Below are 57,671 nucleotides of genomic sequence, written 5' to 3' on the forward strand. Positions count from 1 at the left end.
GGTTTAAGATAAACATCAACAATCAGCCAGCATGTGTATATGTGTATTATTGAATCAATACACAAAGACAGTCAAGCGACACTTGCAGTGTTAAGATACGGTCATTCAAAAATACCACATGGTGTTGTGACGCAAATCATCGCCAAGCACAGCATTTATTAGGTATATCAATCTAGCCATTACTAATTAATGCCCATATAGATATACCCAGAATAAGGATTTCATATGACCACCACCGCCCTCGTTTGGCTGCGCCGCGATTTACGCTTGTTTGACCATCATGCGCTGTATCAAGCCCTGAAAGAGGCTGATCAAGTGGTGTTGGCGTTTGTATTTGATACAACGATTTTGAAAGATTTGCCCAAACACGACCGTCGCGTCGAATTTATTTGGGAGGCGCTCAAAGAGATCAAGACTGAGTTGCGTCAATACAATACCGATTTGGTCGTACGCCACGGTGATCCACTCACTGAAATTCCGGCGCTAGTTGAGCAATTTGGCATCAACGCGGTGTACTGTAATCACGATTACGAGCCACAGGCCATTGCACGCGATGGGTATGTGGCTGTAACGCTGAAAGAAAAAGGCGTACAATTTAATACCTACAAAGATCAAGTAATCTTTGAAAAAGATGAAGTGCTCACACAAACGGGCGGCATGTATAGCGTATTCTCGCCGTACAAACGCACTTGGCTCGCCAAACTGACTGACAAAGATTTAGCATCATTCCCAGTGAATCATGTCATCAAAAACCTCAAACCGCTCAAATCACAATATTTTCCAAGCTTGAAAGAGCTGGGTTTTGCCAAAACCAATTTAACGCAACTGAAAGTGCCGCTGGGCATGAGCGGTGGCGAAAAATTGTTTGAAGACTTCAAACGTCGTATTAGCGATTACAAAGACGCGCGTGATTTTCCGGCGATTAAAGGCGTGTCGTATTTATCGGCACACATTCGCTTCGGTACGGTGTCGATCCGCGAATTGGCGCGTTTCGCGCATGAGCACGGCGGGGCTGGCGCTGAAACCTGGTTGTCAGAACTGATTTGGCGCGAATTTTACGCACAAATCTTGTGGCATAGACCCGATGTGGTCGAGCACGCCTTCAAACCGGAACTCGATACCTTGCCATTCCCCAACCATCCCGAGTTGTTTGCCGCGTGGTGCGCGGGTGAGACCGGTTATCCGATTGTCGACGCAGCGATGCGCCAATTGACGCAAACCGGCTATATGCATAACCGCCTGCGGATGATCACGGCGAGTTTCTTAATTAAAGATTTACTGGTCGATTGGCGCTGGGGTGAGAAATTTTTTGCTGAGCATTTGCTTGATTACGATTTGGCGAGCAATAACGGTGGCTGGCAATGGGCAGCGTCTACTGGCTGCGACGCGCAGCCGTACAACCGGATTTTCAACCCGACTTTGCAATCAGAAAAATTCGACCCGCAAGGCAAATTTATCCGCCGCTATGTGCCAGAACTCGCCGAACTGCCTGATGCGGCGATTCACGCACCGTCGGAATTTTCAGCCAATGACCGTCGTGGCTCGTTATTTGTCAGCTTTTTGGAGCAAACCGACTACTTCCCGCCGATTGTGAATCATGCAGAACAACGCGCCGCCGCGCTGACCATGTATAAGATGCATAAAGGTTATGCGGTCGATGCGGATGATGAGCACGATGACTAAGCGCTGACGAAGGGCAATAGTGCTAACCCAAGAAACGAGTCTTTTTAAGACTCGTTTTTTATGGCATTACTATTTTGAATGGATTAGCCCGCCAACAAAAATCGCATCAACGTCTATTCTAAAAGCACCTCTTCCCGCCACAGGTGCCCCATGCATTCCAACGAAGAACTCCTTGCCCGCAAACAAGCCGCCACACCGCGCGGTGTTGGTGTCATGGCGCCATTTTTTGCCGATCATGCAGAAAACGCCGAGTTGTGGGATGTGACAGGGCGGCGGTTTATTGATTTTGCCGGCGGAATAGCCGTACTTAATACCGGTCATCGCCACCCTGAGGTGATTGCTGCGGTCAAAACGCAGCTCGATCAATTCACGCACAGTTGCTATCAAGTCGTGCCGTATGAATCGTATATACGGCTGGCCGAGCGGCTCAATGCCTTAACGCCCGGCTCGCACAGCAAAAAAACTGCGTTTTTTTCTACCGGCGCCGAAGCGGTCGAAAACGCAATTAAAATCGCCCGCGCCGCGACGGGTCGCAGCGGTGTGATCGCATTTAGCGGCGGTTTTCATGGCCGCACGATGATGGGCATGGCGCTGACTGGCAAAGTAATGCCGTACAAAGTCGGCTTCGGCCCTTTTCCTGCAGATATTTTTCATGTGCCGTTTCCGAATGCGCTGCATCACGTGAGCGTTGCTGATTCTTTAACCGCCATCACCACGCTATTTAAAGCCAGCATCGACCCGCAACGCGTGGCAGCGATGATTTTGGAACCCATTCAAGGCGAAGGCGGCTTTTATGTTGCGCCGCCCGAGTTGATGCGCGCACTGCGCCAGCTGTGCGATGAACACGGTATTTTGCTAATCGCCGATGAAATCCAAACCGGCTTTGCCCGCACCGGGCGCTGGTTTGCGATAGAACATTACGACGTACTGCCCGACATCATGACGCTGGCCAAATCATTGGCCGGAGGCTTTCCGCTCTCGGCTGTCGTTGGTCGCAGCGAAATCATGGACGCGCCAGCCCCCGGAGGGCTGGGCGGCACGTATGCAGGCAGCCCTGTCGCGATTGCTGCCGCGCATGCGGTACTGGATGTAATTGAAAACGAGCAACTTAATCATCGCGCCAATATATTAGGTATACGGCTACAAGCCATGCTAAATAATTTACAGAAAGTTATACCCAATATTGCCGAAGTACGCGGCCTAGGCGCGATGATTGCGGTTGAATTTATGCTCGATGCCCACACGCCCGATGTGGACTTCACCAAACGCGTGCAAGCGAAAGCGCTAGAGCGCGGATTAATTTTGCTCAGCTGCGGTGTGTACGGCAATGTACTGCGCTTTTTATTCCCGCTCACCATCAGCGATGTGGTGTTTGATGAAGGCTTGGCGATTTTAGAAGCGGCACTGTTTGCGGCGCGAGAATGAAGGTGATGTTCAGATTTGGTGTTGATGGTTTTAAGTGCCTGCGGTGTGGCGTCGCTTAGCCGCTTGCGGCTTAGCAAAGCCCACACCCTCAGGGTGCACGGTGTTTTACAGTCGCAGTCCGCGACGAGGACTCACTTTTCTTTTCGCTGCGAAAAGTAAGCAAAAGAAGGCGACCCATATATCTGCACCGACTTCGTCGGCTTGATATGAGGGGTTTTAAAATCCTCAATACCGGTAGGTACGATTAGCGCAGCGTAATCGTACAAAAGCCATTTCTCAGATTACGCTACGCTAATCGGAGCTACATACTATTTTTCGTGCCTTTCATGATCCCCACCTTTTACAATATTGCTCAATTTCAAGCCGAGAACCGTGATGAAACTCCAAGACCCTAGCTTATTGAAAACCCAATGTTTGATTAACGGTGTCTGGTGCGGCGCGCCGCAATTGATGGTGAGCAATCCCGCCAACGGCAATGAAATCGCCAAAGTACCGCGTTTGGGCGCAGCAGAAACCAGTGCAGCGATTGAGGCTGCCAATGCGGCACTACCCGCTTGGCGCGCCAAATCGGGGAAAGAGCGCAGCCACGTATTGCGGCGTTGGTTTGAATTACTGATGCAAAATCAAGAAGACCTCGCGCAAATTATGACCGCTGAGCAAGGCAAACCGCTGGCTGAAGCGCGCGGCGAAATCGCTTATGCGGCCAGTTTCATCGAATGGTTTAGCGAGGAAGCCAAACGGGTTTACGGCGACGTGATGCCGCATCCGCAAGCCGGTTCGCGCATTATGACGCTCAAGCAAGCAATTGGCGTCTGCGCGGCGATTACGCCGTGGAATTTCCCTGCCGCGATGATTACCCGCAAGGCGGGCCCAGCGCTGGCAGCGGGTTGTACGATGATCATCAAACCCGCGTCGCAAACGCCGCTGACTGCGCTGGCCTTGGTCGCGCTCGCTGAACGCGCTGGCATTCCTGCTGGCGTCATCAATATCGTTACCGGCACCGCGAAAGAGATTGGCACGGTACTCTGTACCAGCCCGATTGTGCGTAAACTATCGTTTACTGGCTCGACCGAAATCGGCCGTGAACTGATGGCGGCATGTGCGCCGAGCATCAAAAAGTTGTCACTCGAACTCGGTGGCAACGCGCCTTTTATCGTGTTTGACGACGCCGATCTCGACGCCGCAGTGCAAGGCGCAATGCTCAGCAAATTTCGTAATGCGGGGCAAACTTGTGTCTGCGCTAATCGGATTTTGGTGCAGGCTGACGTTTACGACGCTTTTGCCAGCAAACTGGCGACGGCGATGGCCAATTTGAAGGTCGGTGATGGTACGGGCGAAGGCGTTACGACAGGGCCTTTAATCGACGTAAATGCCGTTAGCAAAGTTGAAGAACACATCAGCGATGCACTCGCCAAAGGAGCCGTTTTGTTAGCGGGTGGCTCCCGACATCAACTCGGCGGTACATTTTTCACGCCGACTTTGCTTGGGAAGGTCACGCCAGCAATGAAAATTGCCCGCGAAGAAACCTTCGGCCCCGTCGCGCCGCTATTTAAGTTTGCAACGGAAGATGAAGCCATCCAAATGGCCAACGACACCGAATTTGGCTTGGCGAGTTATTTCTACACGCAAAATCTCGCCCGCAGCTTTCGCGTTGCAGAAGCGCTCGAATGCGGTATGGTCGGCATCAACACTGGCATGATCTCGAACGAAGTCGGCCCGTTCGGCGGCATCAAGCAATCGGGCTTAGGCCGTGAAGGATCAAAATATGGGATTGAGGAATATTTGGAAGTGAAGTATTTGTGTATTGCGGGATAAATACACAACAAAAATCGAAATAAGGAAAAGCACGAACAAGATCAAGTTTCTATTTTCGTGCTTTTCGTAGATTTTCCCCTTGGTATATATCTACAACCTCATATTAATAATGGCTACAGACATATACCATGATTATTAATTGCACTTCTCCATCATTTTCACCAAGTTCACAGGCTTGATTTTATCCGCCTGCCCCGCTGCGCCAAAATCGATATAGCGCGCGCGGCAGACGGCGGCCATGGCGGCAATCGCTGGTTTTAGATATTGCCGTGGGTCGAAATCGGCGGGATTTTCCATCAAATGGCGGCGAATCGCCCCCGTCATCGCAAGGCGCAAATCGGTGTCAATATTAATTTTGCGCACGCCCCAACGAATCGCACGTTGAATTTCTTCAATCGGCACCCCCCACGTTGGCTTTAAATCGCCGCCAAAATCACGTACTTGTTGCAATAAATCTTGCGGCACGCTGGAAGAGCCGTGCATCACCAAATGCGTATTTGGTACGGCATCGTGGATTTCTTTAATGCGCTCAATATCAAGTACCGCGCCGGTGGGCGGCGATGAGAATTTATACGCGCCGTGGCTCGTGCCAATCGCAATCGCCAGCGCATCTACGCCGGTTGCGGCAACAAACGCTTTGGCTTGCCAAGGATCGGTGAGCATTTCAGCGTGCGTCAGCGCGCGGCTCGCGCCAACGCCGTCTTCTTCTTCGCCCATACCCGTATCCAGCCGCCCGAGGCAGCCGAGTTCGCCTTCGACCGAGACTCCAAAACTATGCGCCATTTGAACCACTTCGCGCGTCACCTCGACATTGTAATCGTAGCTCGACGGCGTTTTACCATCCATCATCAGTGAGCCATCCATCATGACGCTAGAAAAACCGTGGGTAATCGCGCTCAAGCACACCGCAGGGCTAGTGCCGTGATCTTGGTGCATCACAATCGGCAAATTGGGATAGCTGGCCACTGCGCCTTGAATCATTTGCCGCAAGAATAACTCGCCAGCATACTTACGCGCTCCGGCGCTGGCTTGCAAAATGACTGGGCTTTTAGTCGCATCGGCTGCCTGCAAAATGGCTTGCACTTGCTCCAGATTATTGACATTAAACGCGGGTACGCCATAACCGTGTTCGGCAGCGTGATCGAGAATTTGATTCAGAGAGACGAGTGGCATCAGGGTTTCCTTGTTGCGTTGCACCAGCGAACTGTAGGCGGTAAAAATGGGCGTGCCAAATCAGGAAATTCAGCATTCGGGAAAGCACTAAAACCATTCGCCCCCAGCAAAAGTACCGCATTGCAGCAATGTTTGCTGAGCAAAAAATTTGCAATCAGTTGAAACACAGGGCTGAACGTCTATTTGCAACGCTGAACATAAAACCATTAGCTCAAATTGAATCGAATGATTAATACCAGCGACAGTGCAATGTATCGTCAATTTCACAATTTAATCGTGTTTTTTTCGCGCCATTGAGACGGCGATGCAAACCTAGTAATTATTCCATAGCAATTCGATTACAAGACTTATATATTAAATTAGATATCAATGCTTGCGATGCGAAAAAACCAGCTCAGGACAAAAGCATACCAAAGCAGGATTTTTAGCCACGCCGTTCTAGTATGATAGTCTTTGCACTATTGGCACTGGCCTAATAAAACACTTTGTACTAATGCGACAACTCGCCAACATGTCGGCACGAATCCATACCTAATCAATAAAAGCCGCAATCTGATGACACAGACCCCGACACTCTTTAGCAATCGCAACTTTGGCCTACTTTGGCTAGCCTCAATTATCGGCAATTTTGCGCTCGCCATCGCGATGATGGCTGAAACATGGTATGTCGTGAAAACGCTAGGTGCGAAAGAGCAACTCGGCTGGGTGATGATCGCTGGCTCAGTGCCACGAATTGCCTTGATGGCGGTCGGCGGCGTATTGGCTGATCGGATGTCGCGTAGCCGAATTATTCTGATCTCGCTCGCTTTACGCGTAGTGCTACTTTTTTCTTTAGTCGGGCTATTGCATATCAATCGCTTGGATATTTGGGCGCTGACGATTTTCGCTTTTTTATATGGTTCATTAGACGCATTTTTTTGGCCCGCACGCGATACGCTCACCCCGGCGATTGTTGCCGATAGCGACCTCACCCGCGCTAATTCGATCATGCTAACCACCAACCAAGTCGGCATGGTATTTGGCCCCGTGATGGGTGGCGCGATGCTGGCGCTAATGGGCTATGAGGCCATTTTTAGCTTAACGGGCGGCATGCTACTACTTGCCACCCTCTGTATTGCTTTGATTAGTGAGCCAGTCATTCAGGTCGTCCGCGAAGCCCCCTCGATGCTCAAAGAACTCAAAGAAGGCGTGGTTTACGCGCTACAAACACCAATTTTGCGCGCGCTGATGCTGATTTACATTACTGCCAACCTGTTATTTATGGGGCCATTGGCACTGGGTATTCCGATTATTGTCGCCGATTATTTAAAAGGGGATGCCAGCACGCTATCGTATTTACAAAGTGCATTCGCGGCAGGGATGGTGTTGGGCGGGATTTTGCTGACGGTTTATCCACCAAGCAAAAAACGCTTGTTAATGATCACGGTGATTATTGCGATTGAAGGCGTTTTATTATCACTGTTGCCACTGACACCGTGGATTTGGGCCGCAGTCGCACTGCAATTTTTTATTGGCATGGGCGTGGCAGGCAATAATGTGCCAATGATGTCGTTAATTCAGCAATCAGCCGACCGCGATAAACTCGGCCGCGTAATGAGCCTAAACAATATGGTTTCAATGGGTTTGTCACCCGTATCGTATGCGATGGTCACCGCCCTACTCGCGGCCCAGATTAGCATCACATGGATTATGCCGATGTTTGGTTTAACGATGGCACTGGTAATGCTCGTACTCACCCTGCAGCTTAAAGTGATTCGCACCGCAAATTAAGCGAGGATCTGGCTGCAAAAAATTTCAAGCTGAATTGGAGCTTTCAAACTATAAAGAATCATTGCTATATTTACGGCGAAAAATAGCCATGGTTCAACTACCAACAGGCGGCTCAGCCGCACAGAATCCAGATTTAGACTGGAGCCAAGTCCGTGAAACCATTTTGATGCTCGGGATTACCGTGGCTCAAGTGCAGCACGCAATGGATGAAGGCAGTGCATCATTTAACACATTAGCGAATTCCTTTGCTGAAACCTCAAATCACATCGAGGCTTTAAAAGCCGCACTGAGTCAAACCACCGTCTCTGCCGACTTAGAGCTCGAACAAAAAATTGCCGAAATCAGCAATAAAAACATTCAATCCATTATCGCTTTCCAATTTTTTGATCGACTGTCGCAGCGTCTTGATCACGTCTGCAAAACCATTAGCGAACTGGCAGGTTTAGTTTCTGACCGCTCATCAATCTATCAACCCGATGCATGGCTGGCATTGCAAAAAAACATTCGTTCGCAATACACCATGGAGCAAGAAAAAATACTGTTTGACGCCATCCTTAACGGGGCGTCATTTCACGAAGCATTAGCCAAAGCAGGCAGTACGGACATCAATCCACAGCAAATCCAGGATGCCGAACGTGATGGGGGCATTGAGTTATTTTGATCTGAGATGACGCCAACACGACTCTCATGATGTTTTTCTCGCTAGGCTCCATAAACAGAGTTTGTCTTGCAATTGCCCATCATTAATCGGCTTAGATAAAAAATCATCCATCCCTGCCGCCAAACACAACTGCCGATCTTCCGTCGTCGCATTGGCGGTAAGTGCGACCACCGGAATCTGAGGCCAGCGCACTCCTGTGTCCGGATTACGCAAACGTCGAGTCGCCTCAACTCCATCCATTTCGGGCATTTGCATATCCATAAAGACCAGATCAAAATCTTGATCAACTAAGGCCTGAATGGCCTCAATCCCATTCTCAACGGCGTGCACACGACAGCCGAGCTTTTCAAGTAATTTAATCGCTACGATGCGATTAACTCGATTATCTTCAGCGAGTAATACCCGCACTGCTTGCTGCGATTCAATCACCGAGTAACGAGTTAAGAAAGAAGGTTCAGGTGGTTGGCGACGCACCATACTCAGCGCGGTTTGCCAAGCTTTTTGTTGTAGCGGTTTACTTAAATAACCAGCAAACCCAGATTCGCGGGCGCGCAAAGCATCGCCACGCGTCCCCACTGCGGTTAATAAAATCAGCATGGGATGCCCTAATTCTGGCTTCGCAACAATCTGCTGCCCGAGTTCTAAACCATCCATGTTCGGCATATACAAATCAATCAGCACCAGCCTAAATGGCTGCCCGTTTTGTGCCGCATGTTTGAGTAAATGCAAGGCTTCCACCCCACTCTCGGCCATCACAGCAGAGCACCCCCATGTTTTGAGCTGATTGCATAAGTACTCACGCTGAGAGGCGCTGTCATCCACCACCAGTACTTTGATGTTATCAATGCGATTCGATGGCGTAATCAGAGCGCTGCCCTGCTCGGCAGCGGCCAAGATGACGGTAAAGATGAACTCAGTACCGACACCTTCGATGCTCTGAACGCTGATTTGGCCGCCCATCAATTCGACCAATTGTTTACTAATCGCTAGACCTAAACCCGTACCGCCAAAACGACGCGTGGTTGAAGCATCGACTTGTGAAAAACTTTCAAATAAACGATCTATTTTTTCTGGGGGTATGCCAAGCCCTGTATCACGAACACTGAATTTTAAAACAATACCCCTTTCATCAATTCCGACTAAACTGCTAGAAACCGTTACTCCCCCCTGCTCAGTAAACTTAATCGCATTGCCGATCAGATTAATCAGTATCTGTCGCAGACGACCTGGATCTCCTCTCACCCAAGCGGGAACATCAGGTTCACGGCTACAACTTAATTCAATTCCCTTCTCCCGTGGCCGTAAAGCCATCACGGCAGCGACACCATCGAGCAGCGCGGTCAAATCAAAGTCAACTTGCTCTAACTCCATTCTGCCAGCTTCAACCTTTGAAAAATCCAGAATATCGTTAATTACACTCAGCAAAATATCGCCACTCTGGCGTATCGTTTCAGCAAACTCACGTTGTTGAATCGATAAATCCGTATCGAGCAACAAACCCGCCATCCCCAATACCCCATTCATTGGAGTACGAATTTCGTGGCTCATATTGGCCAAAAACGCACTTTTTGCCTGACTTGCCGCTTCTGCCGCCAGTTTTGCGCTACTTAATTCAGACTCGGCGTTCTTGCGCTCAGAAATATCTTCATGCGTACCCGACATCCGCAGAGGTTGTCCATCAGGCAACCATTCAACGACCCGACCCCGATCATGTACCCACACCCAGTGACCCGCTTTGTGCTTCATGCGGCAATCAAAATCGTAATAAGGCACTTCACCACTAAAATGCCGTTTCAATCGCAACTCCGACTCAGGTAAATCCTCAGGGCAGGCTAATTTAAGCCAAGTATCAATCGAAATCGGCGCAAGCTCATCAAGGGTATAGCCAACGATTTCAGCCCAGCGCTCATTAAAATGGGTTGCGCCGGTCTGCAAATTCCATTCCCAAGTTCCAATATGGGTTGCCTCAATAATGTTGGCGAGTCGCTCCCGCTCCTGTGCCAGCAATAATTCTGACTGCTTACGAGCACTGATATCGGTTTCAATCGCAATAAAATGATTGATCTGACCTTGTTCATCTCTAACAGGCTCGATATCCAGCAGAATCCAATATGGACGGCCGTGCTTGGTATAATTGATAATTTCGACACTGCAACGTTCACCCAGCCGTAAATGTCGAGCAATGTTGGCTACGGTTTGTGGATCCGTAAGAGCGCCTTGCAAGACCTGACCAGGACGTTTACCCTGCATAAACGCCAAGTCGTATCCAGTCATCTGAACAAAACCATCATTGACCCATTCAACGCGACCTTGGGCATCGGTAATCACCACTGCATTCGCCGTGCGACTAGCCACTAATGACAGCATTTTTGCCTCGGCCTCGCTAGCATGTAATCTAGCCTCGGCCGCTTTGCGCGCAGTGATATCGGTAATAAACCCATGCCATAGCGTATCGCCATCGAGAGTACGCTCAGGGCTAGCAATTCCTTCGACCCAGATCAAACCTTTTTGTGGATGCATCACTCGGTAAATCGCCTGCCAGCGCTGCAGGGTTTCACACGAAATGCGGATACTCTCAACAACCTGTGCAACATCATCAGGATGCAAAACAGCAAACACAGCGCTTGCATCCTCTGCCACTTCAGCAGGGCTCACACCATAAATGTCGCCAATTCCATTGCTCGCATACGGAAAGCAACTCAGACCATCGGCAAACAAACGATACTGATACACCATCCCCGGCACTTGGGCGCCAATTTTTTGTAAACGGCCAAGTAATTCCTCGCGTGATTGCGTCTGTTGTTGACGTTCAAGTACCGCAGACACCCTGCTCGCAAGTAAACGAATAAATTCGCGATCTACCGCGTCAAACTCAGCCTGACGCGGTTGAGCTGAAGAAAAACTTAAGGTACCAATCCGTTGCCCGGCTAATACCAATGGGACACCGATATAACACTCCAATCCAAACGCTTGATAGCACGGATGCCCAACAAAGTCAGATTCACCCATATGGGTAATTGCTACAACATCATTACCAGCAAGGGTGATAGAGCAATACGTCCCCATTAATGCAAACACCATCCCATCCTGCAAAGTGCCTGCTGGACTCGTTTGCACCGCAACTCGATAGGTATCGCCCTCAACTCGACTAATGACTCCCATCGGCAAATCAAAATAATCACCCGCCAAGCGTAACGACTGTCGCAGCAGTTCTTGATCGTCTCGCTCTGTCAATGCGGCAATATGACTCAGCACACGTAAAGCTTGTTGCTGACGCTGTTGATGAGACTCGGCGATCAGCCGATTTAAATTCGCGCGACGAAACAGCAATAACTGGCCGATGGTCATCAACAAAGGTTGCAAAAACTCGATCCATTTCACCTCATAGCCGCCGAGCCGATTGGCTACACCGACCATCGCGAGCAATTGGCCTTGGCAATGAATCGGTAACCCCAAAAATGCCGTCATCGGTGGATGACCTGGAGGCAAGCCGCCACGCCGTGGATCATGCGCCGGATCGTTGGCAATCACAGGCTGCCCCGTGGTCATGACCGCACCAAATAAGGTATTCAAATTGGTAAAGACCAAGCCTTCTGGCGCGTGGTTAGCATAAAACGCACGGGTTTCATCGCTCCATGCAATATTGGTAATGGCCTCAGTGCGCAAGCTAGGCACACCATCATGAACCAGCACTTCGCCGATAAAGCCATACTCACTCGCAGTCAACTGCAACAAATCGCGCAATAACGTCTCAAATGCGCCTCGCGGATCAGCCCCCGTATCAAACCCAGTCTGAGCCCTTAAAATGGCATCGATCAGCTCACTGTGCATCTTTACTCCATCAAAATAGCAAGAGTTCGTTGGGCTTTGCTCTCTCAATCACAGTGCTAGCGATTTGATCCAGCGCCGCGATAAGACTTCATCGACGGCAGCATGCTCCCGAATCAAAATCATGCAGCCAAGCCACTATGTTCTAGCGTAGTGCATGCGGCGTCAGTTTGCTCAAGGTCTCTCCTCATCCGAGACTGCGCTCAAATTGCCAATCGGCCACTGATGTCAGTTTGTCCTCCTTACACGGACGGACAACTCAATGTGAACACACCATCTAAAGCATCAATTCGCGCGGTGTAACTCGCGAATTGTCTAATTAAGCAGACACCAATCGTGAAAACCACATATCAAAAACAACAGACTAAGCCATTGTATTTATTAATAAATAGAAAAAAAAAGTCACCATTCATGCATCAATCAGGCTAGGGTATTCCCTAATGCCAACTTCATTGGCATAGTCTGCATTCATTGCGTATTAACGATGGCATCTGATGAATTTGAATCTGTACTTAGGCTTTCTTTTTAGCCTCTGCACCGCCCTGAGCTACAGTGCGAATATTAATTTTGAAGTGCCAACTTGGCGCAACGGCGCTAAAGCCGCACACACGATTGCCCACGATGATTACTGCAGCGGCAGTGTGCCTGGCGTTGAAAATACCGCTTTGCCGATTTTGAACGAGCGCGGTTTAACAGCCAGCATTGGCCTCATTGCTGGCGCGTGCAAAGACGATGATTGGAGCAAATTGAAAAAGCACCTCGCTAAGGGACATGAGCTTTTTAATCATTCACTGACTCATGTCGGCATGCTCGAAGCGGGCTCACTCAAACCGATTGCCGGCTGGAATAATGAAAAAGAGATCGCCTCAGCCCATCAATTAGTGAAAGATAAACTCGGCTACGCGATGCAATTTATGGCTTATCCCAGCGATCTCGCTACACCCGAAGCCAAAGCTTATTTACTCACCCAATCCGATTATCTCGGCGCTCGCGCCGCCAAGCATATTTATGACGGCAGCAATGCAGGTATCAATAGCGCCAACAATATCGATCCATTTTTCATCAAAAACGATGTGTATTGGCACGATGGGAAATGGTCACTCTACAAACCGGCCGGCGGCAATATGCTGATTCAGCATGTGAATGCCGCACTGGAAAATGGCGGTTGGAGCTATCGCACCATGCATGGCGTTGCCGATGGCTCATGGGAAGCCGTGCCAAAAGACGAGTACATCGCTTACGCCGATTATCTGCAAAAGAAAGTCGCTAGCGGTGAATTGTGGTTGGCAGGCCCGAGCGAAATTATTCGCTACCAAGCCACCCGCGAACACTGCCCACTCGTCCTGATAGGCAATACCCTCAAACTCAAACAAAACAATGAACTTTGCCAGCGCTACTCCAGCGCGATTACCGTTGATCTGCACATCGCGAATGAGTTAGCGGGGCGATTTACACAAAACCACAAGCCTTTGCCTAGTAAACAACTAGCCAATGGCAAATACCGAATTCAATTTAATCCTATTTTAGGAGATCTCTACATCAACTAAATAGGTATTAGCTTGAATGCATTATAAAACATAGTTTTTAACGCAGTACCCACATAGAGTATTGGAAATTTATTTACCAAGAACTCAATACAAAAACCTTTCCAAAGGATGGAGCAGATGCAATTGAATAAAACAATGATGGTGAGTTTACTCATCAGTGCAGGTCTTTTCTCAGGCAGCGCCTTCGCGATAACGACCACGCCGACAGCCAAACCAGCGACCGTGCCCAGCTACCCAGCGTGGGATAGCGCCACCACCTATACCGCAGGTCAACGCGTAACGCACAATGGCACGACCTATGAAGCACAATGGTGGACCAAGGGTGACAACCCAGCGACTGCTGGCGAATGGGGTGCGTGGAAAGTGGTTGGCACTTCGGTTACTCCAACGCCAACGAGTACAGCAACACCATCTGTAACGCCATCTATAACACCTAGCGCAACGCCGACTGCGACTGTAACGCCTAGCGCCACAGTAACGCCATCAGCGACCCCAACAGCGACAGCGACAGCGATCGTCACCGCTCCACCAACTGGCGATGCATGGAATAGCACCACCGTATATACCGCAGGCAAACGCGTGACTTATAACGGTCGCTTATACGAAGCCAAATGGTATACCGTCGGCGAAAATCCAAGCACCTCAGGCCAATGGGGCGTTTGGAAAGAGATTGGCGCAATCGTAACGCTGCCACCAACTACAACGCCGATTCCAACGCCCACCACCTCAGTTAGCCCAACGCCAAGCGTAACGCCATCTGTAACCCCGTCTGTAACGCCAACACCAACCTCAATTGTGAACACGCCTACGGTTGGCTATGTCCAAACCGCAAAATGGCGGGATGGTGCATCTGCAGCCTATACCATGTTCCACGATGATTTCTGCAGCTATGGCGTTGAAGGGCAAGTTCGTGATGCAGCCCCTGCCTTGAAACAACGTGGCTTAGTGGCATCATTTGGCATGATTACTGGCAATTGCACTGCAACAGGATGGAGCAATGCAAAACAAATGATTGCTGATGGACATGAAATTTATAGCCATACCAAAACCCATATTGATGCGAAAACAGCCACTTGGGACGCACAATTGCAAATTGATGGCTCAAGTAATGACATGGCGAGCAATCTAGATGGCTACCGCCCTAGCTTCTTTGCGTGGCCATCCGACGTCGCCGCAGACGCACCACTTGCTTATCTACGCACTGCCGCTGGTTATATCGGAGCCCGGGCCGCCAACCGTGTCGATGGTTCTGGCAACATCGTTTATGACGGTCACGTTGCTGGTTTAAATAACTATGTCAACGACGACTTCCAAGTACAGTGGGATTTATTCACCGACCAAGGTCAATGGTCAATGTATGAAGCCCAAGTCAAAGCGGGCGGCGATTTGCTTAATCTGCATGTCGATGCGGCGATCAACGCTGGCGGTTGGGCAACTCGCACCATGCACGGTGTCAATGATGCATCATGGATGAGCGTACCGTTAGCCAAATACACCGCGCATTTAGACTATATAAAAGCCAAAGTAGATGCGGGTCTGTTGTGGGTTTCTGGTCCATCAAGCGTAATTAAATATCGTTACGCACGTGATTTCTGCAAACCGATCCTCAGCACCAGCGGCGCGTCCATCGTGACTTTTGACACTAGTGCAGCGGAATGCAAAAAATATGCGACGCCAATTACCTTGCAAGCGTTTGCTTTAAATGCCGCCAACAAACTCAATGCGAGCCAAAACGGCAAAGCACTAAACTTGAAAGCAGGCGCTAACAATAGCTTCTTCGTGACTGTTGATCCACTCGCTGGATCAGTGACATTTAGCGCGCAGTAATCCATACGCAGGCAATCCAATCCCCCACCCAGATTTCTGGCTGGGGGATTTTTTGTACCAGAACAACTACTTAGCAACACGCAGAGTGTGGTATGCTGCGCACCTTTCTCGATTTCTGAATGTACCATGAGCCGCCAAATCCTTAACCGCACCGAACTCCACGACCCAGATACTTGGGTGAAATACACCAAAGGCAAATGCGACGATTGCTATTCGAGCTGCTGTACAATGCCAGTGGAAGTTAAAATCGGTGATTTAATCCGGATGGGCGTGGTCGATGAATTCGAGCGTGACGAACCCGCCAAAAACATCGCCAAACGGCTGATGAAAGCGCGAATTATTGAGCATTTCAATTTCAAGCACGAAATCTACACCCTTGCCCGCCGCGGTACGCGCGATTGTATTTATCTGGATGAAAAAACACGGCTGTGCACCATTTACGAAACGCGCCCTAATACCTGCCGCAATCATCCGACAATAGGCCCAAAACCAGGCTTTTGCGCCTATATCCGCTGGTTTTAACCAGCAAGGTATTGCTAGCTACGCAAAACAAATCAAAAGCTACAGAGCAATACCTCAGTATTTAAACCGCAGTTCAAATTCTTTACTCCCAAGCAGCATGCTTGAGCTTGGGCAATTCTGGAAAATAGTATGAAAAAACAAATCATTGAAGTACTCGAGCTCATCGCCGATGGCGGTTTGGATCAAGAAGACATTTTAGCGATGGCCGCCGAAGTGCTCGCGGCTCAACAAGATCCAGAAGCATATCGTGCACGTCACGCTGCAGATTTCTATCCGACAGACTCTGCAATTCCACTGTGGGAAACGGTATTGCTCGAGCAATTAGAAGACGGCTTACTATTTAAGGCCGATACCGTGGCCGCACTCTATGCACAAATTAGCGATGCATTCGGTGAAGGCGAACTTGATTTAGCGGCTGAATCATTAACTGGTTTGACTGATATTTCAGCCATTAAAGCCATTCAAGATGAACTCAGCCCAAATTTCACTTTGGTGGATTTTAGTGTGAGCTCAAATCGACAATTGGTATTGATTCGAACTCATTACTTGGCGCAGTTTTTGAAATTGTGTAAAGAACTCAATATCCAAGCAGAATCAACATTCGAAAATTTATTCAAAAAATAAGCAATTTAGTTCATTAATGCCATCGCAACAATTGCTTGCGATGGCATTATTTATATTGCAAACCATATTTCTTAAAAATCTCAGACAAAACGCCATTCTCTTTAATGACTTTCAAGCCCGCATTAAAAGACTCAATCCATTCTTTGTGATGTGGATTTTTAATCCCACTGGTCACATAGAGTGGATTAATCGACAGTTGCCCTTCGGCAAGCTCAAGCTCCGCAAATAACTGCGGATTGTGCTTAGAAATCGTATACTTAATTACAGCTTCATCATCTAATGTCAAATCGACCCGATTAGCTTGCAATTTTTTTAAATTAATTAATAGGCTATTAGCGTCTTCTCGACTAAATAAGTTTGAATTTTTAAATGCCTCGCTATACGCATAACCACGCGTCACACCAATTTTTTTTCCTTTTAAACTTTCAATACCATGAAACACAAAAGGATCACCTTTGCGTTTAACAAAGCGTATGGTGTTATTGAGATAAGAACTGCTAAACAAAAATGCTTTCGAGCGAGCCTCACTAAACCACATATTCGGCAAGATATCGTAAATCCCATTGGCCACCCCGGCCTCGGCTCTTACCCACGGAACGTATTCCACTTTCACCTCATGGCCTTGCGTTTTATAGGCAGCGCGGATGACTTCGATCGTCAATCCACCAGTCGGATTATTCGGATCCACAAAAGGAGGAAATGGATCGGAAACCGCAACTATGGTTTTTGCTGAAATAGCTTGTGCACAACAGAATAGAAAAAATACATACAGCCAACACCATCGTTTCATTGGCCACCTCCCAAGCAAATAACACCCATCAACGCAAGATGGACGCGCAGCTATGGGTATAGTTCTTTACTCTGCAGAATGAAACAAGGATATTTTATTCAGCAAACCAATGGGCAAAATCAAGCCGTAAACGACTTAAATATTGCCGTGCAATCGGGATTTCCTCATTGGCCACATTCAACACCCATACATCACGACCTCGCTTACTAGCGCCAGTCACTTTTTTTGGATTAACTAAGTAAGAGCGATGCACTTGCAGCAACAAATGCTCGTCAAAATACATACGAATCGCACGCAAGCGCAAGGTAATGTATTGCGGCGCACGTAAATCACTGGCGTAAATGCCGCTATAGCCTTTATCGGCGCGAATATACAAGATTTTGGTGCGTCGCGAAGCAATCTCGTACAGTTCAGACAATAACTGTGGTTGTCGCCCTAACTCATACAATTGCGCCCTCACCGTGGCAAATTGCTGACTTAAACTACGGTAAAAAGCGGCATCATCGGGCGATAAACTTTGCTTAAATTGAATCGCCAAGGTGTAGTCATCCCAAGTTTCACCAGCCCACACCGCTTGAGTTTGCGCTCCCGCCTCGGTCATCGAGTTGATGCCCAGAGCCTGCCCTTGCTGACTAAGTAAATCACCATCTTGATACAAGGCCAACCCCGCGACTTGCGGCTCTTGTGCCAAAAATGACATCGTGACTTCAAGCATTTTTTCTAGGCTACGCTGCTCTGATAGTCGCTGGCTAAACTCAGTCAAGGTCTGCAAACGTTGGGCTGCAACACTGAGCGTCTGATCGGTTACCACTGGTGCCAACTCGGCACTGAGCAAAGGCTCAAGCTGCCATGCCAATCGGTCACAGTACTCTAATAAGGGCTGCGCTTGGGCTTGCAAAGGAGCCAACTGACTGTGAGTAAGTACGGCACAACTCGTTTGCCGCAAATCGAGCAAAGCTGGAGCCAACGAGTGCATTACGTCTTTCACTTGGCGCAACTGCGCGATGTCAATCTCTAAATTGCGATGCTCACGATAGCGGCGCAGCCACAAACCCAGCACTAAAAACAGCAAACTAGCCACCACTACGCCAAGCACAGTATCCAGCCAAGCAGGATGATTGTGCCACCAAGCTTGCATGTCATGTCCCCATGCTCGCCACGGATAGTAATGATGTTCAATTTGGCTTAATAAGCTATGCGTGCTCGAATCACTACTCAAATCCCACAGTGCCATGCCGGCTAATTTTTTTTCTTGCGCGTACTGCAATTTCTCGGCGACTGATTGTGCAGACTCAATACTAATAAATTGCTGTAATGCGGCACTGTAATACGTCATCGCTTTGGCACGTGCATCCCAATTGGCTGTGAACTGACCATTGGCAATGATTGCAGTGGCTTCATCTTGACCAATCATGCCAGTGGCACCGGTTTTAGGGTCATCCCAAGAACCAAATGAAGCAGCTTGAAACGATTGATTTAATCCTTGCCGCGTAGTGGGCACACCAACAAAGCTCATCCCTTGCGTTGGAATCACCAAGACCAGCTTCTCTGGTACTGCACCTTTATCCAGAAGGGTATTAACAGCTAGATCAATCCCAATATTGCCTTCATAGCCATACAGTGGCGATTTATGTCCAGTTCGTGGACTCCATGCGCCGGTATAATCGCCCACTTGCAGCACCGCATAATCGATCAAAGGCATCAACTGAGGTAGCGGTAAAGCTTCGATTTGCGAATTGAGCGGCCCCAAACTCAAGCCGATGGTCAAAGGCCGCTGTTGGCTTAAGGCACGGATCTCTTGCAGCAAAAGCAATAAATTTTGCCCGTCTTCAGCGCGCTGACTATTCCCAATTTTTCCGCCCGAAGCAGGAAAATGCCAAGCCAGCTCAATACCATCAAAACCATAGCGCGCAGTAAAATCGAGTACCGACTGCGCCATCGCGCGGCGTAATTGAGGGCTAGCGGCCACATCTGAAAAATGCGCCGAGTAATGCCAGCCACCAATTGCAATCACCGTTTTTAAATCGGGATGCTGGCGTTTTAATGCCTGCAGTACCGCATAATTGCCTTGTACCAAACGGCCATCGGGCAAAATCGTCGCTTTATTTAAATCAAATGCAGGCTCAGCCGAAGTAATTTGTCCGTCCGCGGTCAAATTGGCAAAGGCATAGGTAATTTGCGTCGCCCGCTCCACGGGCAATGTCATTAATGGTGGATTTACCCAGAACGGGTAATACGCAATGATGCGTGGATTGGCACTTGCGAGGGAACTCAGCAGCACCAGCAAAAATCCGATGATTTTTGAATGATTTGATAAAAACAACGTCTCTCTCCCCATCTACTGTCTCGTAGATTTTTATGCTGAGAGCTTATCGATAGCCGTATCAGGTGGCTATCTTTGTGTCATTTTATGTAACAAAACCGCGCTTAGATTCACACTTTTTCAGCGTTTCGCGCTCAGTATGACACCTTGCCACGCAAAGCTTTCACTGAACCACGAAGTTGCTTTCTTTCCAACCGACGCTGTTGCGAACCATAAGTCGGTTTGGTCGCACGACGCGCCTTGACCACGACCGCTGCCGCATTGATGAGATCAAGCAATCGAGCAATGGCATCGAGTCGATTGGCTTCTTGGCTGCGTGAAGTTTGCGCCTTGATCACGACGACGCCGTCTTTGGTAATCCGATGATCATTCAGCATCAGCAAGCGCGCTTTGAGTTCATCCGGTAATGAGGAGTTGGCGATCGAGAATCGCAAATGTACCGCGCTCGATACTTTATTGACGTTTTGCCCACCCGCGCCTTGGGCACGAATTGCGGTGAATTCGATTTCGGTCTCAGGAATGCTGGCTATTTTCATTGAAGTATTATCGCTGAATTGTTGCTACTCAGCGTCTTTCAAGACGAAAGGAATATTAAAAGCCACTTCACTTTCAATCGGCGTATCACCGCGTTTGGCGGGCACAAAGCGCCATTTCTCCTTCACCGTTTTAAAAGCAACCTCGTCTAAACGTGGAAAACCGCTCGACTTCTCGACTCTCACCGCTAGCGGCTCGCCTTTGGCACTGACTTTCACCCATAAACGCACCGTGCCCGACTCACCATTTTTGATCGAAATATAAGGCATCACTGGACTTGGATTATTTAGATGAGCAGGTAGATATTGCGCCGGAGTCACTTTGCCCTCGCCCTCCTTGTCGGTATTGGCTTTGGCATGCTGTGATGAGTTTGTAGCCTCATTACTTGCCGACACAACGACCACAGGCTTGGCATCCGCCGCTGCGGTTTGCGGGCTAGCAGGAAGCTGCAGTTCACTTTGCGCTACCACCGTCTTTACTGGCAACTGCTTGAGCACTTTGGCTTGCGGCTGCGCGGGAAGAACTGCTGATTTGAGCGGGGCATTTTGAGGGAACGCACGCTCCCGCACAGGCGCAGGCTGGGCAACGGCTTTTGGGGCAAGCACGGCGGTTTGCAACATCACGGCCATCGAGCTTGCCACTGGCGTGTCTTCAACTCGCGGCAGCGAGAATCCCTGCCACGCGCCGATCAACAACGCATGTAATAGCAAGGCGCAGCACAATGCACCGCGCAGTCTCCGGCGCGGTGGCATTAAGTCAGCACGAATCAACACAAATCCATTCCATTTGATGCTTGCCTTCCAAAGCGCGAGTTTACAACGCAAATCATACGGACTTTTTGCGCCGACGACGCCAAAGCAACATCCCCAGCACCGCCAGCACCACATTGGCCGCAGCAAAACTGGCCAAAATAATATCCCTCGTCGTTTTGCCTAAGCCATCGAGCCAATGCCATTTATGCAAGTAGGCAAAGCTATAACCTTCTAAACGATCACGCTGCTCAACGAGATTAGAAAACTGCCCCGTTGCCGGCTCGATATACCAACTCGATTGCGCAGTATTGGCCAGATTCACCCGATACACGGGCAAGCGTTTTTGGAAAAAACCATATTCTCCGCCAAACTTGCTAATCAACTCAATCGATTGAATCGGCGCAGCAGAAACCCCCATCGCCTGCATCAACGTTGCAGCGTGCAGCTCAGCCGCCCCAGCCACCACTTGACCGTGGTGATTCAAATAAGTCGGCAGTGGGTTCGGCTTCTCCGCTGCCGCAGCGTGATGCGCGTGTTCGCCGCCTTGCATCGGTTTGGCTGCGCCTTGAACTAACCACAGTGTTTGCCCCGCGACATTCACGGCCGTTAAACCCGTCAGCCCAGCAGGAATCGCATGCAATTGCGGTAAATTAGCTAAAGCAGCTGGCGCAGGAACAACAGGGGGTGTACGGCTAAACCAAAGATGAAACAATCCACTTAGCGCAATACATACGCCAGCGACACCGGCAATCAAACCCAGTTGGCGATGTAAACGACGCATACGCGGCTGATTGGGGCGCAAGGTTTTGGTGCGCCAGCGAATGAGATACATCACCAAACCCGCCAACATCGTCACCAACGTCAAACCCAACATGACGCTGATACCAATTTGCTTCACCGGTTCGCTCGCCCAAGCCCAGGTATGCAGCAAGACAAATACGCCCATCAAGGTACGCTTGGTTTGATCTGATAACGCTGCAAGGCGTTGGCCTTCGGTGTCAACGAATGCAATCATGCCATCATCGCGCGCAAACTCAACGCGCCAAACCGGCAATAGCTTATTGATTGAAGGATAGTCGCGACCAAACTCGGTCACCCGCGTCATACTGCGAATCTCACTTTGGGCATCCCCCACCAAGGCGCGCGCAAGCTTTTCTGCTTGCTGCGTCTCAGCATCAACCAGTTCAGCGCCAGAGCTTGCATTAAACCAGCGTGCAGCAGGTAACTTGCCATCTACACGGGCTTCTTGCACACGCCATGCCGCTTGATCGGCCAGCATCAGTAGCCGAACCGATTGCAGTGAATGCGCCTTATCCGCCCAACGCCCTTCTGCCAAGCTCGCTAATGCTACAGGCGTTAAAGTGGCAGGTAACGCTGCGGCAGGCGGCAACGGATTCACTTTGGGTGACAGCGCCGACATAATCGGATGCATCACGCCACTCAGCCCCCAGATCAACACTGACACCCCAGCTACCCACGCCAAAGCACGATGCCAGCGTACCCATCCTGCTAAACGCTGAGCGGATGATGATTGAATCAATAACTCTTCACGCTTCATTGGGCACTTCCTTTCCCATCACGACGACCATCTCCGAAGGCCCACGATGCACCGATCAAGAAAGTACGCGGCGCGCCTGGGTTATAGGTATCTTGGGCGTCTGGATTGCGTGCACCTTGCCCTTTGTAACTTGACGCAGACATTTCTGAATAATGCTTATCCAGCAAATTGCTCACACTGGCCCACAGCGTAAGTTGCTTCATGCGATACTGCGCGCGCAAATTGACCAAGGTATGGCCGCCGTATTCGACTTTATTACTTTCATCCATCCAGTATTTGCCCAGATAGGTCGTCTCCAATCCCAAACGGAGCGCCTCAATTGGGCGATAAACGAATTCCACTTGACCTTGCCAAGTGGGCGCGGCTGGAATGTCATTGCCGGAAAAATTCAGTGTTGGCGATGGTTTGTATTCACGATAAATATGCTTGGCATATTGCCCTGCCAAATTCATACTCCACGCCGAATTGGCAGTCCAGTTGATGCCCAGCTCAACCCCTTCGTGACGCGTCTTACCGGCGTTGCGCGGCTCAGACTTACCGGGCTGGGTAGTGAAGTTAACCAACTCGTCTTCCCCATCAAGGCGATACACGACCGCGTCCAGCTTCAAGCCCGGTATTGGCTGACTGCGCAGACCCAATTCAAACTGATCAAACGTTGCCGGTTTCAGATTCGGTGTAATCGCACTGGAAAACAAAGAACCCACTTCGGGGGGCGTAAAGCCAACGCTGTAGCCGCTGTAGAAAAATAAATCCGGCGCTGCCTGCCAAGTGACGCCTGCTTTCGGTGATGCATTGGAAAACGACTGCTCTTGCGAAGCACCGCCTGTTGTCGGCGATGGCGCTAGATAATTGCTAAAGTCATACACCACGCGGTCATAACGCAAGCCAGCGTTCACGCCCCAACCGCCACCCAAGGCATAGCTTGCATCGCCATACACCGCTTGATTTTTCAAATCCACGCTGTAATCACGGCGAATACTTCCCTTCGTGTACGACAAGTATTTACCACTGACCGGATCGCGAACGATGGATAAATTTTGCTCACGCGCATCTTGCGGGCTGGTTTCGATTAAACCACCGACAGTTAATTTGAGCGCATCCCACTGTTGGCGGTGAAATGCGGTGGCCCCCAAAGACGTAAAGCTATTATCCGTAGTACGGCCGCTGGCGGTTTTCGGGCCGGTATTAAAAATCAAATAGCTCGGCAATTGATTGGTGGTGTTATCGCGATAAAACACGGTGGCAACCGTTTTACCACCGGCATTGAGCTCACCCTCAAGACCCGTCGCAACCCGTAATGCATCGACTTCACGATAGGTAAACGTGTTGTAGGAAAAACCAGGACGCGTATTAAAATCGGTCTGATTGAGACTACCAGGCATCTCGGTATCGAGCTTGGAATACGTAAGCGTGGATTTCCACAGCAATGATTCATTGATCCAATGATCACCGCGCACAGTCAGACCCGTTTTATCCATCTCATTATGATCTTGCCAGCCATCACGGCGCGCGGCTTGATAAGCGGAGATTCTAAGACCCGTATCACCCCAAGTACTACCAGCAGTAACGTCTGCACGGCGATACCCTTCATCACTGAGTTGCCCCCCCAAAGTAAACAAGGGGCCCGCTGGTGGTGCAGCCGTCGTAAAATTGACAGCCCCCCCTACCGCATTGCTCCCGTATAAACTGGAAGCGGGACCGCGCACCACCTCAATGCCATCTGCGCCGGGTAAGTTAATTTCATACAAAGCATTGTGATTAAAAATACCCACTGGGCGAATTGGAATACCGTCTTCCAAATATTGATACACCGCCGCATACGTCATTGGCTGCCGGATCGACATATTGTGCTGCTCATTACCCAAATCCGTCATGATGACACCGGGTACTCGATTGAGCACTTGGCCGATAAAGGTCGGTTTAATCTCTTGAATCGTTTGCTGATTGACTTTGCCGATCGAAACCGGCGCTTTAGCAATTGGGGTCGCTTCACGGGTCGCAGTTACCACAACGTCTTCAAGCTGGGTCACTTCGGCTTGTGCAGCAATAGATAGTAAAGAAAGAGCAAGTACTAAGGGACGCACAGCGCTGTGCGGATAAGAAAAAGCAATCAACATGATGAAATCCTGAACGCAAAGCGAGCTTTGCGAAAAACAATCTAGCTAACGCCAAAGCGCAGCCGCAATGAATCACCACGCGAACGTGGCGTTACGATCAGGAAATCAGAGGTGGCCCGCGCGGGGGCGGAGGAATTGCGAATGAAGGATAGGAAAACTCAGTTAGATAAGGCGCAAGCTGCAATACTGCCAGCCACTGGACTGCAGGTAACACGAGAATCGCGGTTGGCGGCACCAGTGCATGAGCACCCGCTGCCGCGCACACAGCACAAAACATCACTTTGGCTGGCTGATCATCCGGCGAGTTAGTCGAATTATCAAGCGACCATTGTTGCGCGGGTTGCGCTCCGGTACCACACCATGCCGGGCTCGTCTCTTGCGCCATCACCGCTGCGTGTGCGAACGGTAGCAGCAGTTGGCACAACATAGCCAACAGCGCGCAGTACGCAGCAAAACGGTGAGTCAATCGACAAGGCACGAATAGCCATCCAAAAAAATTTTGGCGTCGAGTATAGCGTAAATATTCACACAATCAATGACATTTTGTAAGTAATTAGCTTACTGCAATGCAACATTGCCACCCAAAATTTCGTTTGGACAGCGGTATAATTTGCCGTAGAATCGGCGAAAATTCATCGTTCTATGTATTTTCATGCTCAGTTTTTATCGACAATCTAAGCTAATCTGGTTCGCGCTATTTGCGCTGAGCTTGCTTTGGCTATTGCCGTTAATTCAGGGAGCACAATTAGCGGCACAAGCTAGCAATGATGTGCAGCCGACACTATGTAGTAGCGTTGCAACAAAAACGACACCTAATTCTGAAACTCCTCCTGTACCACAGCAACACATTAGCAAGTGTCCTATCTGTATCAGTAATTCAACCCCTCTTTGGGCGCTACCCGCCGCGCCTGCCGCTTTACCTTCAGTTCAACAACACACAAGTCTGCTCCGGCAAGTGGGAAGTGAAGGTTTTTTTATACCGGCAGCCTTATATACCCTCCCCCAGAGTCAAGCACCACCGCTTGCTTGATCTAGCTTACAGCAGCATACCCCTTAAATTATTCAGAAAAATTGCAAGGAATACCCATGCTTAAAAAATTCGCAGTGGGCGCATTGATGTGCCTTAGTACCGCGCTGTGTGCGGCTCATGACTATACCGTGGGCGACGTTACAATCGAACATCCGTGGGCACGTGCTACGCCGCCCAAAGCCGTAAATGCGGGTGGCTTTATGTTGTTAAACAGCAAAGGGGGCGATCAACTGATTGCCGCCAGCAGCGACGTCGCCGAAAAAACTGAAGTCCATGAAATGAAAATGGTCGACGGCGTGATGAAAATGCGTCCACTAACAGCTGGCTTAGTGCTCACTCCAAATCAAACCGTCAAGCTTGCTCCAGGTGGTTATCACATTATGTTTATCGGTATTAAGCAGCCCTTTAAAGAAGGCGATCAATTCCCATTAACGCTGACCTTTGCCAAAGCCGGTAAAGTAACTGTGGATGTGAAAGTGCAAGCTATGACTGAGATGGCCGCGCCACAACACGGCCACGAATAAGCCCTTTACCTGTTTAGTTGGAGAAAAAATTGAAACGAGCCATCATCATTTTAAGTCTTGCTTTTGCTAGCTTGATCACCCCCGCATGGGCTGATGATCAAAGCGACATTACCGCTAGCATGAAAGCGGTTTGGGATAAGCCCGACAATCCACTCACCGTGAAGCCTGTGATCATTGCCGACGATTTTGCGATTGCCGGCTGGTTACAAGGTGAAAAAGGCGGGCGAGCCCTGCTCAAAAAAGGTCCTCATGGTTGGCAAACGCAGTTGTGCGCCGGTGAAATCACGTCGCACCTACTGCAGCAAGCTGGTGTGCCAACTGCTACAGCCAAACAATTGCTCGTGCAACAGTCCGCCGCAGAAAAGAAATTATCTAAAACGGATGTAGCCCAACTTTCCTCTTTTGTTGGCGTGGTCAAAATGAATGAGGGCAAAGGCCATCATCATGGCCACGAACAACATCACCCAGCCTCAACAACACAGCACCATTAAACCCACAGCTCTGCCGCAGCACCACTGTGCTGCGGTACGATGTAATAATTACCACCCTTCGTAAGATGTAATTAAGCACTTCAAGATCGGCTTTGCGGCTGTCATAATACAAAGCCTATCCCCACCCACACCAAGGAGCTTCGATGCATCATGACACCCCTCTGTTGACCACCTTGGTGCTCGGTCTAGGGCTAGCTTATTTATTTGGCATTTTGGCGCATCGTTGCAAATTACCTCCCTTGGTGGGTTACTTAGCTGCTGGTATTTTCGTCGGCCCATTTACCCCCGGACTGATGGCGAATCAAGAATTAGCCACCGAACTAGCTGAAATCGGCGTCATTTTGCTGATGTTTGGCGTCGGCCTGCATTTTTCCGTAAAAGATTTAATGAGCGTGAAAAAAATTGCAGTTCCCGGCGCGATAGTGCAAATCGCGATTGCCACCTTAATGGGAATGGGTTTAGCGCATTTAATGGGTTGGCCATGGGGACAAGGTTTGGTTTTTGGCTTAGCGCTGTCAGTCGCCAGTACCGTAGTGCTGCTCAAGGCTTTACAAAAACATGATGTCGAAGACACCGAACAAGGCCGGATTGCGATTGGTTGGTTGATTGTTGAAGACTTGGCGATGGTGCTGGCCTTGGTTTTACTGCCAGCGCTGGCTGGCTTACTTGGCGGCATCAGCAGCGCGAACAGCGTCGGCATTGGTGAATTGGTGTTGCTGACCCTAGCCAAAGTCGGCGCCTTTGTCGCCTTTATGCTGATTATCGGTCGCCGAGTGATTCCGTGGATTTTGGAGAAAACCGTCTGGACCGGCAGCCGCGAGTTGTTTCGGCTCGGCGTGCTAGCGATTGCGCTAGGTGTGGCCTATGGCGCATCGCATTTATTTGGTGTGTCGTTTGCATTGGGCGCGTTTTTTGCCGGCATGGTTCTAGCTGAGTCTGAATTTAGTCATCGTGCGGCCGAAGAATCGCTACCATTGCGGGATGCATTTGCCGTACTGTTTTTTGTTTCGGTCGGCATGTTGTTCGACCCCAGCATCATTCTCAAGCATCCATACGCGCTAGTCGGCACGGTGCTAGTGATTGTGATCGGTAAATCGCTCGCCGCATGGGGGATTGTGCGCGCTTACGGCTATAACAGCTCAACCGCCAGCACGATTGCAGCCAGCTTAGCGCAGATTGGTGAGTTCTCATTTATCCTAGCCACGCTCGGTATGTCGCTTGGTTTGCTTAATCAAGATGCCAACGCACTGATTATTGCTGGGGCGCTCATTTCAATCTTGCTCAATCCGCTCTTATTTTCAATCTTGCTTCGTCAGACTACGCAAGAGCGCATCAAAAACGAATCCTTGTAAATATTTTTCAACGTGATCGGCAAACAAATACATATCGAGAGCAGCATTACATGATCTAGCGGGAGAGCGATGTGTGTAGAGCTATTGCTTTAGCCCCATCGCTCCAAAAGCATCAGCCTTGGCGAACCTATTTACCCATCCGATCAGCAAAATAGACCGAACCCATTCCTACACTGCAGTGATATAAACAGGTGCAAAACCACCACCCAAGGTTCTAAAGTTGGTGGTTTGCCCAATGTATAATCGGGCAGCAAATAACTGGATTTGACCTCGGTACACATAAGCACGAATATCGAGCTTTAAATCAGCGCTCTGCTCCCCAGTAATTGCAACACAGCGTTCACTCGGCGGCGCAATTGTTTGCGCCACGTAGTGGCTAGCAAGAATTTCGCCCCATACCCGCTTAGTTAATTTGTCACCTCGATACGTGGCTTTACTGCCGTAACCGCTGGCGGGTTTGAAAAATAGCTGTCGCCGCTGCGCCCAAAGTTCATCCGCATTAGCAGCGGTCACTTGAAAAGTACGCGGAATTCCTGCTTGCAAGGTTGCGACGGTTGAGTCAGCAAGCGGATCAATCGCTAATTGTTGCGGAGAACTCAGCTCAGCGAGATGGCGCTTATCAGCGAATAACGCATGCGCACGTGGTGTTGGCGTCACGACGACATCGCCAGCTTCAAACGCGTTTCGTAGAGCCTCTGTATTGGTTTGCTTAAAATAGAAATCGGTCAAACGGTTATAAACCATGTCAATCGCGTCGTCGCCAAGCCACAATTGCTGATCGTGCCAGCGCAGCTCGCTCGGATCAGCGATTAGGCAATGAATTCCAGCTCGTTCAAACATGCGCTGAAATAAAAGAAACTCGGGATAAAGGTATTGCTGCGCTGGCGCTTCATCAAGGATAACGATGCTGCGTGGGCGAGCTGTTGCTCGTTGTGCCGCCCATTCCTGCTCAAACATCGCTAGCCATACATTTTCTAATTCATCCAGAGATATTGGTGCGGCAATCAGCGGCGGACAAGCTTTGCAACATGAAGTTTGCGCGCGAGCCAATGCCAGATTGAGCATAGCACCGCCAGCATTGGTATTAATTTCAATGAGTTGCGGCCCGTTTGCCCCCAAATGAAAGTCATAACCAAAAAACACGCCATCAGGGCCGAAATTAGTCTGCGCTACTGATGGTGCTTGTGCCAATGCCCGAGTTTGCCAATGCTCTGAAGAAACAACCTCAGTAACACTACGAATAATCGCCTGCATCTGATCACGTTGAGCAGGCGTAATAAACACCATGGTTGATGAAAATAAGTGTGGACGTGTTTCTGCAATTTCGGCTGCCAAGCCGCTCAATTGCGGGCTAGCTTCAAGCTCGGCTTTCAGTAAATCGTGATCTAGAAATTGGCAAGCACATTGCTTATTGAGCAATTCTGCTGTGCTAGTAGCGGTGCTATAGCTCAGCATGCGTAATACTTCCGTTTCATTTTGAGCGCAACATTCACTAAAGCAATCAGCACGGGCACTTCAACTAAAGGGCCAATCACGCCTGCAAAAGCTTGGTCGGAGCTCAAACCAAACACAGCAATCGACACGGCAATCGCCAACTCAAAATTATTACCGCTCGATGTAAATGCAATCGACGCATTTTGATCGTAAGGCAAGCCCAGTTTCTTGCCGATAAAAAAACTCACGAAAAACATCAGCATGAAATAGATGACCAGTGGAATGGCGATTTGAATAACATCCAACGGTAGCTCGACAATCATTTCGCCTTTCAGGCTAAACATCAGCACGATGGTCGCGAGCAAAGCAATCAGTGTGATTGGCGAAATACGCGGGATAAACACCGTGTTGTACCAATCCTCGCCCTTCGCTGAGACTAGCCATTTGCGACTTAAAAAACCCGCCAAAAATGGGATCCCTAGATAAATCAGCACGCTTTGCGCAATATCGAAGATTGTAATATCCAGCGTAAAACCTTGCAGGCCAAACAGCGGCGGCAAAACCGTAATAAAGAGCCAAGCCATAAAGCTATAAGTCACAATCTGAAACACGCTATTGAGTGCCACCAAGGCCGCACCGTATTCTTTGCTACCGCCACTAATATCATTCCAGACCAGTACCATTGCGATACAACGCGCCAGCCCAATCAAAATCAGCCCCACCATATAGCCAGGCTGATCACGCAGAAACGTAATCGCCAGCACAAACATCAAAATCGGGCCGACGATCCAGTTCATGACCAGAGACAGCGTTATCGCTTGCTTATCGCGCGTCACTTCGCCCAACAGGCTGTAATTCACTTTCGCCAGCGGTGGGTACATCATCAAAATCAGGCCAATCGCTAATGGTATATTGGTCGAGCCAACTGACATCGCCTCATTCAGGTGTGCAACTTGCGGAAAAACCACGCCGATAGCGACGCCCAATGCCATCGCGAGGAAAATCCATAGCGTTAAATTACGATCCAAAAAACTCAATTTATTCGATGTGGATTCACCGATGCAGGTTTGGCTATTCATCAAATTTCGTCCGGCTGAGAGCAGCAGAGCAATTCACTAGGCATACAAGGCAAAGAAGTCGTACGTGGCAAGCATTGCTCGGGATTACCTGCGCAACACTCCTCGGTCAAATAAGCAATCAAATCCAGCATCAAGCTCAAATTGGCGCGATAACGCATATAGCGCCCTTCTTGCGCCACCGTCACCACCTTGGCCTGCGCCATCGCCTTCAAATGAAACGACATATTCGTCGGTGGCAAGCCCAGCGCCTCGGCAATCTCCCCCGCCACCATGCCGGTATGCCCTTGGCGCACCAATAAACGATAAACATCCAAACGGACACCCGATGAAAGCGACTCAAAAATAGTCGTAGCGATTTGTTTTTCCATAATTTAACTATACAACAATATTTGAAATATTGTATTGTTATTATCAACAATATCAATTTAAGTCCGAGGACAGCACAAATGAGTATCAAAGTAGGGATCAACGGCTTTGGCCGCATGGGGCGTTTAACACTGCGCGCAGCGTGGGGCTGGCCAGAAATTGAATTCGTGCAGATTAACGACCCTGCGGGTGACGCAGCGACTTTGGCGCACCTGCTCAACTTTGACTCGGTGCATGGCCGATTTGCGCATGAAGCCAGCACGGATGGCGATGATATTTTGATCGGTAACTCGCGCATCAAAACGAGTCGTAACACAGCGATTGGCGAAACCGATTGGTCGGGCTGCGATGTAGTCATCGAAGCCTCAGGCAAAATGCGCACCAGCGCGCTGCTGCAAGCTTACCTCGATCAGGGCGTCAAACGCGTCGTCGTCACCGCGCCAGTCAAAGAAGTGGGCGTACTCAATGTCGTTGTTGGTGTAAATCATCATTTGTTCGATCCAAGCATTCACCGCATCGTCACCGCCGCCAGCTGCACCACCAACTGCCTTGCACCCGTAGTCAAAGTAATCCACGAGCAGCTCGGCATCCGTCACGGCAGCATGACGACGATTCACGATTTGACCAATACGCAAACCATCATCGACGCCCCGCACAAAGACCTACGCCGTGCGCGTTCCTGCGGCACGAGTTTGATCCCGACTTCGACTGGCTCAGCCACCGCGATCACCGAGATTTTCCCCGAACTCAAAGGCCGCCTCAACGGCCACGCGGTGCGCGTACCGCTAACCAACGCCTCGCTAACCGATTGCGTGTTCGAGCTCGAACGCGCGACGACCGTCGAAGAAGTCAACGGTCTACTGAAAGCCGCGTCGGAAACGTATTTGAAAGACATCTTAGGCTATGAAGAACGCCCGCTGGTGTCAATCGATTACCGCGGCGATGCGCGCTCGTCCATCATTGACGCGCTATCGACGATGGTGATCAACGGCACGCAATTGAAGCTCTACGCGTGGTACGACAATGAATGGGGTTATGTGAATCGCACGGCGGAGCTGGTGAGACAAGTCGGTTTGGCGGATCAGTAAATTTTTAGGGGTATTGCCATATAGTTTATATAAATCGTTAATTATGTGGATATACCCTTAAGTAGTACGTTATCAAAATGTGTTGATAATTTTTAGTGCCTTCGGCACCGTGTTTTACAGTCGCAATCCGCGACGAGGACTTACTTCTCTTGCTTCGCCAAGAGAAGTAAACAAGAGAAGGCGACCCGGGCGAAAAGCGCTCCGCGCTGCCCTTGCGTCGTAGTGAGCCAAACGATAAAACTGTTTGTCTCCCTCCTCGCTGCGGTTTTCGCTACACGGGATTTAAAGCCCCTGACCGTTCATTGCGTTACTAACCGACACAAGTTGCGAACTCTGCTTTATTGGAATTCTTATGTTTTCTTCTCTCTCCCCCGCCATCCGCCAATACCTGATCATCACCGGCAATTACTGGGCCTTCACCTTAACCGATGGCGCTTTGCGGATGTTGGTGGTACTGCATTTTCATCAGCTTGGTTTTTCGCCGCTGAATATCGCGCTGCTGTTTTTGTTTTATGAGATTTTTGGCGTCGTGACTAATCTGGTCGGAGGCTGGCTGGGGGCGCGGATTGGCTTGAATAAAACGATGAATATCGGCCTTGGCTTGCAGGTGATTGCGCTGCTGGCGCTGACCGTACCAACGGCGATGCTGACGGTGCCATGGGTGATGGCGGCGCAAGCGCTGTCGGGGATTGCGAAAGATCTGAATAAAATGAGCGCAAAAAGCAGCATCAAGGCCTTGGTTCCGGCGGGTAGCGCGGCGGCAGAAGGCAAGCTGTATCAGTGGGTGGCGCTGCTAACCGGTTCGAAAAACGCGCTGAAAGGCGTTGGCTTTTTTCTTGGTGGCGTCTTGCTCGCCACCTTGGGTTTTGCTGGCGCAATGTGGGCGATGGCGGCGGTATTGCTGCTGGTGTGGGTGGCGAGTTTATTGAGTTTGAAGGCCGACTTGGGCAAGGCGAAAAACAAGCCCAAGTTTGGCGAGATTTTCTCCAGCAGCCGCGCGGTGAATATTTTGTCGGCTGCGCGGCTGTTTTTATTTGGCGCGCGCGATGTGTGGTTTGTCGTGGCGTTGCCAGTGTTTATGGCGACGACTTTGGGCTGGGCTGATTGGGCGGTCGGAACATTTTTTGCCTGCTGGGTGATTGGCTACGGCATCGTGCAATCGCTGGCGCCTTATCTCACAGGCAAAAAAGCTGGCAAAGTGCCCGATGGTCGAGCCGCGATGGGGTGGGCGATACCGCTTGCCGTATTAACTGCAGGTATTGCTTTGGGGCTCAATTTGGAAAATGGCTTGCAGGCGATACTGGTGGGTGGTCTATTGTTATTTGGCGTACTGTTTGCGATTAATTCATCATTGCACAGCTATTTGATTGTTAGCTACGCCAAAGAGGACGGCGCATCGCTCGACGTCGGTTTTTACTACATGGCCAACGCGATGGGGCGGCTGATCGGTACGGTGTTGTCCGGTTGGGTATATCAAACCTCAGGCTTGGCGGCGTGTTTATGGATTGCGGTGGCGTTTATTTGCTTGGCCGCAATCATCTCCATCGGCTTACCGCGGCAAGCCAAACTCTAAATCAAACTCTAAATTTCAGTTTAGATTTGCTGCTGGCAGCGCGGAGTGTCGTACTTCGCGATGCTACATTCCTTATCTCGCTGCAATCAAATCGACTAAAGCAAGAACCACACACGATGGTTTAATCTTAAATTCGTCTAGACGTCATCGTATTGTCACTTTGGGCTGCGCATAATTGCGCCACATTCCAACCCACTTAGAGACAAGCGTAATGAAAAAACTCACCCCGATTGCCTTGCTACTTAGCGCAGCATTGAGCTCAATCGCCATGGCCGATAGCACCCTCACCGTCTACACCGCACTGGAAGCCGATCAGCTCAAAGCGTATCAAGCCAAGTTTGAAGAAGAAAATCCAGGCATCAAACTCAAATGGGTGCGCGACTCCACTGGCATTATCACCGCCAAATTGCTCGCCGAAAAAGCCAATCCGCAAGCCGATGTGGTGATGGGTTTAGCGGCATCATCGCTACTGGTATTTGAAAAAGAAGGCATGTTGCACGCCTATGCGCCAAAAGGCGTTGAGCTACTAAGCAAACAATACGTAGACGACAGCAACCCACCAGCTTGGGTAGGCATGGACGTTTGGGGTGCGACGGTCTGCTTTAACACCGTGGAAGCCGCTAAATTAGGCTTAAAAAAACCAGAAACATGGAAAGACCTCACCAAGCCTGAATTTAAAGGCAAGATCGTGATGCCAAATCCAGCTTCCAGTGGCACCGGTTACTTTGACGTCAGCGCTTGGCTACAGATGATGGGCGAAAAAGACGGCTGGGCGTTTATGGATAAATTGCACGACAACATCGCGCAATACACGCACTCAGGCTCAAAACCGTGCAAGCAAGTAGCCGCAGGCGAATTCCCAGTGGGTATTTCATTTGAGTATCGTGCAGCCAAGCTCAAAGAAGGTGGCGCGCCGATTGATTTGGTGTTTCCGAAAGAAGGCTTGGGCTGGGATTTGGAAGCCACGGCGATCATGAAGGGCACCAAAAACCTCGATGCAGCGAAAAAACTCGCGGATTGGTCTGCATCTAAATCAGCCAATGAGTTGTACGAGAAAAACTTCGCGATTGTCGCGATGCCCGGTGTTGCCAAACCGAACCCGCACATTCCTGCCGACTACGAAAAACGCCTGATCAAGCAAGACTTGCGCTGGTCAGCCAACAATCGTGACCGTATCTTAGCCGAATGGACTAAGCGTTACGACAGCAAATCAGAACCGAAAAAATAATCAGTAATCGACTCAATACCGCGCTGGGTAACGCTCAGCGCGGCGATGTGGTTTGAAAAGAAAAAAATGACGCTTCGTTTTAATGATCTTCATCCGCTGCTCAGCGGCGCAGGACAAAAACTCTACGGTGGCGAAGCCATCTCGCAATTGGAGCATGCGCTGCAAGCGGCGCACTTTGCTCAATTAGCTGGCGGCGATGCCGCAGCAATAACCGCAGCACTATTGCACGATATAGGCCACATTATTTGCGAGCAACAAGACCATGATGTCGCTGCAGGTATTGATGATCAGCATGAATTTGTCGCCGTCACGGCACTCAAAGACTTATTTGATCAGCGCGTTTTATTTGCGATTGCACGGCATGTAGAAGCCAAACGCTATCTGTGCGCGACAGAAGCTGATTATCTGGCTGCTTTATCGCCGGCATCACAAATGTCATTACAACTGCAAGGTGGCGTGATGAACGATGAACAGGCGGCGCGTTTTGCTGCCAGTAGCTACGCCAAAGATGCAATTTTTTTACGCCGCTGCGATGACCAAGCGAAAGTCGTCGGTTTAGTCACTGCCCCGCTCAACTATTTTTTACAGATTGCCAAAACAATCTGTATCAGCAAGGAATTGGCATGATTCGCGAATCGACCACCAATCTGAATATCACGACCGAACTCAGTATTGCTGGCATCCAAAAGCAATTTGGCAGCTTTACCGCGCTCCGCGATATTTCGCTCAATGTGCAAAAAGGCGAATTTGTTTGTCTATTGGGCCCATCGGGCTGCGGCAAAACCACCTTGTTACGCATCATCGCAGGCCTAGAAACCGCGGATAGCGGCACTATCGTGCAAACAGGCTGTGACATCACCAAGGCCAGCGCAGCAGAGCGCGATTACGGCATTGTGTTTCAATCGTATGCGCTGTTTCCGAATCTAAGCGTTGCTCAAAATATCGCTTATGGCCTGAAAGGCCGCGCGCAAGATAAAGCGCGCCGCGTCACCGAGTTGCTGACACTAATTGGCCTGCCAGCCATTGCCGACAAATACCCAGCGCAACTCTCAGGCGGTCAGCAACAGCGGGTTGCTTTAGCACGCGCCTTGGCCACATCGCCGAATTTATTATTACTCGATGAGCCTTTATCGGCGCTCGACGCGCAAGTGCGCGAGCATTTACGCACTGAAATCAAAGCATTACAGCAAAAATTAGGCGTCACCACCATCATGGTGACGCACGATCAAGAAGAAGCACTGACGATGGCTGATCGTATCGTCGTGATGAATCATGGTGTGATCGAGCAAATCGGCACGCCAACCGAGATCTACCAACACCCTGCCAGCCGCTTTGTTGCTGACTTTGTCGGTCACTGCAACTGGCTAACAGCTCATGCGGTGAGTGAGCATCGGGTGCGTCTGGGCGAATCAGAACTCGAAATCAGCCACAGCACAAGATTAAAACCGGGCCACGAATGCGAGCTATTTATCCGCCCCGAAGACATACAATTACTGCCAAACTGGCGGGCTGGTGAGCAACTTGCACTGGGAAAATTACTGCATATGGAGCTGATCGGCTGCGTATATCGCTTGCGACTTTCCGTCGCATTATGGGCAGGCGTTGAATTGGAAGTCGTCATTAGTCATAGAGAATTGGCGCAGCTACGCTTGGGTGATGGGCAATTAATTCCAGTGTATTTACCGCCAGATAAATTGCGCTGCTTCATGCCGGAGCGTGCCGCATGAGTAGCATGACTCTCCCTGCAGCTACAATCAAAATGCGCAGCGAAACAATCGCTTGGAGTTTGGCCGCGCTGGCGGTGCTGATTTTGGCCATCATTTTGGGTGGCCCTTTGCTGGCGATTTTATGCCAAGCTTTTTTCGACCCGAAAGCCAATGCTTGGGGGATGGGCTCGATTCGTGCGGTTTTACAGTCGCCTAGCCTAGTGCAAAGTCTGCTCAATAGTCTGAACGTCGCACTGACCAGCACCGCCATCGTGATTCCCTTGGCGTATCTTTATGCGGCGGCACTCACGCGCTCAGCCATGGCCACTCCGCTCAAAGGACTTTTTCGGATGCTGGCGCTCATCCCGCTGCTCGCGCCGTCACTGCTGCCCGGTATCGCGCTGGTGTACTTATTTGGTAATCAAGGTCTACTTAAATCTTGGTTTCCCGATGGCAGTATTTATGGTTTTTGGGGCATTGTCATCGGCCAAGTGTTTTTTACCTTCCCACACGCGATGATGATTTTGCTGACTGCGCTGCGCGTTGCCGATGGTCGTCTGTATGAAGCGGCGACCGCGCTGGGCGCGGGCAACACGCGGCAATGGTTTACCGTAACGCTACCCAGTGTGCGTTACGGTCTACTTTCGGCGGCAGTCGTGGTGTTTACGCTGGTTGTCACCGATTTTGGCGTTGCCAAAGTGATCGGCGGGCAATTTAATGTGCTGGCGCTAGAAGCCTACAAACAAGTGATCGGCCAGCAGAATTTCTCGCGCGGCGCGGTGATTGGTCTCTTGCTCTTGGTGCCAGCGATTCTGTCTTTTGTGCTCGATCATTACTCGCAAAAAAAGCAGCAAGCGATGCTCAGCGCCCGCGCCCAACCCCTGCAAGCGAAAACGAACCCGTGGCGAGATCATACTGCGCTGGTGTTTTGCAGCTTAGTCAGCGGCGCTTTGCTCATTATTTTAGGCACTGCGATTGCCGCCGCGTTTATCAAGCTGTGGCCTTACCAAATGCAGCTTTCATTCAGCCATTTTAATTTTGACGATGTGGATGGTGGCGGTTGGGCAGCGTTTAGCAATAGTTTGAAAATGTCAGCATGGACGGCGCTGTTTGGCTCGATTTTGGTGTTTGCTGGAGCGTGGCTCACCGAAAAAGTCGCCGCCTGCCAGCCTTGGAAACAGGCACTGCATTTGTTTGCGATGCTACCGATGGCGGTACCCGGCTTGGTGCTCGGTTTGGGCTATGTGTTTTTCTTTAATCATCCAAATAATCCGCTTAATGCTTTGTACAGCACGATGGCGATTTTGGTGCTGTGCTCGATTGCCCACTTTTACACCACCGCTCATCTCACCGCCGTTACAGCACTCAAGCAGCTCGACAAAGAATTCGAAGCCGTTGCTGCTTCGCTCAAAGTGCCGTTCTGGATCACCGCGTGGCGCGTAACCTTGCCGATCTGCCTACCTGCTTGCCTAGAAATTGCGCGCTACTTTTTTGTCGCCACGATGACCACGGTTTCGGCAGTCGTGTTTATTTACACCCCCGAAACGATGCTGGCATCGGTATCGGTACTGAATATGGATGACGCAGGCGACACCGCGGCAGCAGCAGCAATGGCGACGCTGATTGTTGTCAGCTCAGCTGCTGCGTGTGGGATATTTGCGGTCGTCAGCCATTACCTGCAACGTAAAAGCCAAAGCTGGCGTGTAAATAGATAGGTATAGCCGCATAAGACTTTTAACTAATTAATTACCGAGATATACCCATACAGCGCAATTGCGCTTTTTTGGGGATCAAAAATTCATCTAGATGATAGGAACCAACATGCAACAAGCGCCGATTTTATTAACGCCCGGCCCACTCACCACCAGCCTTGCTACACGCACGGCGATGCTCACTGATTGGGGCTCTTGGGATGGCAGTTTTAATGCACTCACCGCCTCGGTGTGCGCCGACTTGCTGTCCATCGCCAACGGCAAAACCCACCATTGCTGCATTCCTTTGCAAGGCTCGGGCACCTTTGCCGTAGAAGCGGCACTAGGAACGCTGGTGCCACGTACGGGCAAAATACTCGTGCTAGAAAACGGCGCTTACGGTCAGCGGATGAGCAAAATTGCGCGGGCAATTGGCCGCGATCTCGCCGTTTTATCGTGGCCGGACGGTGTCGCTGTGGATGCACAAGCGGTCAAAGCCAAGCTGCAAAGCGACCCCACCATCACCCAGATTGGCCTAATTCATTGCGAAACCGCGACCGGCTTACTTAATCCACTTCCTGAGATCGCCAGGATTGCCAACGATGCAGGCTGCGAGCTCATTGTCGATGCGATGTCGTCGTTTGGTGCGCTCGACATTGATGTAGAGGCGCTCAATTTATGCGCGGTGATCGCCGCTTCTGGCAAATGCTTGGAAGGCGTGCCGGGCATGGGTTTTGTCATCGCCAAAACGGCAGCGATTGCCTTGGCACATGGCAACAGCCCATCGCTGGCGCTCGATTTGGCCGATCAATTTGAGTATCTGCAGCGTACTGGTCAATGGCGCTTTACGCCGCCGACGCATGTGGTGGCGGCACTACGAGCTGCACTTGATCAGTATCTAGCTGAAGGTGGCAGAGCTACTCGTCTAGCGCGCTATATATCGAATGCCAAAGTTTTGATTGAGCGCTTAAAGTCCGCCGGACTGAAACTTTTTTTAAATGAAAAGCTGCAAGCGCCGATCATCCTGACTTTCCACGCGCCAGCGCATCCCGATTATCAATTTGCGGCGTTTTACGCCGCGATGCGCGAGCGCGGTTTTGTGCTGTATCCGGGCAAACTCACGCAAATCGAAACCTTCCGCGTCGGCTGCATTGGCGCCATCGACAGCGCCCAACTCGAGCAAGCCGCCCACGCCATTATTGACGTACTCACCCAATTAAACTGGCTCACGCCAGCAGCAGAGAAAAACCATGCTTAACACGACATCACGCAACTACACTGGCCCACTGCAGGCCATCATTTTTGACTGGGCCGGCACCGTACTCGATTTTGGCTCATTCGCGCCGACCCAAGTATTGGTTGAAGCGTTCAAACAACTCGGCATCACGCTGACCTTGACCGAAGCACGCGGCCCGATGGGATTGGCAAAATGGGATCACATCAAAGCGGTCGGCCAGATGGAATCGGTGGCGGCGCGCTGGCAGCAGAAATTTGGCCGCGCGATGAACGACGCCGATGTGGATCAGATTTATGCGCTGTTTATGCCGCTACAAATCGCCCACGTTGGCGAATTTTCGCAGCCCATTTCGGGGGCTATCGAGACCATTAATGCCCTGCGTGAACGCGGGCTCAAAATCGGCAGCTGCACTGGCTACCCGCGCGCGGTGATGAATACTTTGCAGCCTATTGCCGCGCAATATGGCTTTACGCCCGATTACATCGTCGCCGCCGATGATCTAAAAGCCGGCGCTCGCCCGGGGCCATGGATGGCGCTAGCGAATGTCATTGAGCTGGGTATTAGCCACGTTGCGGCGTGTATCAAGGTGGATGATACAATACCTGGCATTACCGAAGGGCTCAGCGCCGGAATGTGGACGGTCGGTCTAGCCATTAGCGGTAATGAAGTCGGCCTGACTGAGCCTGAATGGCATGCCCTCAACGCCGATGAGCAAGCCCGGCTGCGCGACATTGCTAGCGCCAAATTGGCTGCCGCTGGCGCGCATTTTGTTATCGACAGCATTGCTGATTTGCCTGCCGTCATCGTTGAAATTGAGCAAGCATTAGCGCGCGGCGAGCGACCATGACAATGTCAGAATTTCAACCGTGGTGGTTTGCCGATGCACTCGCGCAAGAAAACGCCACTTCGCGCCCATCGCTGAACGATACGATCACCGCCGACGTGTGCATTGTCGGCGGCGGTTACACCGGCCTGTGGACAGCGATTCAGCTCAAGCAAAAACAGCCTGAACTGAAAGTCGTGCTGATCGAAAAAGGCCTGTGCGGCAGCGGCGCATCGGGGCGCAATGGCGGTTGCGTGTTGACGCTCGCACCGAAATTTCTGACGCTCAAGCGGCTGTTTGGCGAAGCTGAAGCGATTAAAATCGTGCAGGCATCAGAAGCTGCCGTGTACGCAATTCGTGATTTTTGCGATCAGTATCAGATTGAAGCCCAATTAAGGATTGACGGAGCGCTGTATACCTCGACCAATAACGCACAAAGCGGTGCGATGGATACGGTCGTTGATGCCTTAAGCCGAGCGCGCTGCAATAGCTGGAATCCGCTCGCGCCAAGCGAAGTACAAAAAATGGCAGGTTCCAAGCGGCATCTTGAAGGGCATTTTTCACCGATTGCTGGCAGTGTGCATCCGGCGCTATTGGTGCGCGGTCTCGTTCGCGCCGCCGAATCACTCGGCGTCATCATTTATGAAAACACGCCAATGCGCCGCCTGCATTACGGCCAACCCGCTAGCGTTATCACCCAGAATGGCAAAGTGAGTGCTGGGCAAGTCGTGCTGGCGATGAACGCATGGATGGCCAGCCAGTTCCGCCAGTTTGCGCGCAGTATTGCGATTGTGTCATCCGATATGATCATCACCGAGCCCTGCCCCGAGTTGCTAGATGAATTGGGCTTGCAACACGGCGCAGCGGTCTGCGATTCGCGGATTTTTGTGCATTACTATCGTACGACCTGCGATGGCCGCTTGATGCTCGGTAAAGGCGGCAACACCTTTGCGTTTGGCGGCAAAATGCGCGCCGAGTTTGATCAGCCCAGCCGCTATGCACCGCAACTCAAGCAAAGCTTGCGCGAGTTTTTCCCGCGTTTGGCCAGCGTGCCGATTGCCTCCTCGTGGAATGGCGCGTCGGATCGCTCGGTAACCGGCCTACCCTTTTTCGGCCTGCTCGATAACCAGCCCAATATTTGCTACGGCTTTGGTTATTCCGGCAATGGCGTTAGCACTTGCTATTTGGGTGGGCAGATTTTAAGCAGTATGGTTTTGAAAGAAAAAGATGGCTGGGGGCAATGTGGGCTAGTCAGTGGGCCACTTCCCGCCCGAGCCAATCCGCTGGTTGGGCAGTATGCTGGTACGCAACGCGATTCGCCGCAAAGAAGCCTGCGAAGACCAAGGAAAAAAACCGAGCGTGATAGATTGCTATTTGGCACGATTTGCAGCGGCAGCGGGGAAAGCGGATAAGGGGAAATAAGATTTATCAAGGGTATACTGCTGTAGACGTTTTTTATAAATAACTGCAGAATTATACCCCACCATAAATTCATACGATCTACTATGCTTGCACTTATTAGAATCGATACTAGATAAGTACAAGCTATGGGTACTGCCTTGCCAATCAATCGTGTGTATCGCTAGCAAGCCAACTCCTAAACGATTCAAAGCTTACAATCCATCCTTTGCATGAGATAAAATATCAACAACCCCAAAGTGTTGAAAAGACTCTGCATATACGGTGTAAAACAGTGAAAGTGCGCAAATCCCCACTTGCGCAGCAAACCTAAGAGTCTGCTTTAAGGTGTCTGAGTCATCATCAAGATAGCTAACTTTGAAATGAATATTCTCTGCGTCATCCTCGATTTGAAGTGTCTGCATAAGCGCACGTTCATTCGGATGAGCCCCGAAATCAATAGTCCGATCATAGAGAATCTTCGTAACATCCCCTTCATGAGCATCAACTTCAATAGCTAACTCAATTAACGCCTTAATTTGAAACTCTTTCTTTACTTTTTTCTTTGAATCTTCACTGTCGTGGCGACATAACCATGTCTGGCGTGAATCTGGATTACGTGCAAGATAAAGGCCATAAAGAGCATTCTCCAAACATGATCGAAGCAAAGCATAACTTTCAGGGATTTGTCCACTCCAACTCATTCGACATGCTGCTAAAAAATTTGAATGCGCACGAATCACAAAAAATGCTGAAAACCAATTTTGCGAATGATTTAAACCGCTAATTGCAACACGATAAGCACGATCAATATCAAGTAAGCGAGCAACGTCATCTGTCAAATGAGCAAAAGTCGCAAACTCATTAAGACGCGCCTCATCAAAGAATTTCGATATTTCTTCTCTATCCCAATTCGGCGGCGGTGATGGAAATGGCATATCTTAAATATCCTCTGCTATACAAATAAATAAAATTTCCAGCTATTTCTTACGAATTGATTACAATGCATCGCATTGTAGTCAATGAAAAGGCCCACAATAGGCCAATCCGATTAACAATCAGGATCGATCACCAACTGAATTGCATTGGCGGCAAAACGAGTAATGCCGTATTCAATCACTTGCCCCTGTTCATCTTGATAAACGCTTTCCACATACAGCACGGGCTGGCTTTTGGGTTGGCCTAACTGCACCGCAACTTCGGGGCGCGGGATGCGCGCGGTGATGCGGGACATTTTTCTCGTGATGCTCTGAATGCCTGCAGCGCGCAGCGCTTCACTCATGACGCCTTGCTCGACCAAGCGCTGCGTAAAACCATCAAATCGCGGAAGCGGAAGATATTCAGTACAGACGCCAACGATTTGGTTTTCGACAAAATCGAGTGCATCGATTTGCAGCACTTCGCTGCCTTTGGTAATGCCGAGTATGTTGCAAATTTCGTCGTTGGCGTGGATGGTTTTGCTGCTCAAGATTTTGCTTTCACCACTGAGACTTTGCGCTGCCAAACTGTGCGAAAAACGCTCTTTTTTGCCCATGCGGTAATCGATTAAATCTTCTTGCACAAAAGTGCCGCGCCCCTGCTCGATTCGTACCAAGCCTTGCGCTTCCAGTGCCTGCAATGCGCGGCGCACCGTATGGCGATTGACTGCAAAACGCTCGGCCAGCAGTGGCTCAATCGGTAACTGGCCTTGCAACTGTTTTTGATGAATGTCTTGCGCTAGGGTATTGGCAATCAGCTGCCATTTGGGAAGGATTTTGTCTGACATGCGAGCCGCATTGGGTGGGGAAAACGATGATTATAATATGGCTTGATGACGTCTAGATGATTGAACCAGCGCGCATTAAGAATCTGCGTCAGTCGACTGCGTGATTTTGGCGGCTAAGATTTTATCAATCCGGCGGCCATCCATATCAACGACTTCCAATTGCCAGTTTTCCCACACGGCAATATCGCCAGTGCGCGGCATTTGCCCCAAGATAAACATCACCAAACCGCTCAAGGTGTGATAACTGTGTTTGTCTTCATCGGGTACCGTTTGCAAGCCCAGTCGATCTTTGAGCTCAGGAATTGGAATTAGGCCATCGAGCAACCATGAGCCATCAGCACGCTGAATCGCCCACGCATCGGCGCTGTCTTGCGGGGTGAATTCACCCGTTAAAACTTCCAGCACGTCTTGTAAAGTCACCAAACCTTGCACTTCACCGTACTCGTCGATCAAAAACACCATCGCAACGCCCGAAGTACGCATTTGCGCTAGTAGCTCTAATCCGGTCAGGCTTTCTGGCACAAACACGCAGGGCTGTAGATTGCTGGATAAATCAATCGTTTCGCCTTTCAGGGTTTTTTGCAAAATGTCTTTGGCGCTCAAAATCCCAAGTAAATTATCCAAACCATCGCGGCAAACCGGAAAGCGTGAAAATGGCGTATTCGAGACTTTGGCAAGATTGTCTTCAACCGAATCATCCAGATCTAAGACCACCATATCCGAGCGTGGAATCATCAATGAGGTCACGAGTCGGTCGTCCAAACGCAGCACGTTTTTCATCATCGCGTGCTCATGCTCTTCGATCAGCCCAGCTTCTGAGCCCTCGTTCAACATCGCGTCGATTTCATCTTGGGTAACGGCTTGTTGTGCGGTTTGATCGGCACCGAGTAGACCAAGCACAGTTTCAGTTGAAGCAGATAATAATTTGACGAAAGGCTTGGAAATCAGCGCAAGAAATTGAATCGGCCGCGACACTAAAACCGCAATCGTTTCTGGGCTAATTTGCCCCAAACGTTTGGGGACTAATTCGCCCAACACAATAGAAAAATAGGTCACCGAAACGACAACGCAAACGGTTGCACTGGTATCGCTCATGCGTTCAGGCAAGCCGAATGTCATCAACCAATCGGCAAACGGCTCAGCCAACACTGACTCACCGACAATACCGCTCAGTACTCCAATCGATGTAATACCGATTTGTACTGTGGACATGAATTTGGTCGGATCAGCGCCGAGTTCCAAAGCCACTGCCGCGCCCTTATTTCCTGCTTCAGCCATCTTGGTGAGGCGCGCTTTACGAGCGCTGACCAAAGCCAGCTCCGACATCGCAAACACACCGTTAAATACAATCAGCCCAAGCAGTAAGAGCACTTCCATGAAATCATCCGACGAATAAAAGAAACTTGAATATCAGGCCATTCGCTGATTTTACAAGCATATCGACGGCGAGGCGTGCGAATAAATTAAATATCGCCCCACTTGCGCAATAGATTGTGATAAATCCCGGTCATTGAAATCGCGGTGGCGTTGTCGCCATAATCCGCACGCAGCTGGCGAATATTGGTATCGAGTTCAAACAACAAGCCGCGCTCGGTGCCGTCCTTAATCATACTTTGCATCCACATAAACGACGCCACCCGCGTACCACGCGTAATCGGCTCAACACGATGCAAACTGCTTGATGGATACAAAACCATATCGCCAGCAGCAAGTTTGACTTCGTGTACACCATACGTGTCTTCGATGACCAATTCGCCACCATCGTATTCCGCAGGGTCAGAGAAAAACAAAGTCGCCGATAAATCCGAGCGCACCCATTCACCAGTATCGGTCATGCGGCGCATTGCATTATCGACATGCATACCAAAACCCATCCCTACGCCATAGCGATTAAACAAAGGCGGGAAGATTTTTTTAGGCAATGCCGCCGAAAAAAACAAATCATTTTTGGCCAAGGCCGCCAAAATCACAGCACGCACCGCCACCGCATTGACTTCATCATTGGGCAACTGCTCGTTATTTTTCACTTTGGCCGACTGACTCCCCGCCGTGATTCGCCCATCGAGCCACGCAGCACGATCAAGCTTTTCACGACACGCCAATACGGTTGCAGCATCAAGTACCGCAGGAATATGCAATAACATAAAGACTCCAAATAACAATGGGGTATTCGCATATGGAATACCCCAATCAGTGGCTATAAAGATATACCCATCAATAACTACACAATTAGAATTTGTACGTTGCCGTTACGCGCGCAGTACGCGTTGTACCCGGCACCGCAAAACCAGCATACAGACCTTCGAAATGTTCGGTATCAAACAAATTCAAGACATTCAATTGAATGCTCAAATCACGTTGCGTCCACTCAACCATCGCATCCCAGCGTACATAACTTGGCAAGAACACGGTGTTATCCAAGCTAGTGTAACGTTTACCCATTGCATTCATACCGCCACCAACTTTCCAATTGCCATCAATTTGGTATGTCGACCATAGATTACCGGTGTAGGTTGGCGCATTGTCTGGGCGATTGCCTTCTTGGTATTTACGCGCAGGATTGGCGACTTGGTCAATCACTGGATCCATTAACGCAAGGCCAGCAAAGACTTGCCATTTATCAGTCAAACGACCCGCCGCTTCCAATTCAATACCATCGGTATGGCGTTTACCGGACATCAGATAAGGCTTAATTACACCCGGCTCGATATCGGTTTGGCGCTCATTGGTTTTTTCAGTACGGAAAATCGCAGTACGCAAGGCCAAATCACCATCGAGCAAGGTCCAGCGGGCGCCGATCTCGTAGTTAGCGTTTTCTTCTGGATCAGTCAAAGCGCCTTTCGGATCGGTTGAGTAAGCTTCCGCCGATGGATTGAACGACGTACCATACGATGCGTAGTACGACTGATTTTGATCCGGTTGATAGATCAAGCCAGTACGGTAGCTCCACACTTTATCGGTACGGCTTACATTATCCGCAGCTTTTTGCTTGGTAAACGATTGATTTTCAGTGCTGGCTTTAAAATGATCGTAACGCGCGCCCAACAGTACTTTCCAATGCGGATTCAAATCAATCATGTCTTGGAAATAGAAGGCCACGGTATCGGCAGTCGAATCAGCGGTCACAGTATTGACTGGCGCGCTACAATTGCTTGGCACACCGCTCGTCACTGGATTGCCCACCGTCGTTGACGGCAAGGTGCAACCCGCCAACCCAGTTGTCGCGCTTGGTTTCTCTTTGCCAGATTGATCCAATTGCAAACGACCCGTGCTGAACAAGTTTTCCCGCGTTAATTCAAAACCAGCCAATACATTGTGACGAATGGTGCCGGTTTCAAAATCCCACAAAAGATCTGTCACATTGGAGTAGATTTCTTGTTCACGCATCCGTAATTTACGACCACGCGTTACCTTCGTGCTGTCAGCCAATACATCTGTTGGTTTTGCAAATGACAAGCCCGGTGCACTAGCTCGCAAATCGAGATCGTATTTACCCGCCCGAGTTGAATTTTTGATTTTCATATTCGGATTGATTTGATGCTCAACCCGCAAAGTAAACACATCAGTTTGTGTTTCTTCGGTATCAAAGTCTTTTAGGCCATAAAACGTATCAACACGATCAATCGGTTGATTGCTGCCATGAATGGATTCATTTGTTACAGGAGTAATGACAGGCTTACCGTTAGGGCCTGTTGTCGTGCGTGAACCCGGACCTCGACGGTAGTAAGGCACGCCATAGTCAGGCACATTGTCTTCTTGGTAATGCAAATACGACGCGGTAATTTGCGTTGGCTCGCCCAAACCCCAAGTGATGCTTGGTGCAATACCCCAGCGATTCATTTCGGCGCCTTCGCGGAAACTATCGGCTTTTTGGCCCATCACATTGATACGCGCCGCGGTGCTTTCACCGATGGCTTTGTTGAAATCACCTTCAACACGGTAGAACGAATCCATCCCAATGGTGGTAGAAAGTTGAGTCAAATCACCACGGAACGGAGTTTTGCTGACTTGATTAACCACACCACCGGTCGAGCCACGGCCGAACATCATCGAGGCTGGGCCACGGAGTACTTCCACGGTATCAATGTGGAAAGTATCGCGATTGTATTGTGCTGAATCACGGAAATTATCCAGATACATATCATTGGATGCGCCAAAGCCACGAATACGGATACCGTCACCACTGGCGCCACCTTCGGCGGCATTAAAAGTGACGCCAACCGCATTACGCAGCGCTTCTTTGAGCGTATTAGCATCTTGGTCATTCATCAATTGGCGCGTCACACTGGTCACCGATTGCGGGAGATCACGTGCGTCTTGCTCGACACGACCGACGTGTACGGTGGGTGCTTTAAATGTGTTGACGGTACCGTTACGACTTTGTGGATTTTCAGCGCTCACTTCAACAGGTGCCAAAACAGCATCAGCCGCCTGAACACCACCAGCAACGGCACCAAATAAAGCGGCGGCAGCGGGTAATTTTGCAAAATGGCGAATGCCTGACTTGTGTTTCTCTCGCATGGTTTTCTCTATGTGAATGGAATATTATTGATTTGGCCAAAAAAAAGGCGGGGATCACCCGCCTGTTCAAGCGTGTTATCTACAGGACACTCAACCTCCTTGCCCATTGGTCATCAGACCGATCTTGTTTAAACCGGCACGCTGCGCTGCGGCCATGGTTTGTGCAATGCGCTCGTACTGCACGGTTTTATCAGCATAAATATGCACTTCAGTTTGCGGATCAGCCGCAAACACTGCCGCTAAACGCGCATCTAATGTCGTGGCATCAATCACCGTCTTGTCATCCAATAAAGCACCATCGGCCTGCAAGGTCAGCCGAAGTGGCTGTTTTTGTTGCTGAACCACAGTCGTCGTCGCTTTCGGTAGCTCCACTTTGACCGCATGCGTCATCACCGGCGCGGTGACAATAAACACCACCAACAGCACCAGCATCACGTCCACTAGTGGCGTAGTATTGATTTCCGCCATCGGTGCAGCATCTTGCTGCCCAAAACTACCGAATCCCATGACCACCCTCCGTCAACAACTGCGCATGTAAATCATGAGTGAAGCCATCAAGCTCTTGCCCAAAGCGACGATTAGCACGAATAAACGCGTTGTACGCCACCACCGCCGGGATTGCGACCGCCAAACCGGCTGCAGTCGCCACCAGGGCTTCACCAATCGGGCCTGCCACAGTCGCTAAGGAAGCATTACCACTCGCGGCAATCCCAACCAGCGCGTTATAAATTCCCCACACCGTGCCGAATAAACCAATAAATGGCGCAACCGACCCGGTAGTAGCCAACCAAGTTAAACCGCGCTCCATTTGCGCTGTTTCTTGGCTTAAACGCGTCCGCAATTTACGAACCAAATACTCATCCAAGGAAACGCCTTTACCCAAACCGCCACCTTCATGGGCGCGATAATGGCGCAATCCATCGGCGGCAGAGGTTGCCAATTTTGCTGCCGGCGACTGATTTTTCGCTGCTAAACCCAGCGCCACTTGCCAATCACGGGCATCCCAAAATTCATTCATAAAACGCTGTTGATGGCGCTTCATCACCCACAACAGACGCGAGCGCGCCACAATCACCACCCAGCTCACCACCGACATCAACACCAACAAAGCAAACACTGCTTGCAAGATCGGATCACCCGAATGCAACACCAAAGACAAATCCATTACTGCACCTCAAGAACTTTTAATCGAAAATACAACCGGCACAATCACCGTTCCCGCCACTGCTACTTCACCCCGTTTTGCCGGCACAAACCGCCAGCGCTGCACCGTGTTCTGTGCCTCTTGATCTAAGCGCGGAAAGCCACTGCTTTTATGTAACTCAACTTGATCCACTAAGCCTTGTGGATTGACTGCAACCCGCAAATACACCACCCCTTTCTCACCCAATTCTCGCGACTGCAGCGGATAGCGTGGTTTTGGATTATTCAAATAATTGGCATGAAAGCTCGGCTCAGTCGGCGCTTCATTGCGCTCAGTACTTTGTCCCTGCGCCCCCCCACCACTGGTAGCAGCCACCGTCTTATTGCTGGCTGCACCTTGCCCTTCATCCTTTTGTGGCGCAGGCTGCGGCTTTTCGGCCGCAGCAACTTCAAGGGTCGAAACACGCTCGGGAGTCGCGGCTGGCTCTGGAACAACTGCTGCCGATTTGGCAACGCGTCGTTCTTGTACTTTTTGCTTCACCTGTTGCACCTTCTGCTTCACCTTGACCAGTGGCTTGGCAGGCTCGACCTTGGGCGCAACTTCACCCATCGCGACGGGCATCGCCAGCATCACAATCGGCTCAGCCTCAACGGGCTTGGGCGGCGATGCTGTCATCACGCCATGCAGTACCCCCACATGCGCTAGCATCACCAAAAAAAGAGTTTTTTTGTTATCGAGAATCATTCGTATATATTATCGACAATCATTCTCATTAGCAATATGCAGAAACACTATTTTTGTAAGTTTGCTTTACCACTCATCGCTCAAGCAAACATGATTCAATGCAAAAAGCCCATCGCAAACGGATGGGCTTTGGGGTCTGTTTATTCGCAAATAAACTAAAGCAATGCAGTCAAATCAAACGACATGTATAGCTTTTAAACTTAATATTAATAAAGGCTAGATGGCTATACTAGACTATTTTTGATCTTCGGCTCTCGATAGTGGCTCACGAGATACTGGGCTGGAAGAGAAATGAAATACCACCGCATTCGCAAACATCGCATCAAAGCCTTTTTCAATCATCGTTTGCACTAGCGTTTGCGCCTGACAGCCACGGGCTAAATTCTCGATAATCCATTCTTGCCACTCTGGCGTTAACTGCGTATAGCCTGACATAATCACACTTCCCCTCGTCTATTTACGGCATGCTCGTGTGGCCTGCTCGTAGAAAAGCAAAATACTTACAAAAAGATAAAAAAACACACAAAAATGCGTATTTTTGTAAGACATCGCATTATTCATCCGAATCTCGCTGCTGTCACGAATCGAATGTCAGATGTGCATTGCACCAACACTCATGCTAGCTCTGTTGACGTTTGTTTTGCGGATCGTAAAACAAACGTCAACAGCGCCTAAGCCGACTCACGGCATGCTTGGCTGTGAGCCAAAGCATCCAATGTGTTAGAATCTGCGCTTTGATTGAGTTAAGACCTACGGATGGGTTGGCATTATGGAACTTTCAGCACTTACCGCGCTTTCGCCGCTAGACGGCCGCTATGAAAAACAACTGGCCGATTTGCGCGCCCACTTCAGCGAATATGCCCTGATTAAAAACCGTGTGACGGTTGAAGTGGCTTGGCTGAAAGCACTCGCCAGCGAAGCTGCGCTCGAAGATATCAAACCGTTTTCAGCAGCAACCATCGCCGAACTCGACGCAGTAGTCAGCCAGTTTAATACTGAGCACGCGCTCGAAGTGAAAACAATTGAGCGCACGACCAATCACGACGTCAAAGCCGTTGAATACTGGTTAAAAGAACGTCTATCAGGTAATGCCGAAGTCTCCGCGGCCAGTGAGTTCATTCACTTTGCTTGCACTTCAGAAGACATCAATAATCTATCGCACGCCCTGATGCTTAAAGGCGCCCGCGAATCGGTGATGTTGCCTAAGCTCTCTGAAATCATTACCAAACTCAAAGAGTTAGCCCACGAATTGGCTGACGCACCGATGATGAGCCGCACACACGGCCAACCGGCGACGCCAACGACGATGGGTAAAGAAATGGCCAACGTGGCGTTCCGCCTTGAGCGCCAATTGAACCGCATTGCCAACGTTGAATTGCTCGGCAAAATCAACGGCGCAGTGGGCAACTACAACGCGCATTTGTCAGCTTATCCAGAATTCGATTGGGAAGGCTTCTGCCAACGCTTTGTTGAAAGCCTCGGCATCACCTTTAATCCATACACGATCCAAATCGAGCCGCACGATTATATGAGCGAGTTGTACGACGATTTTGCCCGCGCTAACACAATTTTGATCGATATGAACCGTGACATCTGGGGTTATATCTCTTTAGGCTTCTTCAAGCAAAAAGTGAACAAAAACGAAGTCGGTAGCTCAACGATGCCGCATAAGGTAAACCCAATCGACTTTGAAAACTCTGAGGGTAACCTCGGCATCGCCAATGCAATCTTGTTCCATCTGAGCCAAAAGCTACCAGTTTCTCGCTGGCAGCGTGACCTGACCGACTCAACCGTATTGCGCAATATGGGCGTAGGTTTGGGCTATTCATTGCTCGGTTTTGTGGCCGCATTAAAAGGCTTGAATAAATTGATGGCGAATCGCGATGCAATGATGTTTGATCTAAACAATAACTGGGAAGTATTGGCTGAGCCAATTCAAACCGTGATGCGCCGCTATGGTGTGCCTAATCCGTACGAACAACTTAAAGAGTTAACGCGCGGCAAAACTGGCATCACTAAAGAGGCATTGGCGGTGTTTATCGACGGTTTGGCCATCCCACAAGATGCCAAAGATCGCCTTAAAGCACTAACACCATCAACATACCTCGGTACTGCCGAGGAACTTGCACGCCGAATTTAAGTCTGTTGCTGTATTCAGAGTGGGCGCATGCCCACTCACCGTCTTAAAGGATTTCACAGTGAAACGTAAAGTTGTTTTGGCCAGTAGCCTCACCTTCGCCGCCCTTGCTATCGCGTACGTCGGAGGCAGCTATTTTGCCGGTCAAGCCGTCGAAAAAACCATGCAAAAACAGCATGATTGGCTTAGTAACTTACCGTACTTCATTGTGAAATCACATAACTACCAACGTGGCTGGTTTAGCTCGACTGAAACTACCACCTTGCAAGTACGCCCTGAGCTCTATCGCTTCTTGCTGGAAAAAGAAGGTCAGCCGCTGCAAAAATTTGAAGTGACCTACACCAATCACATCAAACACGGCCCACTGCCTTTACTGACACAGTTTAATTTCTTGCCGTATAAAGCTGCAGTCAATACTGAATTTGCCTTTTCAGCCGATACCCAGAAGTTTTTAGCCAAATTCTTTGGTGAACAAAAACCGATTACCATCGAAAACCGCATCAGTTTTAACGATGACGGCATTGTGCGCTTATCAGTTCCTAGCTTTGAATATGAAGAAGCACTGTCGGGTATTAAAGCGCACTGGAAAGGCCTTGAAGCGACCTTAGATTACGGTGGCGATTTTAATCGCGTAACGCTGATTGCCAATGCGCCCGGCATTACTGGCGAAGCCAAAACCAAAGGGCAATTTGCGCTCGCTGATTTCAGTTTAAAAATGCAGCAGGTGCGTGGCACCAGCGGCATTATGATCGGCAACACGGACGCCAAAATCGGCAAACTTGATTTGCAACTGATTGAAGGCACGCCGATTAAGCTCAATTTAGAAAATTTAACTTATGCTGGCGACATCAAAGAAGCAGGTGAGTTTATCAATGGCAGCGCTAAAATTGACCTCGCTAAGCTGATTCTCGACGGCCAAACCTATGGCCCCGCAGTTTTAATCGCTGAAGCCAATCACTTACACGGCAAAACGCTGGCTAAAATTGGTGATGAACTCAGCCTCATTCAAAAACAAAATTTGGATAGTGAGCAGCTCACCGCAGCATTAACTCACCTAGCCAAAACGCACGGCCTACCCTTACTACAAAACGATCCCCAGTTGGCGATCAAAAAACTGGAAGTCAAATTACCTGATGGTAAAATCCACTTTACTGGTGAAGTCGGCCTAAAGGGTTTTGTCGCTGCGGATCTGGATAAACCCGTCGACTTGGTCAACAAAATTTCGGCCAAAGCAGACTTTGCCGTGCCACGAAAAGTGGTGGAAACACTGGCGCTATGGCAAGCCCGCAATGTATTTGGCGGGCCGGATACGCAAGTGGATCTAGACTCGTTGGACTTCTTAGCGGGACAATTTGTCGAAGGCCAAATCAATAGACTCGCCGAGCAAAATCTGATCCGCGTCGAAGGCAAATTACTCGCCACAACGGCGTCATTAAATAAAGGCATCTTCATTTTAAATGGCATCAAAGTACCGCTACCGTGGGAAACACCGGCAGCGAACTCTGAAGCAAAATAAACACCGCATCGTGCGCGACCAAGGTCTCGAGTTCATCGAGGCCTTTTTTATTGAATCCATATTTTAAAGCAGGCTATCCGTGCAAACTTGGAGCATTTTTTGCCGCGTCGTCGATAATTTTGGCGATATCGGCGTATGTTGGCGCTTAGCAAGGCAATTGGCCAACGAGCACGCCGTTGCAGTCACTTTATGGGTCGATGACCTCGACAGCTTTGCCAAAATTCGTGCTGAAATTCAGCCGACCTTGGCCGAACAAACGCTCGAATCCGTCACGATTCGACATTGGTCAGCAGTGTGGACCGCTGAAACACCAGCCACAGATGTGGTCATTGAAACCTTTGCCTGCGATTTACCACCCGCCTACATCGAACAAATGCGCGCCCGTAGCACGCCACCGATATGGATCAACCTCGATTATCTCAGCGCCGAAGACTGGGTGAGCGGCTGTCATGGCCTACCCTCGCCGCAAAGCGGGCTCAATAAATATTTCTTTTTCCCTGGATTTAATGCCAAAACTGGCGGGCTGATCGGCGAGCGAAGTATGCGCCAACAGCGTGCCGCATGGACTGAGCATGATGCCGCAGAATTGCGCCAACAGCTCGCGCCGCGCTTGCCTTTACTGAGTGCTGAAACGCAATACTATTCATTATTCGCCTATGAAAATCCAGCGCTCAATGCCTGGCTAGAGCAGCTCAAAAATCATCCGAAACCGGTCGTGCTTTTTGTGCCAGAAGGTAGGGTATTGCCTCAAATCCAGCAATTAATAAAGCAAGGTGAGCTACACACCGGAGAGGTATATCAATACGGCTCGGTCAGTATTGTGATTTTAGCGATGCTCAGTCAAGATCAGTATGATCAATTACTCTGGAGCTGCGATCTGAATTTTGTGCGCGGAGAAGATTCATTTGTTCGCGCGCAATGGGCTGGGCTGCCGATGATTTGGCAGATTTATCCGCAAGCAGACAACGCTCACCTCGAAAAACTCGCGGCCTTCTTGCAACTGTATTTGGCTGACCTACCCACGACCATCGCACACGCATTACACGATTTTTATTTCGCGTGGAATCAAGGTGGCGAGATTGCGTCAAGTTGGACAATCCTCAATACCGAGTGGGCTATTTTGCGCCAACATGCGCAAAGCTGGGCAAAGCGACTAGCGGCGCAAGGAGATCTTGCGACTAATCTGGTCAAATTCACCCAATCCAAGTTAAAATAGCGGATTGTGTCGAGCGCGTTTTAAAAGTACTGATCAGTTAGTAGCAAAACATAGCCACAAAGCTGTCGCTTGAAAGGCTAAGGCGGTACTCACTGCGTTAAGCACGCAGAACTGTTGCTTATGCTTTGCCTTAATGCTTACAAAATCGCCGCACTCTTAAAACCCGTTCTTATTTAAACTGCATTTAGGTATGTAAAACATGGCAATTAAAACTGCACACGAAGTCCGCGCTGGTAACGTCATCATGGTTGATGGCCAACCTTTAGTCGTACAAAAAACTGAGTTCTCAAAATCAGGCCGTAACTCTTCAGTTGTGAAAATCAAGTCAAAAGGCTTGCTGTCAGGCTCTGGCTCTGAAGTCGTTTACAAATCAGACGACAAAATGGAAGTGGTCGTTCTGGATCGTCTGGATTGCACCTACAGCTACTTCGCTGACCCTATGTATGTATTCATGGACGAAGAGTTCAACCAATACGAAGTTGAAGCCGACAACCTTGGCGATACGCTCGGTCTGATCGTTGATGGCATGGAAGACAAATGCCAAGTGACTTTCTACGATGGCAAAGCAATCTCTGTTGAATTGCCAACTGTCGTGGTTCGTGAAGTTGAATACACTGAACCCGCAGTTCGCGGCGACACTTCTGGCAAAGTCATGAAACCAGCTAAATTGAAAGGCACTAACTTTGAATTGCCAGTAGCGGCTTTCATCGAAATCGGCGACAAAATCGAGATTGATACCCGCACTTACGAATTCAAAAAACGCGCCTAATCGCTGCGATTTGAATCAAAAAAAGCCACCGATTTCGGTGGCTTTTTTGCGCTTGATCGATTTGTCAAAAAAAAATTGCATCGGTAGCAGGCCAATAATTACCTTGATGACACCACACATAAAAAAGCCCGCATTGCGGCGGGCTTAAATCCATTCACTGCGACATCGTACTCGATACTAGCGCAGAATTACTCCCACTCAATCGTTGCAGGTGGTTTACCGCTCACATCGTATACCACGCGATTGATGCCACGAACTTCATTGATAATGCGGTTTGAAACTTTACCGAGCAAATCGTACGGCAATTCGGCCCACTTAGCCGTCATAAAGTCGCTGGTAATCACTGCACGTAATGCAACTACATAGTCGTAAGTACGACCATCGCCCATGACGCCTACTGATTTCACCGGCAGGAATACCACAAACGCTTGGCTAGTTAACTCGTACCACGATTTGCCGCTCTTTTCATCAACGGCAGCGCGCAATTCTTCGATAAAGATTGCGTCAGCGCGCTTGAGTAATTCGCAGTATTCTTGCTTCACTTCGCCAAGAATTCGTACGCCAAGGCCTGGACCTGGGAATGGGTGACGATAAACCAGTTCGGGCGCAAGACCGAGCGCCACGCCAAGTTCACGTACTTCGTCTTTAAACAATTCGCGCAATGGCTCAAGCAAGCTCAATTTCATCGTTTCTGGCAAGCCACCGACATTGTGGTGACTCTTGATCGCATGGGCTTTGCCCGTTTTCGCGCCTGCCGATTCGATCACATCGGGATAAATCGTGCCTTGCGCCAGCCATTTTGCGCTTGGCAATTTAGCTGATTCGGCTTGGAATACTTCAACAAACTCACGGCCAATGATTTTACGTTTCGCTTCTGGATCAGTCACGCCAGCCAAATGGCCCATAAATTGCGCAGTGGCGTCAACGTGGATCACCCGTACACCCAAATGCTCGGCGAACGTCTCCATCACTTGCTTACCTTCATTCAAGCGCAGCAAGCCGTTATCGACAAACACGCAAGTCAGTTGATCGCCAATCGCACGGTGAATCAGCGCAGCGGCGACCGATGAATCCACACCGCCTGACAAGCCCAAAATCACTTCATCACTACCCACTTGCTCGCGGATTTTCACCACGGCTTGGTCGATGTAGTTAGGCATGGTCCAGCTAGGCTCTGAGGCACAAATATCGAGCACGAAATGATTAATCATTTCGCGACCTTTGATCGTATGCGTTACTTCTGGATGGTATTGCACAGCATAGAAATTGCGCTTGGTATCGGCCATTGCAGCAATCGGGCATGATGCATTGCTGGCGATCACTTCAAAGCCTGCTGGTATCGCAGTCACTTTGTCGCCGTGGCTCATCCAGACTTCTAGGCATACTTTGTCACCATGCACACGGTCTGATAGGCCTTTAAAAAGTGGATTATTGTTATTGACTTCGATTTCAGCAAAGCCAAATTCGCGCACCGTACCTGCTTCAACTTTACCGCCCAAGCTTTGCGCCATCCATTGCATGCCGTAGCAAATCCCCATCACAGGAATGCCTAGCTCAAACAAAGCGGGGTCGGCTTGATAATCTGATTCGTACACCGAGTTTGGACCACCCGATAGAATAATCCCCTTAGGGTTAAATTCTTTAATGAAATCAATGCTCACATCAAATGAGTGCAACTCACAGTAAACATGCGCCTCACGCACACGACGGGCAATCAGCTGCGTCACTTGTGAGCCGAAATCAAGAATCAGAATTTTATCCATGCTGTATTGTCCAAAGATGTGCGAGAAAACAGCGCATTTTACCGTGCATCCCGCATTAGCGCGAGTCCATATAGCGCATGGATATCCTCGCCCCGCTAAACTTAAATGAGCAGATTCGGTGGCGATA

Annotated in this window: 49 protein-coding genes (1 of these 49 running past the window's edge); 26 read left to right on the forward strand and 23 right to left on the reverse strand. The window is 49.8% G+C overall.

The window, feature by feature from the left end; translation table 11 throughout:
• Nucleotides 1–16, reverse strand: the 5' portion of a protein-coding gene (locus GM173_RS06730) for a GntR family transcriptional regulator (protein WP_203570595.1). 362 nt of this gene lie to the left of the window's left edge; the window shows 16 of its 378 coding nt (coding positions 1–16); it begins with the start codon at nucleotides 14–16; the stop codon falls past the left edge of the window.
• 209 nt (nucleotides 17–225) lie between these two features.
• Between GM173_RS06730 and GM173_RS06735 the strand changes: the two genes are divergently transcribed.
• From GM173_RS06735 to GM173_RS06745, 3 genes are all read left to right on the forward strand, one after another.
• Nucleotides 226–1,683, forward strand: a complete 1,458-nt coding sequence (locus GM173_RS06735) for a cryptochrome/photolyase family protein (RefSeq protein ID WP_203570596.1) — start codon at nucleotides 226–228, stop codon at nucleotides 1,681–1,683.
• Nucleotides 1,684–1,833: 150 nt separating this feature from the next.
• Entirely contained in the window at nucleotides 1,834–3,108 is a 1,275-nt protein-coding gene (gene gabT, locus GM173_RS06740) for a 4-aminobutyrate--2-oxoglutarate transaminase (RefSeq protein WP_203570597.1), read from the forward strand.
• A gap of 375 nt (nucleotides 3,109–3,483) precedes the next feature.
• Complete coding sequence (locus tag GM173_RS06745) at nucleotides 3,484–4,923, forward strand: NAD-dependent succinate-semialdehyde dehydrogenase (RefSeq protein ID WP_203570598.1); 1,440 nt, start codon at nucleotides 3,484–3,486, stop codon at nucleotides 4,921–4,923.
• A 135-nt stretch (nucleotides 4,924–5,058) separates the two neighbouring features.
• On the opposite strand, the gene fba is transcribed toward GM173_RS06745, so the two are convergent.
• Complete coding sequence (fba, locus tag GM173_RS06750) at nucleotides 5,059–6,096, reverse strand: class II fructose-bisphosphate aldolase (RefSeq protein ID WP_203570599.1); 1,038 nt, start codon at nucleotides 6,094–6,096, stop codon at nucleotides 5,059–5,061.
• Between the two features lie 555 nt (nucleotides 6,097–6,651).
• Between fba and GM173_RS06755 the strand changes: the two genes are divergently transcribed.
• Nucleotides 6,652–7,866, forward strand: a complete 1,215-nt coding sequence (locus GM173_RS06755; RefSeq protein WP_203570600.1) for an MFS transporter — start codon at nucleotides 6,652–6,654, stop codon at nucleotides 7,864–7,866.
• Nucleotides 7,867–7,954: 88 nt separating this feature from the next.
• Nucleotides 7,955–8,527, forward strand: coding sequence for a hypothetical protein (locus GM173_RS06760; protein ID WP_203570601.1), 573 nt, complete (start codon nucleotides 7,955–7,957; stop codon nucleotides 8,525–8,527).
• Nucleotides 8,528–8,551: 24 nt separating this feature from the next.
• Here GM173_RS06760 and GM173_RS06765 read toward each other — a convergent pair whose 3' ends face one another.
• Nucleotides 8,552–12,358 carry a response regulator gene (locus tag GM173_RS06765; protein ID WP_203570602.1) on the reverse strand — a complete coding sequence of 1,269 codons (3,807 nt, stop codon included), beginning with the start codon at nucleotides 12,356–12,358 and terminating at the stop codon, nucleotides 8,552–8,554.
• Nucleotides 12,359–12,849: 491 nt separating this feature from the next.
• Here GM173_RS06765 and GM173_RS06770 point away from each other — a divergent pair, with 491 nt between their 5' ends.
• The 4 genes from GM173_RS06770 (at nucleotide 12,850) to GM173_RS06785 (ending at nucleotide 16,875) form a co-directional block, all read left to right on the forward strand.
• Nucleotides 12,850–13,902: a polysaccharide deacetylase family protein gene (locus GM173_RS06770; RefSeq protein WP_203570603.1), complete on the forward strand. Its 1,053-nt coding sequence runs from the start codon at nucleotides 12,850–12,852 to the stop codon at nucleotides 13,900–13,902.
• A 117-nt stretch (nucleotides 13,903–14,019) separates the two neighbouring features.
• The gene (locus GM173_RS16185; RefSeq protein ID WP_275412336.1) at nucleotides 14,020–15,729 is read left to right on the forward strand and encodes a carbohydrate-binding protein; all 1,710 of its coding nucleotides are present in this window, start codon (nucleotides 14,020–14,022) and stop codon (nucleotides 15,727–15,729) included.
• A gap of 126 nt (nucleotides 15,730–15,855) precedes the next feature.
• Nucleotides 15,856–16,251: a YkgJ family cysteine cluster protein gene (locus GM173_RS06780; RefSeq protein ID WP_203570605.1), complete on the forward strand. Its 396-nt coding sequence runs from the start codon at nucleotides 15,856–15,858 to the stop codon at nucleotides 16,249–16,251.
• A 129-nt stretch (nucleotides 16,252–16,380) separates the two neighbouring features.
• Complete coding sequence (locus GM173_RS06785) at nucleotides 16,381–16,875, forward strand: hypothetical protein (RefSeq protein ID WP_203570606.1); 495 nt, start codon at nucleotides 16,381–16,383, stop codon at nucleotides 16,873–16,875.
• A 46-nt stretch (nucleotides 16,876–16,921) separates the two neighbouring features.
• Here GM173_RS06785 and GM173_RS06790 read toward each other — a convergent pair whose 3' ends face one another.
• From GM173_RS06790 to GM173_RS06820, 7 genes are all read right to left on the reverse strand, one after another.
• Nucleotides 16,922–17,665: a substrate-binding periplasmic protein gene (locus tag GM173_RS06790; RefSeq protein ID WP_203570607.1), complete on the reverse strand. Its 744-nt coding sequence runs from the start codon at nucleotides 17,663–17,665 to the stop codon at nucleotides 16,922–16,924.
• Nucleotides 17,666–17,759: 94 nt separating this feature from the next.
• Nucleotides 17,760–19,988 carry a glycosyl hydrolase family 18 protein gene (locus GM173_RS06795; RefSeq protein ID WP_203570608.1) on the reverse strand — a complete coding sequence of 743 codons (2,229 nt, stop codon included), beginning with the start codon at nucleotides 19,986–19,988 and terminating at the stop codon, nucleotides 17,760–17,762.
• A 134-nt stretch (nucleotides 19,989–20,122) separates the two neighbouring features.
• The gene (gene arfB / locus GM173_RS06800; RefSeq protein ID WP_203570609.1) at nucleotides 20,123–20,524 is read right to left on the reverse strand and encodes an alternative ribosome rescue aminoacyl-tRNA hydrolase ArfB; all 402 of its coding nucleotides are present in this window, start codon (nucleotides 20,522–20,524) and stop codon (nucleotides 20,123–20,125) included.
• Nucleotides 20,525–20,548: 24 nt separating this feature from the next.
• Nucleotides 20,549–21,295 carry an energy transducer TonB gene (locus GM173_RS06805; RefSeq protein ID WP_203570610.1) on the reverse strand — a complete coding sequence of 249 codons (747 nt, stop codon included), beginning with the start codon at nucleotides 21,293–21,295 and terminating at the stop codon, nucleotides 20,549–20,551.
• A 52-nt stretch (nucleotides 21,296–21,347) separates the two neighbouring features.
• Complete coding sequence (locus GM173_RS06810) at nucleotides 21,348–22,832, reverse strand: PepSY domain-containing protein (protein WP_203570611.1); 1,485 nt, start codon at nucleotides 22,830–22,832, stop codon at nucleotides 21,348–21,350.
• Nucleotides 22,829–24,949 (reverse strand): TonB-dependent receptor family protein, encoded by a 2,121-nt coding sequence (locus GM173_RS06815; RefSeq protein ID WP_203570612.1) that lies wholly within the window; start codon nucleotides 24,947–24,949, stop codon nucleotides 22,829–22,831. Before GM173_RS06815 ends, GM173_RS06810 begins: the two co-directional genes overlap by 4 nt.
• Nucleotides 24,950–25,046: 97 nt before the next feature.
• On the reverse strand, nucleotides 25,047–25,427 hold the full coding sequence (locus GM173_RS06820) for a DUF2946 family protein (protein WP_203570613.1): 381 nt from the start codon (nucleotides 25,425–25,427) through the stop codon (nucleotides 25,047–25,049).
• 174 nt (nucleotides 25,428–25,601) lie between these two features.
• Between GM173_RS06820 and GM173_RS16380 the strand changes: the two genes are divergently transcribed.
• The 4 genes from GM173_RS16380 to GM173_RS06840 all read left to right on the forward strand — a co-directional run bounded on the left by GM173_RS16380 (nucleotide 25,602) and on the right by GM173_RS06840 (nucleotide 28,346).
• On the forward strand, nucleotides 25,602–25,979 hold the full coding sequence (locus GM173_RS16380; protein WP_203570614.1) for a DUF2946 family protein: 378 nt from the start codon (nucleotides 25,602–25,604) through the stop codon (nucleotides 25,977–25,979).
• Nucleotides 25,980–26,035: 56 nt separating this feature from the next.
• Complete coding sequence (locus GM173_RS06830; protein WP_203570615.1) at nucleotides 26,036–26,503, forward strand: copper chaperone PCu(A)C; 468 nt, start codon at nucleotides 26,036–26,038, stop codon at nucleotides 26,501–26,503.
• Nucleotides 26,504–26,532: 29 nt separating this feature from the next.
• Nucleotides 26,533–26,994, forward strand: a complete 462-nt coding sequence (locus GM173_RS06835) for a copper uptake system-associated protein (protein ID WP_203570616.1) — start codon at nucleotides 26,533–26,535, stop codon at nucleotides 26,992–26,994.
• Between the two features lie 143 nt (nucleotides 26,995–27,137).
• Nucleotides 27,138–28,346 carry a cation:proton antiporter domain-containing protein gene (locus tag GM173_RS06840; RefSeq protein WP_203570617.1) on the forward strand — a complete coding sequence of 403 codons (1,209 nt, stop codon included), beginning with the start codon at nucleotides 27,138–27,140 and terminating at the stop codon, nucleotides 28,344–28,346.
• A 168-nt stretch (nucleotides 28,347–28,514) separates the two neighbouring features.
• On the opposite strand, the gene GM173_RS06845 is transcribed toward GM173_RS06840, so the two are convergent.
• From GM173_RS06845 to GM173_RS06855, 3 genes are read right to left on the reverse strand one after another with little or no spacing between them, the layout of a single operon-like run.
• Nucleotides 28,515–29,801 (reverse strand): hypothetical protein, encoded by a 1,287-nt coding sequence (locus GM173_RS06845; RefSeq protein ID WP_203570618.1) that lies wholly within the window; start codon nucleotides 29,799–29,801, stop codon nucleotides 28,515–28,517.
• Nucleotides 29,795–30,859 (reverse strand): ACR3 family arsenite efflux transporter, encoded by a 1,065-nt coding sequence (gene arsB, locus GM173_RS06850; protein WP_203570619.1) that lies wholly within the window; start codon nucleotides 30,857–30,859, stop codon nucleotides 29,795–29,797. The genes GM173_RS06845 and arsB overlap by 7 nt, the downstream gene beginning before the upstream one ends.
• The gene (locus tag GM173_RS06855; RefSeq protein ID WP_203570620.1) at nucleotides 30,859–31,227 is read right to left on the reverse strand and encodes an ArsR/SmtB family transcription factor; all 369 of its coding nucleotides are present in this window, start codon (nucleotides 31,225–31,227) and stop codon (nucleotides 30,859–30,861) included. The genes arsB and GM173_RS06855 overlap by 1 nt, the downstream gene beginning before the upstream one ends.
• Before the next feature lie 78 nt (nucleotides 31,228–31,305).
• On the opposite strand from GM173_RS06855, the gene GM173_RS06860 reads away from it, so the two are divergent.
• From GM173_RS06860 to GM173_RS06900, 9 genes are all read left to right on the forward strand, one after another.
• Nucleotides 31,306–32,313 carry an ArsJ-associated glyceraldehyde-3-phosphate dehydrogenase gene (locus tag GM173_RS06860; RefSeq protein WP_203570621.1) on the forward strand — a complete coding sequence of 336 codons (1,008 nt, stop codon included), beginning with the start codon at nucleotides 31,306–31,308 and terminating at the stop codon, nucleotides 32,311–32,313.
• Nucleotides 32,314–32,665: 352 nt separating this feature from the next.
• Nucleotides 32,666–33,886 (forward strand): organoarsenical effux MFS transporter ArsJ, encoded by a 1,221-nt coding sequence (gene arsJ, locus GM173_RS06865; protein ID WP_203570622.1) that lies wholly within the window; start codon nucleotides 32,666–32,668, stop codon nucleotides 33,884–33,886.
• A 211-nt stretch (nucleotides 33,887–34,097) separates the two neighbouring features.
• Nucleotides 34,098–35,114: a putative 2-aminoethylphosphonate ABC transporter substrate-binding protein gene (locus tag GM173_RS06870; RefSeq protein ID WP_203570623.1), complete on the forward strand. Its 1,017-nt coding sequence runs from the start codon at nucleotides 34,098–34,100 to the stop codon at nucleotides 35,112–35,114.
• Nucleotides 35,115–35,180: 66 nt separating this feature from the next.
• Complete coding sequence (locus tag GM173_RS06875) at nucleotides 35,181–35,741, forward strand: HD domain-containing protein (protein ID WP_203570624.1); 561 nt, start codon at nucleotides 35,181–35,183, stop codon at nucleotides 35,739–35,741.
• On the forward strand, nucleotides 35,738–36,841 hold the full coding sequence (locus tag GM173_RS06880) for a putative 2-aminoethylphosphonate ABC transporter ATP-binding protein (protein ID WP_203570625.1): 1,104 nt from the start codon (nucleotides 35,738–35,740) through the stop codon (nucleotides 36,839–36,841). Before GM173_RS06875 ends, GM173_RS06880 begins: the two co-directional genes overlap by 4 nt.
• Nucleotides 36,838–38,535 (forward strand): putative 2-aminoethylphosphonate ABC transporter permease subunit, encoded by a 1,698-nt coding sequence (locus tag GM173_RS06885; RefSeq protein ID WP_203570626.1) that lies wholly within the window; start codon nucleotides 36,838–36,840, stop codon nucleotides 38,533–38,535. The genes GM173_RS06880 and GM173_RS06885 overlap by 4 nt, the downstream gene beginning before the upstream one ends.
• A gap of 106 nt (nucleotides 38,536–38,641) precedes the next feature.
• Nucleotides 38,642–39,769 (forward strand): 2-aminoethylphosphonate--pyruvate transaminase, encoded by a 1,128-nt coding sequence (locus GM173_RS06890; RefSeq protein WP_203570627.1) that lies wholly within the window; start codon nucleotides 38,642–38,644, stop codon nucleotides 39,767–39,769.
• Nucleotides 39,762–40,595: a phosphonoacetaldehyde hydrolase gene (phnX, locus tag GM173_RS06895; protein ID WP_203570628.1), complete on the forward strand. Its 834-nt coding sequence runs from the start codon at nucleotides 39,762–39,764 to the stop codon at nucleotides 40,593–40,595. The genes GM173_RS06890 and phnX overlap by 8 nt, the downstream gene beginning before the upstream one ends.
• The gene (locus GM173_RS06900) at nucleotides 40,592–41,983 is read left to right on the forward strand and encodes an FAD-dependent oxidoreductase (RefSeq protein WP_203570629.1); all 1,392 of its coding nucleotides are present in this window, start codon (nucleotides 40,592–40,594) and stop codon (nucleotides 41,981–41,983) included. Before phnX ends, GM173_RS06900 begins: the two co-directional genes overlap by 4 nt.
• 201 nt (nucleotides 41,984–42,184) lie before the next feature.
• Here the strand turns inward: GM173_RS06900 and GM173_RS06905 are convergent, their stop codons facing one another.
• The 9 genes from GM173_RS06905 to GM173_RS06945 form a co-directional block, all read right to left on the reverse strand.
• A complete protein-coding gene (locus GM173_RS06905) occupies nucleotides 42,185–42,907 on the reverse strand; it encodes a hypothetical protein (RefSeq protein WP_203570630.1) in 723 nt (240 codons plus the stop codon).
• A gap of 113 nt (nucleotides 42,908–43,020) precedes the next feature.
• A complete protein-coding gene (phnF, locus tag GM173_RS06910; protein WP_203570631.1) occupies nucleotides 43,021–43,734 on the reverse strand; it encodes a phosphonate metabolism transcriptional regulator PhnF in 714 nt (237 codons plus the stop codon).
• A 75-nt stretch (nucleotides 43,735–43,809) separates the two neighbouring features.
• The gene (locus tag GM173_RS06915) at nucleotides 43,810–45,111 is read right to left on the reverse strand and encodes a hemolysin family protein (RefSeq protein WP_203570632.1); all 1,302 of its coding nucleotides are present in this window, start codon (nucleotides 45,109–45,111) and stop codon (nucleotides 43,810–43,812) included.
• A gap of 86 nt (nucleotides 45,112–45,197) precedes the next feature.
• Nucleotides 45,198–45,878, reverse strand: a complete 681-nt coding sequence (locus GM173_RS06920) for a Fe2+-dependent dioxygenase (protein ID WP_203570633.1) — start codon at nucleotides 45,876–45,878, stop codon at nucleotides 45,198–45,200.
• 85 nt (nucleotides 45,879–45,963) lie between these two features.
• Nucleotides 45,964–48,255 (reverse strand): TonB-dependent receptor, encoded by a 2,292-nt coding sequence (locus GM173_RS06925; protein ID WP_203570634.1) that lies wholly within the window; start codon nucleotides 48,253–48,255, stop codon nucleotides 45,964–45,966.
• A 90-nt stretch (nucleotides 48,256–48,345) separates the two neighbouring features.
• Nucleotides 48,346–48,762, reverse strand: coding sequence for an ExbD/TolR family protein (locus tag GM173_RS06930; protein ID WP_203570635.1), 417 nt, complete (start codon nucleotides 48,760–48,762; stop codon nucleotides 48,346–48,348).
• A complete protein-coding gene (locus GM173_RS06935) occupies nucleotides 48,749–49,420 on the reverse strand; it encodes a MotA/TolQ/ExbB proton channel family protein (protein ID WP_203570636.1) in 672 nt (223 codons plus the stop codon). Before GM173_RS06935 ends, GM173_RS06930 begins: the two co-directional genes overlap by 14 nt.
• A 9-nt stretch (nucleotides 49,421–49,429) precedes the next feature.
• Nucleotides 49,430–50,143 carry an energy transducer TonB gene (locus GM173_RS06940; RefSeq protein WP_203570637.1) on the reverse strand — a complete coding sequence of 238 codons (714 nt, stop codon included), beginning with the start codon at nucleotides 50,141–50,143 and terminating at the stop codon, nucleotides 49,430–49,432.
• Nucleotides 50,144–50,377: 234 nt separating this feature from the next.
• The gene (locus GM173_RS06945; protein WP_203570638.1) at nucleotides 50,378–50,578 is read right to left on the reverse strand and encodes a hypothetical protein; all 201 of its coding nucleotides are present in this window, start codon (nucleotides 50,576–50,578) and stop codon (nucleotides 50,378–50,380) included.
• Between the two features lie 334 nt (nucleotides 50,579–50,912).
• Here GM173_RS06945 and purB point away from each other — a divergent pair, with 334 nt between their 5' ends.
• The 4 genes from purB (at nucleotide 50,913) to GM173_RS06965 (ending at nucleotide 55,781) form a co-directional block, all read left to right on the forward strand.
• Nucleotides 50,913–52,283, forward strand: coding sequence for an adenylosuccinate lyase (gene purB, locus GM173_RS06950; protein WP_203570639.1), 1,371 nt, complete (start codon nucleotides 50,913–50,915; stop codon nucleotides 52,281–52,283).
• 58 nt (nucleotides 52,284–52,341) lie between these two features.
• Nucleotides 52,342–53,796, forward strand: a complete 1,455-nt coding sequence (locus tag GM173_RS06955) for a YdgA family protein (RefSeq protein ID WP_203570640.1) — start codon at nucleotides 52,342–52,344, stop codon at nucleotides 53,794–53,796.
• Between the two features lie 79 nt (nucleotides 53,797–53,875).
• A complete protein-coding gene (gene earP / locus GM173_RS06960; protein WP_203570641.1) occupies nucleotides 53,876–55,012 on the forward strand; it encodes an elongation factor P maturation arginine rhamnosyltransferase EarP in 1,137 nt (378 codons plus the stop codon).
• Between the two features lie 205 nt (nucleotides 55,013–55,217).
• Entirely contained in the window at nucleotides 55,218–55,781 is a 564-nt protein-coding gene (locus GM173_RS06965) for an elongation factor P (protein ID WP_203570834.1), read from the forward strand.
• A 188-nt stretch (nucleotides 55,782–55,969) separates the two neighbouring features.
• Here the strand turns inward: GM173_RS06965 and guaA are convergent, their stop codons facing one another.
• Complete coding sequence (guaA, locus tag GM173_RS06970) at nucleotides 55,970–57,544, reverse strand: glutamine-hydrolyzing GMP synthase (RefSeq protein WP_203570642.1); 1,575 nt, start codon at nucleotides 57,542–57,544, stop codon at nucleotides 55,970–55,972.
• Between the last annotated feature and the right edge of the window lie 127 nt (nucleotides 57,545–57,671).

It is taken from the genome of Deefgea chitinilytica (assembly GCF_016881405.1).
In the GTDB taxonomy this organism is placed as follows: Bacteria; Pseudomonadota; Gammaproteobacteria; order Burkholderiales; family Chitinibacteraceae; genus Deefgea; species Deefgea chitinilytica.

What these genes read in the sequence shown, in the direction of transcription:
- GM173_RS06845 (WP_203570618.1), bottom strand. Translation starts at nt 29,801, where the DNA reads ATGCTGAGCTATAGCACCGCTACTAGCACAGCAGAATTGCTCAATAAG.
- GM173_RS06905 (WP_203570630.1), bottom strand. Translation starts at nt 42,907, where the DNA reads ATGCCATTTCCATCACCGCCGCCGAATTGGGATAGAGAAGAAATATCG.
- arsJ (WP_203570622.1), top strand. Translation starts at nt 32,666, where the DNA reads ATGTTTTCTTCTCTCTCCCCCGCCATCCGCCAATACCTGATCATCACC.
- GM173_RS06930 (WP_203570635.1), bottom strand. Translation starts at nt 48,762, where the DNA reads ATGGGATTCGGTAGTTTTGGGCAGCAAGATGCTGCACCGATGGCGGAA.
- GM173_RS06890 (WP_203570627.1), top strand. Translation starts at nt 38,642, where the DNA reads ATGCAACAAGCGCCGATTTTATTAACGCCCGGCCCACTCACCACCAGC.
- GM173_RS06860 (WP_203570621.1), top strand. Translation starts at nt 31,306, where the DNA reads ATGAGTATCAAAGTAGGGATCAACGGCTTTGGCCGCATGGGGCGTTTA.
- GM173_RS06885 (WP_203570626.1), top strand. Translation starts at nt 36,838, where the DNA reads ATGAGTAGCATGACTCTCCCTGCAGCTACAATCAAAATGCGCAGCGAA.
- GM173_RS06790 (WP_203570607.1), bottom strand. Translation starts at nt 17,665, where the DNA reads ATGAAACGATGGTGTTGGCTGTATGTATTTTTTCTATTCTGTTGTGCA.
- GM173_RS16185 (WP_275412336.1), top strand. Translation starts at nt 14,020, where the DNA reads ATGCAATTGAATAAAACAATGATGGTGAGTTTACTCATCAGTGCAGGT.
- phnX (WP_203570628.1), top strand. Translation starts at nt 39,762, where the DNA reads ATGCTTAACACGACATCACGCAACTACACTGGCCCACTGCAGGCCATC.
- gabT (WP_203570597.1), top strand. Translation starts at nt 1,834, where the DNA reads ATGCATTCCAACGAAGAACTCCTTGCCCGCAAACAAGCCGCCACACCG.
- GM173_RS06830 (WP_203570615.1), top strand. Translation starts at nt 26,036, where the DNA reads ATGCTTAAAAAATTCGCAGTGGGCGCATTGATGTGCCTTAGTACCGCG.
- GM173_RS06855 (WP_203570620.1), bottom strand. Translation starts at nt 31,227, where the DNA reads ATGGAAAAACAAATCGCTACGACTATTTTTGAGTCGCTTTCATCGGGT.
- GM173_RS06735 (WP_203570596.1), top strand. Translation starts at nt 226, where the DNA reads ATGACCACCACCGCCCTCGTTTGGCTGCGCCGCGATTTACGCTTGTTT.
- GM173_RS06785 (WP_203570606.1), top strand. Translation starts at nt 16,381, where the DNA reads ATGAAAAAACAAATCATTGAAGTACTCGAGCTCATCGCCGATGGCGGT.
- GM173_RS06745 (WP_203570598.1), top strand. Translation starts at nt 3,484, where the DNA reads ATGAAACTCCAAGACCCTAGCTTATTGAAAACCCAATGTTTGATTAAC.
- GM173_RS06810 (WP_203570611.1), bottom strand. Translation starts at nt 22,832, where the DNA reads ATGAAGCGTGAAGAGTTATTGATTCAATCATCATCCGCTCAGCGTTTA.
- GM173_RS06870 (WP_203570623.1), top strand. Translation starts at nt 34,098, where the DNA reads ATGAAAAAACTCACCCCGATTGCCTTGCTACTTAGCGCAGCATTGAGC.
- GM173_RS06875 (WP_203570624.1), top strand. Translation starts at nt 35,181, where the DNA reads ATGACGCTTCGTTTTAATGATCTTCATCCGCTGCTCAGCGGCGCAGGA.
- GM173_RS06935 (WP_203570636.1), bottom strand. Translation starts at nt 49,420, where the DNA reads ATGGATTTGTCTTTGGTGTTGCATTCGGGTGATCCGATCTTGCAAGCA.
- GM173_RS06920 (WP_203570633.1), bottom strand. Translation starts at nt 45,878, where the DNA reads ATGTTATTGCATATTCCTGCGGTACTTGATGCTGCAACCGTATTGGCG.
- purB (WP_203570639.1), top strand. Translation starts at nt 50,913, where the DNA reads ATGGAACTTTCAGCACTTACCGCGCTTTCGCCGCTAGACGGCCGCTAT.
- GM173_RS06900 (WP_203570629.1), top strand. Translation starts at nt 40,592, where the DNA reads ATGACAATGTCAGAATTTCAACCGTGGTGGTTTGCCGATGCACTCGCG.
- GM173_RS06755 (WP_203570600.1), top strand. Translation starts at nt 6,652, where the DNA reads ATGACACAGACCCCGACACTCTTTAGCAATCGCAACTTTGGCCTACTT.
- GM173_RS06915 (WP_203570632.1), bottom strand. Translation starts at nt 45,111, where the DNA reads ATGGAAGTGCTCTTACTGCTTGGGCTGATTGTATTTAACGGTGTGTTT.
- guaA (WP_203570642.1), bottom strand. Translation starts at nt 57,544, where the DNA reads ATGGATAAAATTCTGATTCTTGATTTCGGCTCACAAGTGACGCAGCTG.
- GM173_RS06815 (WP_203570612.1), bottom strand. Translation starts at nt 24,949, where the DNA reads ATGTTGATTGCTTTTTCTTATCCGCACAGCGCTGTGCGTCCCTTAGTA.
- arfB (WP_203570609.1), bottom strand. Translation starts at nt 20,524, where the DNA reads ATGAAAATAGCCAGCATTCCTGAGACCGAAATCGAATTCACCGCAATT.
- GM173_RS16380 (WP_203570614.1), top strand. Translation starts at nt 25,602, where the DNA reads ATGCTCAGTTTTTATCGACAATCTAAGCTAATCTGGTTCGCGCTATTT.
- GM173_RS06765 (WP_203570602.1), bottom strand. Translation starts at nt 12,358, where the DNA reads ATGCACAGTGAGCTGATCGATGCCATTTTAAGGGCTCAGACTGGGTTT.
- arsB (WP_203570619.1), bottom strand. Translation starts at nt 30,859, where the DNA reads ATGAATAGCCAAACCTGCATCGGTGAATCCACATCGAATAAATTGAGT.
- GM173_RS06770 (WP_203570603.1), top strand. Translation starts at nt 12,850, where the DNA reads ATGAATTTGAATCTGTACTTAGGCTTTCTTTTTAGCCTCTGCACCGCC.
- phnF (WP_203570631.1), bottom strand. Translation starts at nt 43,734, where the DNA reads ATGTCAGACAAAATCCTTCCCAAATGGCAGCTGATTGCCAATACCCTA.
- GM173_RS06780 (WP_203570605.1), top strand. Translation starts at nt 15,856, where the DNA reads ATGAGCCGCCAAATCCTTAACCGCACCGAACTCCACGACCCAGATACT.
- fba (WP_203570599.1), bottom strand. Translation starts at nt 6,096, where the DNA reads ATGCCACTCGTCTCTCTGAATCAAATTCTCGATCACGCTGCCGAACAC.
- GM173_RS06880 (WP_203570625.1), top strand. Translation starts at nt 35,738, where the DNA reads ATGATTCGCGAATCGACCACCAATCTGAATATCACGACCGAACTCAGT.
- GM173_RS06760 (WP_203570601.1), top strand. Translation starts at nt 7,955, where the DNA reads ATGGTTCAACTACCAACAGGCGGCTCAGCCGCACAGAATCCAGATTTA.
- GM173_RS06940 (WP_203570637.1), bottom strand. Translation starts at nt 50,143, where the DNA reads ATGATTCTCGATAACAAAAAAACTCTTTTTTTGGTGATGCTAGCGCAT.
- GM173_RS06925 (WP_203570634.1), bottom strand. Translation starts at nt 48,255, where the DNA reads ATGCGAGAGAAACACAAGTCAGGCATTCGCCATTTTGCAAAATTACCC.
- GM173_RS06840 (WP_203570617.1), top strand. Translation starts at nt 27,138, where the DNA reads ATGCATCATGACACCCCTCTGTTGACCACCTTGGTGCTCGGTCTAGGG.
- GM173_RS06945 (WP_203570638.1), bottom strand. Translation starts at nt 50,578, where the DNA reads ATGTCAGGCTATACGCAGTTAACGCCAGAGTGGCAAGAATGGATTATC.